At 71.3% G+C, this 55,581-nt stretch carries 54 protein-coding genes, 1 tRNA gene and 3 pseudogenes (2 of these 58 cut by a window edge); 31 read left to right on the top strand and 27 right to left on the bottom strand.

Annotated elements, in window-relative coordinates:
* Both OHU89_RS41345 and OHU89_RS41340 read left to right on the top strand, forming a co-directional pair.
* Positions 1 to 136, top strand: a pseudogene (locus OHU89_RS41345) (gfo/Idh/MocA family oxidoreductase); its annotated part reaches 139 nt to the left of the window's first position; the annotation flags it as partial.
* Positions 137 to 374: 238 nt separating this feature from the next.
* Positions 375 to 851 (top strand): annotated as a pseudogene (locus OHU89_RS41340) (Gfo/Idh/MocA family oxidoreductase); the annotation flags it as partial.
* Here the strand turns inward: OHU89_RS41340 and OHU89_RS41335 are convergent.
* The gene (locus tag OHU89_RS41335) at positions 800 to 2,467 is read right to left on the bottom strand and encodes a hypothetical protein (RefSeq protein WP_405650256.1); all 1,668 of its coding nucleotides are present in this window, start codon (positions 2,465 to 2,467) and stop codon (positions 800 to 802) included. The pseudogene OHU89_RS41340 and the gene OHU89_RS41335 sit on opposite strands and share 52 nt — an antisense overlap.
* A gap of 74 nt (positions 2,468 to 2,541) precedes the next feature.
* Here OHU89_RS41335 and OHU89_RS41330 point away from each other — a divergent pair, with 74 nt between their 5' ends.
* Positions 2,542 to 2,994: a GNAT family N-acetyltransferase gene (locus OHU89_RS41330; RefSeq protein ID WP_405650255.1), complete on the top strand. Its 453-nt coding sequence runs from the start codon at positions 2,542 to 2,544 to the stop codon at positions 2,992 to 2,994.
* Here OHU89_RS41330 and OHU89_RS41325 read toward each other — a convergent pair.
* From OHU89_RS41325 to OHU89_RS41300, 6 genes and pseudogenes are all read right to left on the bottom strand, one after another.
* Positions 2,966 to 3,791, bottom strand: a pseudogene (locus tag OHU89_RS41325) (PhzF family phenazine biosynthesis protein). The gene OHU89_RS41330 and the pseudogene OHU89_RS41325 overlap by 29 nt on opposite strands.
* Positions 3,792 to 3,849: 58 nt before the next feature.
* Positions 3,850 to 4,866: a Gfo/Idh/MocA family protein gene (locus tag OHU89_RS41320; protein WP_405650254.1), complete on the bottom strand. Its 1,017-nt coding sequence runs from the start codon at positions 4,864 to 4,866 to the stop codon at positions 3,850 to 3,852.
* A 71-nt stretch (positions 4,867 to 4,937) separates the two neighbouring features.
* Positions 4,938 to 5,837, bottom strand: a complete 900-nt coding sequence (locus OHU89_RS41315; RefSeq protein ID WP_405650253.1) for a sugar phosphate isomerase/epimerase family protein — start codon at positions 5,835 to 5,837, stop codon at positions 4,938 to 4,940.
* A complete protein-coding gene (locus OHU89_RS41310) occupies positions 5,834 to 6,748 on the bottom strand; it encodes an ATP-binding cassette domain-containing protein (protein ID WP_266885356.1) in 915 nt (304 codons plus the stop codon). The genes OHU89_RS41315 and OHU89_RS41310 overlap by 4 nt, the downstream gene beginning before the upstream one ends.
* A 5-nt stretch (positions 6,749 to 6,753) precedes the next feature.
* A complete protein-coding gene (locus OHU89_RS41305; protein WP_266885358.1) occupies positions 6,754 to 7,830 on the bottom strand; it encodes an ABC transporter permease in 1,077 nt (358 codons plus the stop codon).
* The gene (locus OHU89_RS41300) at positions 7,830 to 8,849 is read right to left on the bottom strand and encodes a sugar ABC transporter substrate-binding protein (RefSeq protein WP_405650251.1); all 1,020 of its coding nucleotides are present in this window, start codon (positions 8,847 to 8,849) and stop codon (positions 7,830 to 7,832) included. Before OHU89_RS41300 ends, OHU89_RS41305 begins: the two co-directional genes overlap by 1 nt.
* A 274-nt stretch (positions 8,850 to 9,123) precedes the next feature.
* On the opposite strand from OHU89_RS41300, the gene iolC reads away from it, so the two are divergent.
* The 6 genes from iolC to OHU89_RS41270 are packed head-to-tail and all read left to right on the top strand — an operon-like array spanning position 9,124 to position 16,106.
* Positions 9,124 to 10,086, top strand: a complete 963-nt coding sequence (gene iolC, locus OHU89_RS41295) for a 5-dehydro-2-deoxygluconokinase (RefSeq protein WP_405650250.1) — start codon at positions 9,124 to 9,126, stop codon at positions 10,084 to 10,086.
* Entirely contained in the window at positions 10,083 to 10,958 is an 876-nt protein-coding gene (locus tag OHU89_RS41290; RefSeq protein WP_405650248.1) for a deoxyribose-phosphate aldolase, read from the top strand. The genes iolC and OHU89_RS41290 overlap by 4 nt, the downstream gene beginning before the upstream one ends.
* A 31-nt stretch (positions 10,959 to 10,989) precedes the next feature.
* Entirely contained in the window at positions 10,990 to 11,895 is a 906-nt protein-coding gene (gene iolB, locus OHU89_RS41285; protein ID WP_405650247.1) for a 5-deoxy-glucuronate isomerase, read from the top strand.
* Positions 11,895 to 13,772, top strand: coding sequence for a 3D-(3,5/4)-trihydroxycyclohexane-1,2-dione acylhydrolase (decyclizing) (gene iolD / locus OHU89_RS41280; protein WP_405650246.1), 1,878 nt, complete (start codon positions 11,895 to 11,897; stop codon positions 13,770 to 13,772). Before iolB ends, iolD begins: the two co-directional genes overlap by 1 nt.
* A gap of 27 nt (positions 13,773 to 13,799) precedes the next feature.
* Positions 13,800 to 15,293: a CoA-acylating methylmalonate-semialdehyde dehydrogenase gene (locus OHU89_RS41275; protein ID WP_405650244.1), complete on the top strand. Its 1,494-nt coding sequence runs from the start codon at positions 13,800 to 13,802 to the stop codon at positions 15,291 to 15,293.
* A gap of 27 nt (positions 15,294 to 15,320) precedes the next feature.
* Positions 15,321 to 16,106 carry a GntR family transcriptional regulator gene (locus OHU89_RS41270; RefSeq protein ID WP_266885372.1) on the top strand — a complete coding sequence of 262 codons (786 nt, stop codon included), beginning with the start codon at positions 15,321 to 15,323 and terminating at the stop codon, positions 16,104 to 16,106.
* Here OHU89_RS41270 and OHU89_RS41265 read toward each other — a convergent pair.
* The 5 genes from OHU89_RS41265 to OHU89_RS41245 form a co-directional block, all read right to left on the bottom strand.
* Entirely contained in the window at positions 16,096 to 16,899 is an 804-nt protein-coding gene (locus tag OHU89_RS41265; protein ID WP_405650243.1) for a DUF427 domain-containing protein, read from the bottom strand. The genes OHU89_RS41270 and OHU89_RS41265 overlap by 11 nt on opposite strands.
* Before the next feature lie 30 nt (positions 16,900 to 16,929).
* On the bottom strand, positions 16,930 to 17,913 hold the full coding sequence (locus OHU89_RS41260) for an aldo/keto reductase (protein ID WP_405650242.1): 984 nt from the start codon (positions 17,911 to 17,913) through the stop codon (positions 16,930 to 16,932).
* An 85-nt stretch (positions 17,914 to 17,998) separates the two neighbouring features.
* Positions 17,999 to 18,667 (bottom strand): NUDIX domain-containing protein, encoded by a 669-nt coding sequence (locus OHU89_RS41255; RefSeq protein WP_405650241.1) that lies wholly within the window; start codon positions 18,665 to 18,667, stop codon positions 17,999 to 18,001.
* A 150-nt stretch (positions 18,668 to 18,817) separates the two neighbouring features.
* A complete protein-coding gene (locus OHU89_RS41250) occupies positions 18,818 to 19,747 on the bottom strand; it encodes a carbohydrate kinase family protein (RefSeq protein ID WP_266885381.1) in 930 nt (309 codons plus the stop codon).
* Positions 19,747 to 20,430 (bottom strand): class II aldolase/adducin family protein, encoded by a 684-nt coding sequence (locus tag OHU89_RS41245; protein WP_266885384.1) that lies wholly within the window; start codon positions 20,428 to 20,430, stop codon positions 19,747 to 19,749. The genes OHU89_RS41250 and OHU89_RS41245 overlap by 1 nt, the downstream gene beginning before the upstream one ends.
* A gap of 58 nt (positions 20,431 to 20,488) precedes the next feature.
* On the opposite strand from OHU89_RS41245, the gene OHU89_RS41240 reads away from it, so the two are divergent.
* Positions 20,489 to 21,166, top strand: a complete 678-nt coding sequence (locus tag OHU89_RS41240) for a TetR family transcriptional regulator (protein ID WP_405650239.1) — start codon at positions 20,489 to 20,491, stop codon at positions 21,164 to 21,166.
* A gap of 47 nt (positions 21,167 to 21,213) precedes the next feature.
* Here the strand turns inward: OHU89_RS41240 and OHU89_RS41235 are convergent.
* Positions 21,214 to 21,287: transfer RNA gene (locus OHU89_RS41235), tRNA-Pro, on the bottom strand.
* 102 nt (positions 21,288 to 21,389) lie between these two features.
* Here OHU89_RS41235 and OHU89_RS41230 point away from each other — a divergent pair.
* The 4 genes from OHU89_RS41230 (at position 21,390) to OHU89_RS41215 (ending at position 25,440) form a co-directional block, all read left to right on the top strand.
* Positions 21,390 to 21,905: a DUF309 domain-containing protein gene (locus OHU89_RS41230; protein ID WP_405650237.1), complete on the top strand. Its 516-nt coding sequence runs from the start codon at positions 21,390 to 21,392 to the stop codon at positions 21,903 to 21,905.
* Between the two features lie 168 nt (positions 21,906 to 22,073).
* Positions 22,074 to 22,847: a precorrin-6A synthase (deacetylating) gene (gene cobF, locus OHU89_RS41225; RefSeq protein WP_405650235.1), complete on the top strand. Its 774-nt coding sequence runs from the start codon at positions 22,074 to 22,076 to the stop codon at positions 22,845 to 22,847.
* A 59-nt stretch (positions 22,848 to 22,906) separates the two neighbouring features.
* A complete protein-coding gene (locus tag OHU89_RS41220) occupies positions 22,907 to 24,979 on the top strand; it encodes an MDR family MFS transporter (protein WP_405650234.1) in 2,073 nt (690 codons plus the stop codon).
* A 44-nt stretch (positions 24,980 to 25,023) separates the two neighbouring features.
* Positions 25,024 to 25,440 carry a hypothetical protein gene (locus OHU89_RS41215; RefSeq protein WP_405650233.1) on the top strand — a complete coding sequence of 139 codons (417 nt, stop codon included), beginning with the start codon at positions 25,024 to 25,026 and terminating at the stop codon, positions 25,438 to 25,440.
* Here the strand turns inward: OHU89_RS41215 and OHU89_RS41210 are convergent.
* Positions 25,427 to 26,173: a cobalt-precorrin-6A reductase gene (locus tag OHU89_RS41210; RefSeq protein WP_405650231.1), complete on the bottom strand. Its 747-nt coding sequence runs from the start codon at positions 26,171 to 26,173 to the stop codon at positions 25,427 to 25,429. The genes OHU89_RS41215 and OHU89_RS41210 overlap by 14 nt on opposite strands.
* Here OHU89_RS41210 and OHU89_RS41205 point away from each other — a divergent pair.
* On the top strand, positions 26,162 to 27,184 hold the full coding sequence (locus tag OHU89_RS41205) for a TIGR01458 family HAD-type hydrolase (protein ID WP_405650230.1): 1,023 nt from the start codon (positions 26,162 to 26,164) through the stop codon (positions 27,182 to 27,184). The two genes, OHU89_RS41210 and OHU89_RS41205, sit on opposite strands and share 12 nt — an antisense overlap.
* On the opposite strand, the gene OHU89_RS41200 is transcribed toward OHU89_RS41205, so the two are convergent.
* Both OHU89_RS41200 and OHU89_RS41195 read right to left on the bottom strand, forming a co-directional pair.
* Positions 27,170 to 27,943 carry a sulfite exporter TauE/SafE family protein gene (locus OHU89_RS41200; protein ID WP_405650228.1) on the bottom strand — a complete coding sequence of 258 codons (774 nt, stop codon included), beginning with the start codon at positions 27,941 to 27,943 and terminating at the stop codon, positions 27,170 to 27,172. The two genes, OHU89_RS41205 and OHU89_RS41200, sit on opposite strands and share 15 nt — an antisense overlap.
* A gap of 69 nt (positions 27,944 to 28,012) precedes the next feature.
* A complete protein-coding gene (locus OHU89_RS41195; RefSeq protein ID WP_405650226.1) occupies positions 28,013 to 29,200 on the bottom strand; it encodes a thiolase family protein in 1,188 nt (395 codons plus the stop codon).
* Positions 29,201 to 29,311: 111 nt separating this feature from the next.
* Between OHU89_RS41195 and OHU89_RS41190 the strand changes: the two genes are divergently transcribed.
* From OHU89_RS41190 to OHU89_RS41175, 4 genes are all read left to right on the top strand, one after another.
* Positions 29,312 to 30,109: an alpha/beta hydrolase gene (locus OHU89_RS41190; protein ID WP_405650225.1), complete on the top strand. Its 798-nt coding sequence runs from the start codon at positions 29,312 to 29,314 to the stop codon at positions 30,107 to 30,109.
* Positions 30,110 to 30,242: 133 nt separating this feature from the next.
* A complete protein-coding gene (locus tag OHU89_RS41185; RefSeq protein WP_405650224.1) occupies positions 30,243 to 30,722 on the top strand; it encodes a Dps family protein in 480 nt (159 codons plus the stop codon).
* Between the two features lie 31 nt (positions 30,723 to 30,753).
* Positions 30,754 to 31,086, top strand: coding sequence for a DUF3140 domain-containing protein (locus tag OHU89_RS41180; protein ID WP_266885408.1), 333 nt, complete (start codon positions 30,754 to 30,756; stop codon positions 31,084 to 31,086).
* Between the two features lie 110 nt (positions 31,087 to 31,196).
* Entirely contained in the window at positions 31,197 to 32,015 is an 819-nt protein-coding gene (locus tag OHU89_RS41175) for an SAM-dependent methyltransferase (RefSeq protein ID WP_405650223.1), read from the top strand.
* On the opposite strand, the gene OHU89_RS41170 is transcribed toward OHU89_RS41175, so the two are convergent.
* From OHU89_RS41170 to OHU89_RS41140, 7 genes are read right to left on the bottom strand one after another with little or no spacing between them, the layout of a single operon-like run.
* A complete protein-coding gene (locus OHU89_RS41170) occupies positions 32,012 to 32,704 on the bottom strand; it encodes an SDR family oxidoreductase (protein ID WP_405650221.1) in 693 nt (230 codons plus the stop codon). The genes OHU89_RS41175 and OHU89_RS41170 overlap by 4 nt on opposite strands.
* Entirely contained in the window at positions 32,701 to 33,576 is an 876-nt protein-coding gene (locus OHU89_RS41165) for a cupin domain-containing protein (RefSeq protein ID WP_405650219.1), read from the bottom strand. Before OHU89_RS41165 ends, OHU89_RS41170 begins: the two co-directional genes overlap by 4 nt.
* Positions 33,573 to 34,916: an amidohydrolase family protein gene (locus OHU89_RS41160; protein WP_405650218.1), complete on the bottom strand. Its 1,344-nt coding sequence runs from the start codon at positions 34,914 to 34,916 to the stop codon at positions 33,573 to 33,575. The genes OHU89_RS41165 and OHU89_RS41160 overlap by 4 nt, the downstream gene beginning before the upstream one ends.
* A gap of 22 nt (positions 34,917 to 34,938) precedes the next feature.
* On the bottom strand, positions 34,939 to 35,919 hold the full coding sequence (locus tag OHU89_RS41155; RefSeq protein WP_405650217.1) for an alpha-ketoacid dehydrogenase subunit beta: 981 nt from the start codon (positions 35,917 to 35,919) through the stop codon (positions 34,939 to 34,941).
* Positions 35,907 to 36,884, bottom strand: coding sequence for a thiamine pyrophosphate-dependent dehydrogenase E1 component subunit alpha (locus OHU89_RS41150; RefSeq protein ID WP_405654874.1), 978 nt, complete (start codon positions 36,882 to 36,884; stop codon positions 35,907 to 35,909). The genes OHU89_RS41155 and OHU89_RS41150 overlap by 13 nt, the downstream gene beginning before the upstream one ends.
* The gene (locus tag OHU89_RS41145) at positions 36,877 to 38,211 is read right to left on the bottom strand and encodes a M24 family metallopeptidase (protein WP_405650216.1); all 1,335 of its coding nucleotides are present in this window, start codon (positions 38,209 to 38,211) and stop codon (positions 36,877 to 36,879) included. Before OHU89_RS41145 ends, OHU89_RS41150 begins: the two co-directional genes overlap by 8 nt.
* Before the next feature lie 52 nt (positions 38,212 to 38,263).
* Entirely contained in the window at positions 38,264 to 38,896 is a 633-nt protein-coding gene (locus OHU89_RS41140; RefSeq protein WP_405650215.1) for a helix-turn-helix domain-containing protein, read from the bottom strand.
* Positions 38,897 to 39,409: 513 nt separating this feature from the next.
* On the opposite strand from OHU89_RS41140, the gene OHU89_RS41135 reads away from it, so the two are divergent.
* The 4 genes from OHU89_RS41135 (at position 39,410) to OHU89_RS41120 (ending at position 43,300) form a co-directional block, all read left to right on the top strand.
* Positions 39,410 to 39,781 carry a DUF4333 domain-containing protein gene (locus OHU89_RS41135; RefSeq protein ID WP_405650213.1) on the top strand — a complete coding sequence of 124 codons (372 nt, stop codon included), beginning with the start codon at positions 39,410 to 39,412 and terminating at the stop codon, positions 39,779 to 39,781.
* Positions 39,782 to 39,800: 19 nt separating this feature from the next.
* Positions 39,801 to 40,484, top strand: a complete 684-nt coding sequence (locus OHU89_RS41130; RefSeq protein WP_405650212.1) for an ABC transporter ATP-binding protein — start codon at positions 39,801 to 39,803, stop codon at positions 40,482 to 40,484.
* An 18-nt stretch (positions 40,485 to 40,502) separates the two neighbouring features.
* Entirely contained in the window at positions 40,503 to 42,515 is a 2,013-nt protein-coding gene (locus OHU89_RS41125) for an FtsX-like permease family protein (RefSeq protein ID WP_405650210.1), read from the top strand.
* An 80-nt stretch (positions 42,516 to 42,595) separates the two neighbouring features.
* A complete protein-coding gene (locus tag OHU89_RS41120) occupies positions 42,596 to 43,300 on the top strand; it encodes a response regulator transcription factor (protein WP_266885430.1) in 705 nt (234 codons plus the stop codon).
* On the opposite strand, the gene OHU89_RS41115 is transcribed toward OHU89_RS41120, so the two are convergent.
* Positions 43,297 to 44,706 (bottom strand): cytochrome P450, encoded by a 1,410-nt coding sequence (locus OHU89_RS41115; RefSeq protein ID WP_405650209.1) that lies wholly within the window; start codon positions 44,704 to 44,706, stop codon positions 43,297 to 43,299. The two genes, OHU89_RS41120 and OHU89_RS41115, sit on opposite strands and share 4 nt — an antisense overlap.
* Positions 44,707 to 44,806: 100 nt before the next feature.
* On the bottom strand, positions 44,807 to 45,253 hold the full coding sequence (locus OHU89_RS41110) for a potassium channel family protein (protein ID WP_405650207.1): 447 nt from the start codon (positions 45,251 to 45,253) through the stop codon (positions 44,807 to 44,809).
* A 141-nt stretch (positions 45,254 to 45,394) separates the two neighbouring features.
* Here OHU89_RS41110 and OHU89_RS41105 point away from each other — a divergent pair, with 141 nt between their 5' ends.
* From OHU89_RS41105 to OHU89_RS41080, 6 genes are all read left to right on the top strand, one after another.
* Entirely contained in the window at positions 45,395 to 45,721 is a 327-nt protein-coding gene (locus OHU89_RS41105) for a hypothetical protein (protein ID WP_405650206.1), read from the top strand.
* A 65-nt stretch (positions 45,722 to 45,786) separates the two neighbouring features.
* Positions 45,787 to 46,566: a hypothetical protein gene (locus OHU89_RS41100; protein WP_405650205.1), complete on the top strand. Its 780-nt coding sequence runs from the start codon at positions 45,787 to 45,789 to the stop codon at positions 46,564 to 46,566.
* Positions 46,567 to 46,632: 66 nt separating this feature from the next.
* Positions 46,633 to 47,490, top strand: a complete 858-nt coding sequence (locus OHU89_RS41095; RefSeq protein ID WP_405650204.1) for an SAM-dependent methyltransferase — start codon at positions 46,633 to 46,635, stop codon at positions 47,488 to 47,490.
* Between the two features lie 30 nt (positions 47,491 to 47,520).
* The gene (locus tag OHU89_RS41090) at positions 47,521 to 48,933 is read left to right on the top strand and encodes a glutamine synthetase family protein (RefSeq protein WP_405650203.1); all 1,413 of its coding nucleotides are present in this window, start codon (positions 47,521 to 47,523) and stop codon (positions 48,931 to 48,933) included.
* 1 nt (position 48,934) lies between these two features.
* Positions 48,935 to 50,035, top strand: coding sequence for an amidohydrolase family protein (locus OHU89_RS41085; RefSeq protein WP_405650202.1), 1,101 nt, complete (start codon positions 48,935 to 48,937; stop codon positions 50,033 to 50,035).
* Between the two features lie 15 nt (positions 50,036 to 50,050).
* A complete protein-coding gene (locus tag OHU89_RS41080) occupies positions 50,051 to 50,587 on the top strand; it encodes an NUDIX hydrolase family protein (RefSeq protein WP_266820233.1) in 537 nt (178 codons plus the stop codon).
* A 10-nt stretch (positions 50,588 to 50,597) separates the two neighbouring features.
* On the opposite strand, the gene OHU89_RS41075 is transcribed toward OHU89_RS41080, so the two are convergent.
* On the bottom strand, positions 50,598 to 50,921 hold the full coding sequence (locus tag OHU89_RS41075) for a DUF2218 domain-containing protein (protein ID WP_405650201.1): 324 nt from the start codon (positions 50,919 to 50,921) through the stop codon (positions 50,598 to 50,600).
* A 183-nt stretch (positions 50,922 to 51,104) separates the two neighbouring features.
* Between OHU89_RS41075 and OHU89_RS41070 the strand changes: the two genes are divergently transcribed.
* Positions 51,105 to 51,812, top strand: a complete 708-nt coding sequence (locus OHU89_RS41070) for a TetR/AcrR family transcriptional regulator (protein WP_405650199.1) — start codon at positions 51,105 to 51,107, stop codon at positions 51,810 to 51,812.
* 119 nt (positions 51,813 to 51,931) lie between these two features.
* Positions 51,932 to 53,200, top strand: a complete 1,269-nt coding sequence (locus OHU89_RS41065) for an LPXTG cell wall anchor domain-containing protein (RefSeq protein WP_405650197.1) — start codon at positions 51,932 to 51,934, stop codon at positions 53,198 to 53,200.
* 6 nt (positions 53,201 to 53,206) lie between these two features.
* Here OHU89_RS41065 and OHU89_RS41060 read toward each other — a convergent pair whose 3' ends face one another.
* A protein-coding gene (locus OHU89_RS41060) for a DUF4132 domain-containing protein (RefSeq protein ID WP_405650196.1) crosses the window boundary here: on the bottom strand, positions 53,207 to 55,581 show its 3' portion. Its footprint extends 118 nt past the window's final position; the window shows 2,375 of its 2,493 coding nt (coding positions 119-2,493); its start codon lies off the right edge, out of view; it ends in the stop codon at positions 53,207 to 53,209.

Genomic DNA, 55,581 nt, shown 5'->3' with positions numbered 1-55,581 from the left:
AGGCGTTCGCGGACGAGCACGGTGTGGAGCGGGTCGTGGACTCCTACGCCGACCCGCTCGCCGACCCCGAGGTCGTCTAAGAACCCGCAGGGCAGCGGCCCTTGCGGACCGCTGACCAACGGCGCCCTGCTAAACCTGGGCTGCTACAGCGTCTCTGATGGACCAGGCGAGCCTGAGCAGCGCTCAGGTGCGTGACCCATCGCCTTCGTGCCCTGGTACTGAACGAACAGGAGCCGTCAGCCCGCGTGACACGTCCCTCCGGACGCTAGTCGGGCAAGTCGCGAAACTCGACCGAGGAGGGTGCCCGACGTCGCCTGGGCGCCGGGCGTGAACGTCACACACTGCCACAAGAGCAACACTTTCCGCTACTCCATTTGGGTAGCGGCCTGCACGCGCTGCGCATGCTCGCCCCCTTCGCGGGCGGCGCCCCACGGCTCGTCTCCGCGCGGGGCGGGGAGCGTGCGAGCGCGCCGGGCGTCGACGAATGGCTGGACACCGAGCTGGAGTTCCCCGGTGGGGCGACCGGGGCGGCACGCTGTCACATGGCGTACGACGGGCTGGACATGAGCATCCGGATCATCGGCGGCCGGGGCGAGGTGAGCGCCCCGAACTTCGTGCTGCCGCACCTCGACGACCGGGTCGTGGTCCGCACGGCCGAGGGCGAGCGGACCGAGCGGCTGGGCACACGGTCGTCGTACACGTACCAGCTGGAGGCGTTCGCGGCGCGGGTCCGTGAGGGGGCGGCGGTGCCGCTCGACGCGGACGACGCGGTGGCGACGATGACACTGATCGACGAGAGCTACCGGGCGGCCGGGTTCGCGCCGCGGCCGCGGTCGGTCGTCAGCCGGTAGACGAACGTCGGGTACGGCTCCCCCGTCGCCCTCTCCCACACGTGCACGGTGCCGTCCGTCCGGGCCTCGGCGAAGGCCCGGACGCAGGTGGCGTGGACATCCGTGGCGTCCGCGCGGCGGGTGAGGGCGAGGAGGGAGCGCAGGGCGGTGACCTGTTCGTCGAGGTCGGCGACGGCGGCTCCGGCGCGCAGGGCGTCGGCTAGTACGGAACGGATGATGGCGAGCTCGGCCTCGACGCCCGGCCGGTCCCGGTGTTCCCCCAGGACGGCCTCCGCCTCCTCGTAGCAGGACACGGTTCCCGCGAGGTCGTCGGCGCTCTGGAGAGCCTGCCCGAGGACACGGAGGCGGCGGGCGGTGAGCGGGTGGTACGTCTCCCAGTCGGACTCGGCCAGCCTCCTGGTGAGGGTGAGTGCCTCGCGGGCGCTCTCCACCGCCGACTCCACGTCACCCGCGTCATCCTGACGGATGCTCAGATTGGCCAGCACGCGGGCCAGTTCGGGCTCGTGCGCCGCGTCGCGGGCCACCGCGCGCCGGTATGCGGCGATACCGCGTTCCGTGGCCGCGACGGCTTCGCGGTGACGGCCGGCCCGTCGGTGACAGCGGGCCAGGTCGTCCAGGGTCTTCGCGAGCAGCGGGTCGGCGTCCCGCGACTCATCGGAGTACAGGTCGGTCAGCTCCTGGAGGGCGCTCGACTCCTCGTCGGGCGCGTCGACTTCGGCGAGCGTGTCGGCGAGACACCGCAGCGCGACGGGCAGCCATGCCGCACCCGCGGGACTCCGCATCTCGGCCACCGCCTCCTCGGCCGTCGTGCGTGCCGTCTCCCAGTCGCCCTTGGCTCCGTGGCAGCCGGCCAGGTCCACGAGCAGCTGTACGCGCAACGGCAGAATGATCCCGGGGTACGCGAGGAAGATCCCACCGCCCAGCGACTCCCTCGCCTCGGGACCGAGCGCCAGCGCCTCCTCGTGGCGCCCGAGAGCCTTCAACCCACCGACGAGCTCCACGAACACGCGCGACATGACGAGCAGAGCCCTGCTGGACTCCCGCCACGACATGGACCGCAGAAGCCCGGCGCACTCCTCGTACACGAGCACGGACTGTTCCGTGTGCCCGAGCACACCGAGCACCAGCGCATAGGTGCGCAGGGCACCCGGCAGGGAGCCCAGGGAGCGGTCCCGGCCGGCCGGAGCCGGGCCGTGACGGTACGTCTCGACGCAGCGTCGGGCCGCCTCCAGCGCCTCCTCGGCTCTGCCGCTCCCCAGGAGTGCCTGCGCCCGGACGTGCAGCAGGTACGCGGTCTCCGCCTGCGACGGCCGCGCCCCTGGTGCGGCGTCCGCGACGGCCACCACCGCGCACGCCTCCTCGTGTCGTTCCATCGCGTTCAGCGCGTGCGCATGCAGGGCCAGGGCCCGGGCCAGCCGGACCGGGCGGCTCGGGTGGGCGCGGTGCAGCACGGCGACCGCCTCCTCGGCCCAGGCGAGCAGGCGCGCGGACGGACTGGGCCGCAGCAGTACCCAGCCGGGGGTGAGACAGCGCAGCAGCAAGGCTCCGAGCAGCGGCTCGCCCACCCCCGGCGCCAGCCTGGCCAGCCCGCGCGCCACCGGCAGCAGGACCCTCATGGACACCTCCGTCGCCCTCACATCAAGGACAGCCGCAAGGGCGCCCCGGTTGCACACCTGCCATGATCGACCCCATGGCCGTGCACATCGCCCCCGCCCAAGTCACCGACATCCAGCAGGTCTTGGCGGACCACCCCCGCTACTGGGGCGAGCGCGATCTGCGCTCGCTCCATCTCCTCGCCCTGGTGCAGGAGTTCGGCTCGACCTGCCTGGTCGCCCGCGCCGACGACGGCATCCGTGGCTACCTCATCGGCTTCGTCACGCCCGGCGGCACGGGGTACGTCCACCTGATCGCCACCCGCGACGACACCCGCGGCACCGGTCTCGGCCGCGATCTGTACGCCGCGTTCGTGGAGGCCGCCCGCGAGCAGGGCGCCGTCCGGCTGAAGGCCATCACGTCGGTCGCCAACGAGGGGTCGGTCGCCTTCCACCGCAGCCTGGGGTTCGAGGCGCGTGTCGAGGAGGAGTACAACGGCCCTGGTCAGCCGATGGTCGTCTTCACACGAGCTCTCCCCGGAACACCGTGACCGCGTCCCCGGTCAGATGGACGCGGTCCCCGCACACCTCGGTGCGGCCCAGGCCCGTCCGCGCGGAAGCGGAGGCCGACCAGCCTGTCGCGGCCCAGGCGATCCGACCAGTAGGGCGCCAGACCGGTGTGGGCACTGCCCGTGACCGGGTCCTCGGGGATGCCGTTCGCGGGGGCGAAGAAGCGGGAGACGAAGTCGTACGACCCACCGGTCCCGTCCGCCGCCGCGGTGACGGTGACGGCGCGCAGACCCTCGCGGACCGTCAGCGTGGCGAGTGCCGCCATGTCGGGGGCCAGGGCACGGACAGTGGCCTCGTCGGACAGGACGATCAGCAGATCGCCGACCGAGCGAGTCCGATGGGTGGCCTCGGGCTCTGTACCGAGCGCCGTGGACAGGCCGGGCGGTGCCGGGACCTCGGTGCCGGGTGCGGCGGGGAAGTCCAGGGTGATGCCGCCGGTGTCGTCCAGGTGGGCGACGAGCGTGCCGTGCAGACGGCTGCGGAAGCGGACCGCGCCGCGCAGCCCGCGGGTGGTGCGCAGGATGTGTGCCGTGGCCAGGGCGGCGTGGCCGCGCAGGGTGGCCTCGACCTTGGGCGTGAACCAGCGGATGGCCCAGTCCGCCTCGGCACCGGAGGGCAGGGGAAGGGCGAACGCGGTCTCCGAGTGGCACAGTTCGGCGGCCACCCGCTGCATCCAGACCTCGTCGGGCCGGTCCCCGGCGGGCAGCAGACACACGCCCGCCGGGTTTCCGGCGAAGGGACGGTCGGTGAAGGCGTCGACCACATGGATGGGAAGCATGGCCGGACCCTGACGACGCCGACCCCCGTCCGGACAAGTCCGGTTGCGAAGAAGTGGATCAGTACAGGGGCGGCCGCTCCACCAGCTCGACCTCCACACGGCCACCTTCGTTCAGGGCCCGCACGCCCGCCTCGCACACGGCGGCAGCCGCGTAGCCGTCCCAGGTGCTCGGCCCCGTCACCTCGCCCCGCCGTGTCGCGTCGACCCACACCTGGAGCTCGCGGTCGTAGGCGTCGGCGAAGCGGTCGATGAAGTCCTGGGAGATGGTGCCGCCCCAACGCCCCGCCATGTTGGTGACCATGGCGTGGCCGTCGCCGATGCGGGCGGTGCCGCGTTCGCAGACCACCTCCGCCTGGACCTGGTAACCGAAGCCGCAGTTGACGAAGATCTCCACGTCGACGACCGCGCCGCCGTCCGTCTCGAACACCACGAACTGCGGGTCCTGGAGGTCCTCCGGCGCGTTCACGGACGGTCTCGGCCGCAGCACGGTGACGGCGGTGATCTCCTGGCCGAGCAGCCAGCGGGTCACGTCCGTCTCGTGCGCCACCGAGTCGCTGACGAGCATGTCGCTGGTGAAGAAGGGCGGGCTGGCCGCGTTGCGGTGCCGGTTGTGCACCATCAGCGGACGGCCCAGCTGACCTGTCTCCAGCAGGGACTTGAGCTTCATGTACTCGGCGTCGTAGCGTCGCATGAATCCGACCTGGATCCGGCGGTGGCCCAGCTTCAGCTCGGCCTCCAGCACCCGCAGTGCCGACGCCGAGTCCGGGGTGAGCGGCTTCTCGCACAGGACCGGGAGATCGCGTTCGAGGGCGGCGAGCAGTGCCCCCTCGTGGGCCGGCCCCGACGAGGCGATCAGTACGGCGTCGACGTCGGGTGCCGCGAGTGCCGTCGCCGCGTCGGTGTAGGCGGTGCAGCCGTCGACGCGGGCCGCGACGGCCTTGGCCCGCTCCGCGTCGACGTCCACGACGGCGCTCACCCGTGCGCCGCTGATGACCTCTTCGAGACGGCGCACATGGTCGGCGCCCATCTTTCCCGTACCGATGACCGCGACTTGGAGCGGTGCACGCTGGGTCATGACCGTCCTCTCGGACTTCGCAGGATCAGGCTCCGCAGGATCGGACTGCGCAGGATCGGCAGCCGTGGGGATCAAGCTCCGCAGGACCGCAGGAACTTGCGGGTGCGTACGGCGATCGGCAGCGGCTTGTCCGGCTCGCACGGGTACATGTCCTGCTCGACGATCGCGAACAGCTCCACGCCGAGCTTCTGCGCGGCCACCAGTACCGGCTCCAACTCCGGTACACCGGAGGGCGGTTCGCACATCACCCCGCGCTGCACCGCCGGCCCGAACGGCACCTCGTTCGCCACGACGTCGGCGAGGATCGCCGGGTCGACCTGCTTGAGGTGGAGGTAGCCGATGCGTTCGCCGTACGTCTCGATCAGCTTGACGCTGTCGCCGCCGCAGTAGGCGTAGTGACCGGTGTCCAGGCAGAGGTTGACGAGTTCGGAGTCGGTCGAGTCCAGGAAGTGCTCGACGTGGTCCTCGGTGTCGAGGTGGGTGTCGGCGTGCGGGTGCACGACGATGTCGAGGCCGTACGCCTCCTTCACCTCATGGCCGAGCCGCTCCATGCCCTTGGTGAGGTGGGCCCACTGCTCGTGGGTCAGCTCCGGGGGTTCGAGGATCTCGGCGGTCTTGTCGTCGCGCCAGAACGACGGGATGACGACGAGATGCTGCGCGCCCATGGCCTGGGTGAGGGCGGCGACCTGGCTGACGTGCTCCCAGGTCGACTCCCACACGGAGGGGCCGCGGTGCAGACCGGTGAAGACCGTGCCGGCCGACACCTTGAGGTCCCTCCTGGCCACCTCGTCCGTCAGCCGGGCCGGATCGGTGGGCAGATAGCCGTAGGGGCCCAACTCGATCCAGGAGTAGCCCGCTTGGGCGACCTCGTCCAGGAAGCGTTCCCAGGGGACCTGCTGGGGGTCGTCGGGGAACCAGACGCCCCAGGAGTCGGGGGCGGAGCCGACCCGGATGCGGTCCAGGGCGGTCACGACGCGTCTTCCTTGGTCGTCGCCACCGGCGCCTTGAGGTCCTGCTCCTCGGGGAGCTCCTCGACGTCGACGCCGCGGACCTGCGACAACTCGTGCTTGAGGGCGGCCAGTTCGGAGCCGCCTGCCATGTGGTTGGTGAGCTCTTCGAGGCTGACCTCGTCGCGGGAGGCGTTGAGCTCCATGGTGCCCAGCCGCAGGACGCTGAAGTGGTCGCCGACCATGTAGGCGTGGTGGGGGTTGTGGGTGATGAAGATGACGCCGAGGCCGCGGTCGCGGGCGGCGGCGATGTACTTCAGCACGACACCGGACTGCTTGACGCCCAGGGCGGCGGTCGGCTCGTCCAGGATCAGGACGCGGGCGCCGAAGTAGACGGCGCGGGCGATGGCGACGCACTGGCGCTGTCCGCCGGAGAGGGTGCCGATGGGCTGGTCCATGTCGTCCAGGACGATGCCCATGTTGCGCAGCTCTTCGTCGGCGGTCTTCTTCATCTTCTCGATGTCGAGACGGCGCACGGGCCAGGGGCCCTTGGTGATCTCGGAGCCGAGGAAGAAGTTGCGCCACACCGGCATCAGCGGGACCACGGCGAGGTCCTGGTAGACGGTGGCGATGCCCTTGTCGAGGGCCTCGCGGGGGGTGGAGAAGCGCACCGGGGAGCCGTCGACGAGGAACTCGCCCTCGGTGTGCTGGTGCAGCCCGGAGATGATCTTGATGAGGGTGGACTTGCCTGCGCCGTTGTCACCGAGCACACAGGTGACCTGGCTGGGGAAGACCTTCAGGTCGACACCGTGCAGGGCACGGATGTTGCCGTACGACTTGCCGGCGTTGCGGAGTTCGACGATCGCCCCGTCGGTGGCGGGGGCGTCGTCGGCGAGGACGGCTCCGTGGGTGCCGGCTTCGTTGCTGGATGTCATTGCGGTCACCTCCGGGTCGCCGTACGGCTGACCCACAGATTGATCAGGACGGCGCCGAGCAGCATCACGCCGAGGAAGGCCTTGAACCAGTCCGGGTTCCAGCCGGCGTAGACGATGCCCTGCTGCACCATGCCGAACATGAACGCACCGAAGACCGGGCCGATCGCGGAACCGGCGCCGCCGGTCAGCAGACAGCCGCCGATCACCGCGGCGGAGATGTAGATGAGCTCCTGGCCCACGCCCTCGCCGGACTGCACGGTGTTGAAGGAGAACAGGTTGTGCATGCCGACGAACCAGGCGCCGAAGCCGACCAGCATGAACAGGGAGATCTTCGTGAAGGTCACCGGGACACCGACGGCCCGCGCGGAGTCCTTGTTGCCGCCGACGGCGAAGACCCAGTTGCCGTACTTGGTGCGCAGCAGCACCCAGGTCGCCAGCGCGGCGAAGACCAGCCAGTAGACGATGGTGATCTTGATCTGGACGCCGCCGACCTCGAAGGACGAGGCGAAGACCTTCTTGGCCCCTGCGAAGCCGTCCATGGTGCTGATGTCGTCGGTGGCCACGTTGTCGGTGACCAGCTTGGTCACCGCGAGGTTGACGCCCTGGAGGATCAGGAACGTGCCCAGGGTGATCAGGAAGCTGGGCAGACCGGTCTTGACCACCAGCCAGCCGTTGAGGAACCCGATCGCCAGCGACACGATCAGCGCGGCGATGACGCCCGCCCAGACGTTCAGGGTGAGCTGGTAGGCGAGCATGCTCGCGGTGAGCGCCGAGGTGATGACCGCGACACCGGAGGAAAGGTCGAACTCGCCGCCGATCATCAGCAGCGCGACCGGGAGCGCCATGATCCCGATGGTGGACGACTGATACAGGATGTTGGCCATCGAGCTGCCGTCGCGCACCGGCGGGGCGGTGATGAGGAAGAACACCCACACCGCCATGGCACCGAGGAAGACACCGACATCGGGGCGGCCCAACAGGCGCAGCGCCAGGGATCGTTGAGCGGTCCGGCCGTCGGTCTCCTTCGGGCCGGGGGCCGGCGGTGTGGTCACCGCCGGCTCGGCATGCTGGGTCATACCCATCACCGGGTGCCCTTCGCGGCGAACGCCGCCACCTTGTCGACGTTGGTCTTGTCCACGAAGGCCGGGCCGGTCAGCACGGGCTGCTCGCCGCCGCCCATGTAGTTGCCGTTGTTCTTGTAGAGCCACAGCGAGTCGATCGCCAAGTAGCCCTGCAGGTACGGCTGCTGGTCGACCGCGAACTCGATGGTGCCCTTGTTGATGGCGCCCGTCAGGTCCTTGTTGAGGTCGAAGGTGGCGATCTTCGCCTTGCTGCCCGCGTCGGACACCGACTGCACCGCGGTCAGCGCGAACGGGGCGCCGAGGGTGACGATGTAGTCGATGGACTTGTCCTGGCTGAGCTTGGCGGTGATCGTCGACGTCACGGACGGCATGTCCGTACCGTTGACGTTCAGCGTCTGCAGCTTGCCGTCGAAGGTCTTGTCGACACCCTGGCAACGCTGGGTCAGGCCGATGTTGCCCTGCTCCTGGACGACACAGACGGCGCTCTTGGCACCGGCCTCGTTCAGTCGCTTGCCGAGCGCCTCACCGGCGACGGTCTCGTCCTGGCCGAAGAACTCCATCAGGCCGAGCTTCTGCCACTCGCTGACACCGGAGTTGAGGCCGACCACGGGTATGCCGGCCGTCTTCGCCTTGGCGATGACATCCTTGAGGGCGTCCGGCTTGGCGAGGGTCACCGCGATGCCGTCGACCTTCTGGTCGATGGCGTTCTGGATGAGGCCGGCCTGCTTGGCGGCGCTGGGGTCGTTGGAGTAGATCAGCTTGACGTTGTCCTTGGCCGCGGCGGCCTCGGCGCCCTTGCGGACGATGTCCCAGAAGGTGTCGCCGGCCGACTGGTGCGTCACGAGCGCGACCGTCATACGAGGAGTGCTGGCCTTGCCGGCGGAGGCGCCGTCCGCGCTCTCCTCGGACTTCTTGCCCCCGGAACTGCTGGAGCAGCCGGCGAGGGTCAGAGCAGCTGCCGCAGCGATCGCCACAATCGGGGCGAATCTACGGGAGCGGGAGTGCGAAGAGCGGTCCATCTTTCCTGCACCTCACTGTGCTTCACGGGGGAAAGGGAGAGAGATCTCGGGGGATTCCGAGGCCCGGGATCTTGGCATGTCCGGGTCGCGAGCCGCAAATACGAAGGTTGTACTGGGACGGGATCCAATCCCTTGATGGACCCACTGTCAAGACTTTGTTAAGACATCATTTCACAAGCAGGTCCGAATGTAAGTACAAAGTATTGACAGGCTCGACCTCCGAGGCCTACACCTGGGAGGCGACAGGCCCCCTGGGACTCGAGGAGTGTCACGCATGACCGATTCATCCCAGCCCTTCGACTTGATCACGATCGGCCGCATAGGAGTTGATCTTTACCCACTCCAGTCTGGCGTGCCACTGGGTGATGTGCAGAACTTCGGAAAGTTTCTGGGCGGTTCCGCGGCGAACGTTTCGGTGGCGGCCGCGCGCCTCGGCCGTTCCAGCGCCGTGATCACCCGCACCGGCGACGACCCCTTCGGCACCTATCTCCACACCGCGCTCAAGGAGTTCGGCGTCGACGACCGCTGGGTGACATCGGTGGCCGGGTACCCGACGCCGCTGACGTTCTGCGAGATCTTCCCGCCGGACGACTTCCCGCTGTACTTCTACCGCCGGCCCAAGGCTCCCGACCTGGAGATCCACACGGATGAGCTGGACTACTTCGCGATCCGCGCGGCCCGCATCTTCTGGATCACCGGCACCGGTCTGAGCGAGGAGCCCAGCCGCTCGGCCACGCTCGCCGCGCTGAAGGCCCGCGCCAAGGCGGGCACCACCGTCTTCGACCTCGACTGGCGCCCCATGTTCTGGAGTGACCCCGAGGAGGCCCGCCCGTACTACGCGGAAGCCCTGCGCCACGTGACCGTCGCGGTCGGCAACCTCGACGAGTGCGAGATCGCCACCGGCGTCCGCGAACCCCGCGCCTGCGCGGAGGCCCTGCTCGCGGCGGGAGTCGAGCTGGCCGTCGTCAAGCAAGGTCCCAAGGGCGTGCTCGCGGTCCATCGCGACGGCAGGACCGCCGAGGTCCCGCCGGTCCCGGTCGAGGTGGTCAACGGTCTCGGCGCGGGCGACGCGTTCGGCGGCTCGCTCTGCCACGGTCTGCTGTCCGGCTGGGAGCTGGAGCGGATCATGCGGTACGCCAACGCGGCCGGCGCCCTCGTCGCCTCCCGTCTCGCCTGCTCCTCGGCGATGCCGACGGCGGCCGAGGTCGAGGGCCTGCTGAACGGAGTGTCGTCTTGAGCACCGGCATCCGCGACCTCGTCTCCCTCAGGGCCCGGCATCCGGAGGCGATCGCCGAGGCGGCCGCCCGCCGTGTGCGGCGCCCGCTGCTGGGCGACAGCGGCCGGCTGATGATCGTGGCCGCCGACCATCCGGCCCGTGGCGCTCTCGGCGTCGGCGACCGCAGGCTCGCCATGGCCGACCGCGCCGACCTGCTGGAACGCCTCTGTGTCGCCCTGTCGCGCCCGGGCGTGGACGGGGTGCTGGCCACCGCGGACATCCTGGAGGACCTGCTCCTGCTCGGCGTGCTGGAGAACAAGGTCGTCATGGGCTCGATGAACCGCGGCGGCCTCGCGGGCGCCGCCTTCGAGCTGGACGACCGTTTCACCGGCCACCGCGCCCAGGACCTCGCCCGGCTCCGCTTCGACGCGGGCAAGCTGCTGCTGCGCATCGACTACGACGACCCGGGCTCGCTGACCACGCTGGAGTCGACGGCCCGCGCGATCGACGACATGGCGGCCCACCGGCTCCCCCTGTTCGTGGAACCGTTCATCTCCCGGCGGCTCGACGGCAGGGTCGTCAACGACCTCTCCCCCGAGGCCGTCATCAGGTCGATCGCCATCGCCTCGGGCCTCGGCGGCACCTCCGCGTACACCTGGCTGAAGCTGCCCGTGACCCACGACCCGGACGACATGGCGGAGGTCCTGGAGACCTCCACCCTGCCCGCGGTGCTGCTGGGCGGCGAGGTGGACGACCAGGAGGCCGCCTACGAGCGCTGGCGCAAGGCCCTCCGGCTGCCGACGGTCCAGGGCATGGTCGTGGGCCGCTCCCTGCTCTACCCGGCCGAGGGCAGCGTGGAGACGGCGGTCGACACGGCCGTCGGGCTGCTGTGACACGAGAGGCACGGAAGACACGGAGGCACCGATGACGTATCACCTTCCCGCGGGAAAGGCCCTCGGCGGCCCCTACCTGGTCGACGTGTCCCCCGAGTCGGCCGGCTGGGGCTACTCCGCTCTCCGCGTCCTGGAGCTGCCGCCGGGCGGCACCCACATCTTCGACACCGGCGAGAGCGAGTGGATCGTCCTCCCCCTGGCGGGCGGCTGCACGGTGACCACGGCCGACGAGTTCGGCGGTGACACGTTCCAACTCCACGGCCGCGAAAGCGTGTTCACGGGCGTCAGCGACTTCGCGTACGTCCCACGCGATTCCCGTACGACGGTCTCGACGGCCGGCGGCGGACGGTTCGCCCTCACCGGCGCGCGCTGCACGAGGCGGCTGCCCGCCCGCTACGGACCGGCCTCCGACGTACCGGTGGAGCTGCGCGGCAGGGGCAACTGCTCCCGGCAGGTCAACAACTTCGGTGCGGCCGCCCGCGCCGGAGGCGCTGATGGACAGGGTTTCGAGTGCGACAAGCTGATCGCCGTCGAGGTGCTCACCCCCGGCGGCAACTGGTCGTCCTTCCCGCCCCACAAGCACGACGAGCACCGTCCGGGTGAGGAGTCGGTGCTCGAGGAGATCTACTACTTCGAGATCGACGGCCCGGGCGGCTGCGGCTACCAACGCGTCTCACCGTCCGGCCGGGGCCGCAACACCGACGTCCTGGCCGAAGTGCGCGGCGGCGACGTCGTGTTGATCCCGGACGGCTGGCACGGGCCCTCCATGGCCGTGCCCGGTCACCACATGTACTACCTCAACGTAATGGCGGGCCCCGAGGCCGAGCGCGTCTGGCTGATCTGCGACCACCCGGACCACGCCGGCATCCGCGACACCTGGCCCGACCAGCCGGTCGACCCCCGACTCCCCCTCTACACGGCACCGGAGAAGTCCTGATGAGCACGCCCACCCGCCGCCTGACCGTCGCCCAAGCCCTGGTGCGGTTCCTGTCCGTCCAGTACACCGAGCGGGACGGGGTGCGGCACCGGCTGATCGCCGGGACCTGGGGCATCTTCGGCCACGGCAACGTGGCGGGCCTCGGGCAGGCGCTGCTGGAGGCCGGTGAGGGGGTGATGCCGTTCCACCAGGGCCGCAACGAGCAGTCCATGGTGCACGCGGCCGTCGGTCACGCCCGCCACCTCGACCGGCTCTCCGCGCAGGCCGTGACGACATCCATCGGCCCGGGCGCGACGAACCTGGTCACCGGCGCCGCCCTGGCGACGATCAATCGCATCCCGGTCCTGCTCCTGCCCGGCGACTACTTCGCCACCCGCACCGCCGACCCGCTCCTCCAGCAGCTGGAGCACCCGACGGAGGCGGACGTGTCGGTCAACGACACCCTGCGCCCGGTCTCCCGCTGGTTCGACCGCGTCACCCGTCCGGAAGCCCTGATCCCCTCGGCCCTCAACGCCATGCGGATCCTCGCCGACCCCGCGGAGACCGGCGCCGTCACCCTCGCCCTCCCCCAGGACGTGCAGGCGGAGGCCCACGACTGGCCGGAGGAGTTCTTCGCCGACCGCGTGTGGCGCGTACGGCGTCCCGCTCCCGATCCCGTCGAGCTGGCCGAGGCGGTGCGTGCCGTACGATCCGCATCCCGCCCCCTGATCGTCGCGGGCGGCGGCATCCACCACAGCAAGGCGGAGGAGGCGCTGAAGGCGCTCGTGGACGCCACCGGCATCCCGGTCGCCTCGACACAGGCCGGCAAGGGCTCGCTGCGCCACGACCACCCCGCCGACCTCGGCGGCATCGGACACACCGGTACGTCGGTCAGCGACGACCTGGCCCGCACCGCGGACCTGGTGATCGGGGTGGGGACGAGGTACACGGACTTCACCACCGCCTCCGGCACGCTCTTCCTCGACCCCGACGTCCGGTTCCTCAACCTCAACATCACCGGCTTCGACGCCCACAAACTCGCGGCGCGAACGCTGGTCTGCGACGCCCGGGCGGGGCTCACTGCGTTGACGGAGGCGTTGTCCGGTCACCGTGTGGACCCGGCCTACGAGTCCGAGTACCGCTCCGGCAGGGAACGCTGGGAGCAGGTGGTCGACGCGGCTTTCGGCGCCGCCGACGAGCACGCCGTCCCGACCCAGACCCAGCTCCTCGGCGCCCTCGACGCGGTCGTCGGCGACGAGGACGTGGTGATCAACGCGGCGGGCTCGCTCCCCGGCGACCTGCACAAGCTCTGGCGGGCCCGCAGCCCCCGCCAGTACCACCTGGAGTACGGCTACTCCTGCATGGGCTACGAGATCCCGGCCGCGATCGGCGTCCAGCAGGCGAGCCCCGGCACACCCGTGTGGGCGCTGGTCGGCGACGGCACCTATCTGATGATGCCCACCGAGATCGTCACGGCCGTCCAGGAGAGCCTGCCGATCAACCTGGTCCTCATCCAGAACCACGGCTACGCCTCCATCGGCGGCCTCTCCGAGACGGTCGGCGCAGAGCGCTTCGGCACCGCCTACCGCTACCGCGCCGCCGACGGCACCTTCTCCGGCGCCCCGCTCCCCGTCGACCTCGCCGCCAACGCGGCCAGCCTCGGCATGGACGTACTGCGCGCCAAGACGGTGCGCGAACTGCGGGAGGCACTGGCCGCGGCCCGCGCCTCCGACCGGCCGACCTGTGTGTACGTCGAGACCGACACCGCCAACCCGGCCGCTCCCCCGACCGAGGCCTGGTGGGACGTGCCGGTCGCCGAGGTCGCCTCCCGCGAGGCGGCCGTACAGGCCCGCGGGGAGTACGACCACCAGGTCGCCGACCGCCGCCGCCACCTCTGAACCACCGCTCATGAAAGGCCCCGCACCATGAAGACCCTCACCCACTGGATCGACGGCAAGCCCGTCGAAGGCCTCTCCGGCCGCCACGGCGCCGTCTACAACCCGGCGACCGGCGCACAGGAGAAGCAGGTCGCGTTCGCGACGGTCGACGAGGTGGACGCCGCCGTGGCCTCCGCCAAAGCCGCCTTCGAGAGCTGGGGCACCTCCTCGCTGGCCAGGCGCACGGCGGTCCTCTTCAAGTACCGCGAGCTCCTGGACGCCCACCGCGACGAGATCGCCGGGCTGATCACCGCCGAGCACGGCAAGGTGCACAGCGACGCGCTCGGCGAGGTGGCGCGCGGCATGGAGATCGTGGAGCTGGCCTGCGGGATCAGCGTGCAGCTGAAGGGCGAGCTGTCGACGCAGGTCTCGACCCGGGTCGACGTCGCCTCGATCCGGCAGCCGCTGGGCGTGGTCGCGGGCATCACTCCGTTCAACTTCCCGGCCATGGTGCCGATGTGGATGTTCCCGCTCGCCATCGCCTGCGGGAACACCTTCGTGCTCAAGCCCAGCGAGAAGGACCCCTCGGCCTCCTTCCGACTGGCCGAACTCGCCTCCGAGGCGGGCCTGCCGGACGGTGTCCTCAACATCGTGCAGGGCGACAAGGTGGCCGTCGACCGTCTCCTGGAGCACCCCGACATCGAGGCGGTCTCCTTCGTCGGCTCGACACCGATCGCCAAGTACATCCAGCTCAGGGCGGTCGAGCACGGCAAGCGTGTGCAGGCCCTCGGTGGCGCCAAGAACCACATGCTGGTGCTGCCCGACGCCGACCTGGACTTCGCCGCCGACCAGGCGATCAACGCGGCGTACGGCTCGGCGGGCGAGCGCTGCATGGCCGTTTCGGTGGTCGTGGCGGTCGGCGACACGGGTGACGAACTGGTCGGCAAGATCGCCGAGCGCGCGGAGAACCTGAAGATCGGCCCCGGCAACGACCCGTCGAGCGAGATGGGCCCGCTGATCACGCGCGAGCACCGCGACAAGGTGGCGTCCTACGTGACGTCGGCCGCCGAGCAGGGCGCGGTGGTCGTCGTCGACGGCACCGGACACTCCGTCGAGGGTCACGAGGACGGCTTCTTCCTCGGCGTCTCGCTGCTGGACAAGGTGCCGCTGACGGCGGACGCCTACCGGGACGAGATCTTCGGTCCCGTCCTGGTCGTGGTGCGCGCCGAGTCGTACGACGAGGCCATCAAACTGATCAACGACTCCCGTTGGGGCAACGGCACCGCGATCTTCACCCGGGACGGCGGCGCCGCCCGCCGCTTCCAGCTGGAGGTCAAGGCGGGCATGGTCGGCGTGAACGTGCCGATCCCGGTCCCGGTCGGCTACCACTCCTTCGGCGGCTGGAAGGACTCCCTCTTCGGCGATCTGCACGTCTACGGCAATGACGGAGTCGCCTTCTACACCCAGGGGAAGGTGATCACCACGCGCTGGCCGGACCCGGCCGACGCGGGCATCAACCTCGGGTTCCCCAGCCACTCCTGACGCTTCCTCAGAAGGGAGGGACGTTCCATGGCGAAGACCGGCGGCTCCTCACGTGCCGCTACCGCCCCCGCGCTCGATTCCCTGGACTTCGCCCTGGACCGGGGCAGTCCGGTGCCGCTCTACTACCAGCTCGCCCAGCAGCTGGAGGCGGCGATCGAGCACGGGGCCCTCGCCCCGGGAAACCTCCTGGGCAACGAGATAGACCTGTCCGTACGCCTCGGCCTGTCCCGGCCGACGGTCCGGCAGGCGATCCAGTCCCTCGTCGACAAGGGGCTGCTGGTCCGGCGGCGCGGGGTGGGCACGCAGGTGGTGCACAGCCAGGTCAAGCGCGGCCTCGAACTGAGCAGCCTCTACGACGACTTGGAAGCTGCCGGACAGGGGCCGACCACGGTGGTGGTGCGCAACGAGCACACCCCGGCATCCGCCGACGTGGCCGCCGCGCTCGGTGTCGCGGAGGGCAGCGACGTCGTCGTCCTGGAGCGGCTGCGCGCCACACACGGCCAGCCGGTCGCGATCCTGTGCAACTACCTGCCCGCGACACTCCTCGAACTCGACTCCGCCCGGCTGGAGTCGACGGGCCTGTACCGGCTGATGCGTTCGGCGGGCATCACCCTGCACAGTGCCCGCCAGACCATAGGGGCCCGCTGCGCCACCGCCGAGGAGGCGGCACGCCTGGACGAGAAGGCCGGGGCCGCGCTGCTGACGATGCAGCGCACGGCCTACGACGACACGGGCCGGCCGGTCGAGTACGGGACGCACATCTACCGTGCGTCCCGGTACGCGTTCGACTTCCAGCTGCTGGTCAGGTCCTGAGGCTCGCGGTGAACGGCGTGACCGGCCGCTCCTTGCGTTCGCCGTCCACGGTGATGTCGACGGCCTCGTTGTAGAAGGCGAGGAGTCCCCTGACCGGGGCCACCGCGAGCAGTGGCTCCGGGTAACTCCACAGGATGTTGCGGGGGATGTCGCCCTCGCCGCGCCAACTCCAGTACTCGGCCGTGCCCTTGTACGGGCAGCCGGTGCGGTGGTCGGTCGCGGTGAACAGGTCGAGGCGGATGTCCTCGCGGGGGATGTAGTACCGCGTGGGCAGCGAGGTCTCGAAGAGCAGTACCGGTCGCCGGCTGTCGGCGACGACGGTGCCGGCGATCTCGACCACCACATGGCGGCTGCTGGGCAGGGCGTCCACCCGTTTGTGCGGGTCACGGGGGTGGACGAAGATCTCTTCCTCCTCCTCGTACCAGTGGTCCAGGCCGCTGTCCCAGTGCCGGAACCACTCGAAGGCGATGTGCCCGGCGAGGTCGTCGGCCGGGAAGGTCCACGCCGCGTTCTCCACGAGCTCGCCGCCGACCTCGAGGTCGTAGAAGGTCCGCGATCCCGTGTGGGCGCCGGTGCGCGGGTTCTTCGCCGGGCGGAGGAGGTCCGTGCGGACCTCCTCGCGGGGGAACGCGTAACACGGGACGGGGACGCCGGGCTCCCAGACGAGGACCGGGTGGCGGCTGTCGACGACGGCGACGTCGCGTTTGCAGCCACGCACCCAGCGTTCACCGGGCTCCCAGAGCAGGCCTTCGGGCGTGGAGCGGATCGTCTTTGCGAACGGATGCGAGGTCATGGCCGGCACTCCTTCGGCTCCCTCACGAGCCTAGTGCGCCCCGTCCAGCCGGGCCCGCTGCTCCTCGGTCAGCTCCAGGTCGATCGCGGCCAGGTTCTCCTCCAGCTGAGCCACCGAGGACACCCCGGCCAGCGGGAGGATCGGCAGTGTGCCGCCGATCTGCCAGGCCAGGACGACCTGGTTGACGGTCGCCCCGGTCTCGCGGGCCACGTCGTGCAGGACCTGGAGGCGGGCCGCGGTGCCGGGGTGGTCGAAGTCGGCGGGGAGACGGTCCGGGTGCGTGTAGGCGCCCTTGAGCAGGGGCGAGTAGGCGACCAGGGTCAGGCCGGGCTCCTCGCGCAGATAGCCGAGGAGGTCGGGTCCCGCGTGGCCGAGGCTGCCGTCGGGGAAGAGGTCCGCGGGGACGTCGTAGCGCGGGCGGAGGTGGCTGTGGGCGTACTGGAACACCTCGTAGCCGGGCAGCCCGGCCGCGGCGGCGATCGACCGGGCGCGCTCGACCCGCCACACGGCGTGGTTGCTGACGCCGAGGAGGCCGACCGTGCCCTCGGCGACCAGTTCGGCGAAGCCCTCGACGGTCTCCCGCAGGGGCACCGCGTGGTCCTCGATATGGGCGTAGAGCAGATCCAGCTTGTCCACGCCGAGCCGTTCCCGGCTGCGCTCGGCGGCCTCGCGGATCACCTTCGCGGACAGGCCCTCCGAGTTGTCGACATAGCTGGTGCCGGGGGCGAGCGGGCGGGCGCCGAGCTTGGTGGCGATCACGATCTCGCCGCCGATGCCGCGGCTGCGCCGCCAGCGCCCGAGAAGCTCCTCGCTCTGGCCGCCCTGGCCGCCGTCGATCCAGAAGGCGTAGTTGTCGGAGGTGTCGATGAAGTTCCCGCCGGCCTCGACATAGCGGTCGAGCACGGCGAAGGCGGTCTCCTCGTCGGTGCGCGAGCCGAACAGCATCGCGCCGAGGGCGAGCACACTGACCTCGCGGCGGGTCTTCGGGTCGGTGCCGATGGTGCGGTACTTCATGGGAAATCCCTCCCGTTCACGCATCCGCATTCGGGGTGCGCGAACGGGAGTCTGCAACTTGAAGTGCACTTCAGGGCAAGGGGATTCACGCCTTACCGGCGAACGGTCCCTCCAGAGCCGCCCATTGCAGCAGCATGATGGTCTTCGCGTCGGCGATCTCCCCCGCGCGGATCATCTCCAGGGCCCGGCGGAAGGGCAGTTCGAGGATCTCGATGTCCTCGCCCTCCTCGTCCAGGCCGCCGCCCTCGTGGGTGTGGGTCGAGGGGCCGTACTCGGCGGCGTAGAAGCTGACCCGTTCGGTCACGGACCCCGGGCTCATGTAGACGTCGAAGACGTGCCGGACCTCGCCGATGGTGTGCCCGGTCTCCTCGATCACCTCACGCCGTACCGCGATCTCCGGATGCTCGTCATCGTCGTCGAGCAGCCCGCCCGGCGTCTCGACCAGCATGCCGTCGGGGTGACCGTTGACGTAGACGGGGAAGCGGAACTGCCGTGTGAGGAGGACGGTTTCGCGTTCGGCGTCGTAGAGCAGCATGGTGGCGCCGTTGCCGCGGTCGTGGGTCTCGCGCTGCTGGGTGCTCCAACTGCCGTCGGCGAGCTGGAGGTCGAAGGTGGTGGCCCGCTCGACGTACCAGTGGCTGGACAGGAGTTTCACGTCGCGGACCTTGACGCGGGGGTTGCCGGTCAGGTCGAGGCCGGTGCGGTTGAGTCCGGTGCGGCCCCGGCCGTCGGGAGTGTCGATGCCGGCGGTCATCGGGCGTCCCGGGTCGGGCGGAAGATCAAGATGTTCATGTCTCCCTGTCTATCAGCCCCGGGAGCTTCGGTGCGGGCACCGCCGAGAAGGCCTTCGAGCGGACGCACCACGGAGACGTCCCACGCTCCGTGGTGCTCCTCCGGGCTCAGCTCACATGCGCACCTTGGCGGTCATGGAGAACTCGTCGGCCTCGGCGAGGTCGAAGTCGCCGTGGTCGCTGCCGAGCCCCTGCGCCACCAGCGCCGCCGCCGCACTGCCCAGAATGGCGGCCTCCCGCGGCGTGCGGTCGAGGCTGATGCCGCGCAGGAAGCCGGCGGAGAAGGCGTCGCCGCATCCGGTCGTGTCGACGACGTCGATCTCGAAGGCGGGGACGCTCTCGGTGCCCTCGGCGGTCACCAGCAGCGCGCCCTCACCGCCACGGGTGACGGCGACGAGCCCGGCCCCGGCGGCGACCAGCTTCTTCGCGCCGGTCACGAGGTCGTCCTCGCCGCTGAAGCCGAGCACCTGGTCGTCGTTGGGCAGCAGGTAGTCGACGTACGGGAGCAACGGCTCGATCTGGTCGAAGGTGCCGAGCTCACCGGGGGCGAGAAGGTCCACGGAGGTGACGACGTCATGCTCCTTGGCGTGCGCCAGGATGCGCGCGGCGACATCGGCGCCGATCAACTCCGGTCCGCCCAGGTGGAGATGGGTCGCCTCGGCGACCGCGTCCCAGGGGACGTCGTCGAGGCCGTAGGTGATGTTGGCGCCGAGGAGGTGGAGGGAGGGGCGGTCGCCGTTGGGGCGGATGGGCAGGACGCTCGCGGAGGTGGAGGTGTCGATACGGCGGACGAGCAACCCGGTGTCGATGCCGGCCTTGTCGAGCAGCTGCACCAGCAGGTCGCCCGTCGGGTCGGTGCCGATCGCTCCGGCGGTACGCACCCGCGCGCCGAGCTTGGCGAGGGTGAGCGCGGTGCCGGCGGCCGTACCGGCGGCGGTCATGCGGATGTCATCCACCAGGGTGGCGCCCTGCCCCTCGGGTATGGCCTCCACCGGCCGTACCAGTACGTCCAGTACGTGCACGCCCATCGTGACGACCTTCATCAGGTTCCCTCCTGCACAGGTGGTACGGATTGTGTGGTGCCGTAATTGCGCGCGATGGCGGCCTCGATGACCGCGAGTTGCTGCTGTTCGTCGAGGACGCGGGGCTGCCCGAGGGCGGCCGCGCTCTGATACACCCCGCAGGCCCACTCCAGCAGCAAGGCGTGCTCGACCGCCTTGTCGAGCGTGGGCGCGTGGGTGACCGCGCCGTGGTTGGCCATCAGTGCTCCGCCGCGGCCCTCCAGTGCGGTGAGCACCGACTCGGCGAGCTCCGGGGTGCCGAAGGTGGCGTACGGTGCCACGCGTACGGTGCCGCCGAGGGTGAGCAACTGGTAGTGGATGCAGGGCAGTTCGTCGAGGACGAGGGAGAGCGCGGTCGCCATGGGCGCATGGGTGTGGACGACGGCGCCGGTGCCGTAGCGGTGGTAGACACCGAGGTGCAGGTCCAGTTCCGAGGTCGGCCGGAGGGATCCGGACACGATCTTTCCGTCGAGGTCGACGACGGTCACCTGGTCCGGGGTGAGGTCGGCGAGGACCGCGCCGGTGGCGGTGATCGCGACCCGGTCGTCCGTGCGCACGCTGACGTTCCCGGCCGTGCCGATGAGGAGTCCCTCGGCGCCCAGCCGACGGCAGGCGTCGGCAACGGCGGCCCGCTCCCCGCTCCACGCCGAGCTTGAGTCGGTCATGCGCGCGACGCTAACCTAAACGTGAAACAAAGTCACGTTCACGTTCGGAGGTTGTTGCGTGGCCGATCCCATCGCGGACACCGACTGGGCGGCGGGCGTCGCCTCGCTGCGCCGCACGCCCCAGCAGGCCCGTAGCAAGGCCCGGCTCGCCCGGGTCCTGGAGACCGCCGAGCGCGTGCTGGTCGAGGAGGGCGTCGAGGCGCTCACCACGACCCGGATCGCGGCCGAGGCGAGGGTCTCGGTCGGCTCGCTGTACCAGTACCTGCCGGACCGGGGCGCGATCATCGAGGCCCTCGCGGCCGGGTACTTCGCGAAGCTGGAAACCGCGATGGACGACCTGGTCGGCGCGGCCGCCGCACAGCGCTGGGACGACCCGGTCGGCATCCTCATCGACGCGTTCGCCTCCATCTACCGCACCGAACACGGCTTCCGAGCCCTGTGGTTCGGCAGCGGACTGACCGAACAGACGCGCGCCGCCGACCGCGAGCACAAGCGCCGTATGGCCGACGGCATCCGCCGTATCCTCCTCGCCCTCGACCTCGCCGAGGACGACGAGGCGCTGGCCCGCACATGTCACGCGGCGATGCTGGCGGCCGACGCTCTCGCCCAGGAGGCGTTCCGGCGGGACAGGGCGGGGGACGCGGCGCTGCTGGACGAGGCGAAGGTCATGCTGCGGGGGTATCTGGGGGATGTGGCGGCGCGCTATCGGGGCGGGGCTTCACAGGGCGACCGCTGAAACGCGACCGGCGGACCTGCCTCAGGCAGATCCGCCGGTGAACACCGTCGGGACGACAGGATTTGAACCTGCGACCCCTTGACCCCCAGTCAAGTGCGCTACCAAGCTGCGCCACGTCCCGGTGCGTTTTCGCGCGGTGAACCGCGTGATCGCGCGAAGAGCACTTTACCCCACGTGGTGGGCCGCTTCGAAGACGGCCCGGGCCGCGCGGGACAATCGGGATATGGGCAGTACACCTTCAGGACAGCAGGCCGACGCCAGGGACCGCGACGACGAGGGGCGGGCGCGCAACGCCCGGCCCCGGGACGGGCTCGGGCGCCCCCTGCCGTACGGCGCGGACGGCGTCGAGCGGCAACCGGAGGGGGTCGTACGCACCCCCGAGCGGAGCGTCGCGGAAGCACAGGAGCTGCTGGACGCGGGCAAGCCCTTCCATGCGCACGAGGTCTTCGAGGACGCCTGGAAGTCCGGGCCCGAGGAGGAGCGGGCCCTGTGGCGGGGCCTGGCCCAGCTCGCGGTCGGCCTCACGCACGCGGCCCGGGGCAACGTCACCGGCGGGGCTCGGCTGCTGCGGCGCGGGGCGGGGGCGATCGAGGAGTGGGCGTCCGGTGCGGAGCCGAAGCAGCCGTACGGGATGGATCTGGCCGGGCTCGCGGTGTGGGCGAGGGAGCTGGCGGAGGATGTGGAGCGCGGCGGCGAGCCCGTGGACGCGGAGGTCCGGGCACCGCGCCTGCGGCAGTGACACCGGACGCGGCCCTTGTCCTGAACGCCTCCGGTCCTGGGCGCGCGTGCGGGCCCCGGGCGGGCCCGGGCCTCGCAGGACTCTCTCCACACATACACACCCACAGCCCCACGGCCCCACCCCGGACGCGGTGCCGTCACTGTCAGTGCCGTACGGCAGACTCGGGGCGTGCGAAAGATTCATGTCATCGGTATCGGCGCGGGCGACCCCGACCAGCTCACCCTCCAGGCGGTCAGGGCGCTGCGGAGCACGGACGTGTTCTTCGTCCTGGACAAGGGCGAGGTGAAGAGCGACCTGACGGATCTGCGCCGGGACATGCTGGAGGCGCACATACCGCAGGGGATGTACCGCGTCGTCGAGGCGCGGGATCCGGAGCGGGACCGCAGGGCGGGCGGTGCGGCCTACTCGCCCGCCGTCGGGGACTGGCGCAGCGCCCGTGCCGAGATCTACGAGCGGCTGATCACCGAGGAGCTGGGCGAGGACGAGAGCGGTGCGTTCCTGGTGTGGGGCGACCCCGCGCTGTACGACAGCACGCTCGGGATCCTGGAGGAGATCCTCGACCGCGGTGCCGTCAGCTTCGAGTACGACGTCGTGCCCGGCATCAGCAGTGTCTCCGCCCTCGTCGCCCGGCATCGCACCGGACTGAACCGGGTCGCCCGGCCCGTGCAGATCACCACCGGACGGAGGCTCGCCGAGGGGTTCCCCGAGGGCGTGGACGACGTGGTCGTGATGCTCGACGCCCACCAGACCTTCCGGCAGTACGCGGACGAGGACATCGACATCTACTGGGGCGCCTACATCGGCACCCCGGACGAGATCCTCGCCTCGGGCCCGATCGCCGAGGCCGCGCCCCGGATCGAGCGGCTGCGGGCCGAGGCCCGGGAGCGCAAGGGCTGGATCATGGACACGTATCTGCTGCGCCGCAACCCCGGGGAGCGGTAGGGCACCGGCGCGGCCCCGTCCCGCATGCGTCACTGGGCCACCGGTGTGACCGTGGCCTCGTGACCGCCACCGAGGAAACCGCGCCGCCCGCCGCAGAGCCGCCGGTACTGGACAAGCGCCGTCGCAACGTCGTCTTCGTGACGATCATGCTGGGCATGCTGCTGGCCGCCCTGGATCAGACGATCGTCGGCACGGCCCTGCCGACGATCGTGTCGGACCTGGGCGGCGCCGAGCACATGTCGTGGGTGGTCACCTCCTATCTGCTCGCGGAGACCGTCTCGACGGTCCTGGTGGGCAAGTTCGGCGACCTGTTCGGCCGCAAGGTGGTCTTCCAGGTCTCGGCGATCGTGTTCATCACGGGTTCGTTCCTGTGCGGTCTCGCCGGGAACATGACGCTGCTGATCGCCTGGCGGGCGATGCAGGGCATCGGCGCGGGCGGTCTGATGGTGACGTCGATGGCCCTCATCGCCGACGTCATCCCGCTGCGGGAGCGCGGCAAGTACCAGGGCGCCATCGGCGCCGTCTTCGGCGTCGCGACCGTCATCGGACCGCTGCTCGGCGGCCTGTTCACCGACCATCTGACCTGGCGCTGGGCGTTCTACGTCAACGTCCCGATCGCGATCGTCGTGGTCTTCGCGGCCGCCCGCACGATCCCGGTGGTGAAGTCGGCCTCCCGGCCGATCATCGACTATCTCGGCATCGCACTGGTCGCGGTCGGCGCCAGCGCGCTGATCCTGGCGACGAGTTGGGGCGGCAACGAGTACGCATGGGGTTCGGGCGTCATCATCGGCCTGTTCGTCGGCGGCACCGTCGCCCTCGGTCTGTTCTGCTGGGCGGAGACCCGGGCGCCAGAACCGATGCTGCCGATGCGGCTGTTCAGGAACCCGGTGTTCACGGTCTGCTCGATCCTCAGCTTCATCGTCGGCTTCGCCATGCTCGGCGCGATGACCTATCTGCCGAGCTATCTGCAGTACGTCGACGGTGACTCGGCCACGGTCTCCGGGGTACGGACGCTGCCGATGGTCATCGGCCTGCTCATCGCGTCCGTCGCGAGCGGCAACGTGGTCAGCAAGACCGGGCAGTACCGGATCTTCCCGATCGTCGGCTCGCTGGTGATGGGGGTCGGGCTGTATCTGATGTCCCTGATGGGGCCGGGCACCGGTGCCTGGCTGGAGTCGCTGTACATGTTCGTGCTCGGCACCGGAATCGGTCTGTGCATGCAGGTGCTGACGATCGCCGTGCAGAACACCGTCGACTACACCGACCTGGGCACCGCCACCTCCGGTGTCACCTTCTTCCGTACGCTGGGCAGTTCGTTCGGCACGGCCGTCTTCGGCACCATCTACGCCAACTCGCTCAAGCCCAACCTCGAGGACGGGGTCGCGCGGGCCGTGCAGGCGGGCAGCGGTCTCGATCCGGCGGCCATCGCCAAGGCGGCGACCAGTCCGGAGGGCGTGCACAACCTGCCCTCGGCGGTGGCCTCCCCGATCATCGACGCCTACGCCGACACCATCCGGACCGTCTTCCTCTGGACGGTGCCGGTGGCGGCGCTGGGCTTCGTGGTCGCCCTGTTCCTCAAGCAGGTCCAGCTGCGCGACAGCGCGCGGGCGGGCTCGACCGACATGGGCGAGGGCTTCGGGCAGCCGTCCGGCGCGGATTCGCAGCGGGTGCTGGAAGCGGCGGTCGGGAAGATCATCGGCACCACGGGTCTGGAGGACGCGCGCCATATCGTCGCGGCGTCCGACACCCGTCTGGACATCGCCGGTGCCTGGGCGGTGATGCAGGTGGAGCTGTTCACGCGGATGACGGGCCACGCAAGTCTGGGCCTGATGGCCGCCCGCCGTCACATGCCGCCCGAGGTGCTGCTGCCGGTCTTCGACCGGATGGTCGACGAGGGCTGTCTGACCCGCGCCGGCAACCTCTTCTCGCACACCGACGCGGGCACCCGCGAGGCCCATGTCATCGGCAAGGCCTGGGCCACGTGGCTGGAGGAGCGGGTGCAGGAGGACATCGGCCGCCCGGCGGGCACGGATCTGCTGGCTGCGGTCGACGCGATCTCCAAGCGCCTGCTGGTGGAGGACCTGGGCAACGGGCTGACGGAACGGTCCAGGGAACTGGCCTCCACCCACTGAGAATCCATGTGCGGGACGGGCCGGGCAGTCGTCATACTCCCGGCATGCCTCCCCTGCGCTTCCACGATCCCGGCCTCGACGCGCACCACTTCAGCGACTCGGTGCTGGTCCGCTGCCCGCGCTGCGACCGGATCGCGCACTTCGAGCGGAGCGCACCGCCGCAGCCCCGGGTGATCTGCCGGTCCTGCGGTCTGTGCCGGCCCACGAACCGGTGCGCCTGGCCGAGGCTGTGGCTGCGGGCCGAGACCCGTCACGGCACGGTGTCGGCGTACAACCTCGAACACCTCGACCTGCTCAGGCGGTTCGTGGCGGCGGACCTGCGCGAGCGGGATCCCTGGTACGAGCACGGGCGCAAGATGACGTACATCGGCCGGCTCCCCGCCTGGATCAAGAGTGCCAAGAACCGCACCGAGGTGCTGCGCGCCATCGACCGCATGCGGGCCTCGGTCATCTCCGGCTGAGGCCCAGCCGCTCCAGGACCCCGGCGACATCGGGCACTGTCTCCATGCCCGCGGGCAGCGGGGGACGCCGTACGACCACGACGGGCAACGCCAGTCGGCGTGCGGCCGTGAGTTTGGCGGCTGTCGCCGCTCCCCCGCTGTCCTTCGTCACCACGACGTCGATGCAGTGCGTGGACAGCAGCGCGGACTCGTCGTCCACGGTGAACGGGCCGCGTGCCAGCAGGACTTCGGTGCGCGGCGGCATCGGCGGCTCGGGCGGTTCCACGGAGCGTACGACGAAGTGGAGTTCGGTCAGGTGTGCGAAGGCCGCGAGGCCCAGGCGGCCGGTGGTGAGGAACACGCGGGGGCCCAGCAGCGGCAGCAGACCGGCGGCCTCCGCCAGTGAACCGACCGGGTACCAGCGGTCCTCGGGACCCGGCCGCCAGCCCGGGCGACGCAGCACCACCGCCGGTGCGCCGGTCGCGGCGGCGGCCCGGGCCGCGTTTTCCGTGATGGCCTCGGCGAACGGATGCGTGGCGTCGACGAGGGCGTCCACCTTCTGCTCGCGCAGCCAGTCGGCGAGGCCCTCCACACCGCCGAACCCCCCGATGCGTATGTCCCCGGTGACGGCTCCGGGCCGGGTCACCCGGCCCGCGAGGGAGGTGGTGACGCGGATGCCGGGGAGCGCGGTGAGCGCGGCGGCGAGTTCTCGGGCCTCGGTGGTGCCGCCGAGGATGAGGACGTGGGGGGCCATGAAGGAGAGCGTACGAAGGGGGTGCGGGAGAGCGGGCACGGGGGGTTCGTTCGATTTCCGCTGTCTCGCTCGCGCTGCACATCCTTCTTCCTCCTGGCGGTCCTCCTCCCCGAGCTGACCCTCTGGCGCCATGTCCTGAAGTGTGGGGGTCGTGTGGCATGGGTTCGGATCACTCCGCCGGCCCGGGCGGATCGCTATCGTCCTGCCATGGACTCCGTTCGCGCCGTACTGATCGACATCGACGGGGTTCTCACCGTCTCGTGGAAGCCGTTGCCGGGTGCGGTCGAGGCGTTACGGGAGATCCGCGAGGCCGGTCTCGCCGTCGCACTGGTCACCAACACGACGTCCCGGACACGGGCGTCGATCGCCGGCGCGCTGGCGCAGGCGGGGTTCCCGGTGACGGCGCAGGACATCCTGACCGCGCCCGCCGTCACCGCCGCGTACGTCGCCGAGCATTTCCCGGGGGCGCGCTGTGCGCTGCTGAACAGCGGGGACATCGGGGAGGACCTCGGGGACGTGGACGTGATCGATGCCGGGGACACCGGGACCGTCCCGGACGTCGTGATCGTCGGGGGTGCGGGGCCCGAGTTCGACTACGTGGCGCTCAATCGGGCGTTCGGGCATCTCCAGCGCGGCGCGCGGCTGGTGGCGATGCACCGGAACCTGTACTGGCGTACCGACGACGGACTTCAGCTGGACGCGGGTGCGTTCCTGGCGGGGCTGGAGAAGGCGGCCCGTACCGAGGCCGTGGTGACGGGGAAGCCGTCGCGCGCGTTCTTCGCCTCGGCGCTGGCCCGGCTGGGGGCCGGTGCGGACGAGGCGGTGATGGTGGGGGACGACGTGGAGTCGGACGTACTGGCGGCGCAGGCCGCCGGTGTCACGGGCGTGCTGGTCAGGACGGGCAAGTACCTGCCTCAGACGCATCGGGACGCGAGCGGCACCCCGGACCATGTGATCGACTCGTTCGCGGAGCTGCCCGCGTTGCTCCGGGCGTGGTCAGCGGAGCAGTAGCTGGAGACCGCCGACGATCGTCGCCGCGATCACGAGCTGTTCGAAGAGCCGCTGGTTGATCCTGTTCACGGCCCACTTGCCGAGGAACGCGCCGGGCACGACGAACGCCACGAGTGCGGCGTCGAGCAGGAGCGAGTGCCCGTCGATCAGGCCGAGGCCCACGCTGAAGGGCACCTTGGACGTGTTGACGATCAGGAAGAAGAATGCGGAGGTGCCCAGGAAGCCGAGCTTCCTGAAGCCTGCCGACAGAAGGTACATCGACATCACCGGGCCGCCGGCGTTGGCGACCATGGTGGTGAAGCCGCCCAGGACGCCGTAGGAACGGGCCTTGATCCGGCCCGCCTTCGTGGCGACCGAGTCCGGTTCGTCGGCCCGGTCGGCCGCGCGGCGGCGCCACACCGTCACGGCCGCCATCAGCAGCAGGATGGCGCCGATCGACGTCCGGACCATCTCGTCGTCGGCCCACATCAGGAAGAGCGTGCCGGCGACCACGCCCGCCGCGACCGCCGGGAACAGCTTCCACAGGGTCGGCCAGTGGGCGTGGCGCCGGTAGGTGAGGACGGCGAGCACGTCGCCGGCGATCAGGATCGGCAGCAGGACGCCGGTCGAGGCGCGGGCGGGCAGGACCGCGGCGAAAATGGCGAGGCTGACCGTGTTGGCCCCGCTCACGGCGGTCTTCGAGAAGCCGACGAGGAGGGCCGCGAAGGCGAGGGCGGCGAACTCCCAGCCGGTTATGTGCCAGAGCGTCATCGTGTTCATGCGGAACCCGATGCTATGCGCATCTAATGGGTGGCGTAAGTTCGTCTCGCCTGATGACCCTTCCCGTGGCTAGTGCCTCTGCACCAGCACCGCGCTCCCCTGTCCCACCCCCACGCACATCGTCGCGAGGCCCCGCGCCGCCCCCGTCCGCCGCATGCGGTGCAGCAGCGTCGTGAGGATGCGTGCCCCCGAGCAGCCCAGCGGATGGCCGAGCGCGATCGCGCCGCCGCTCGGGTTGACCAGCTCCGGATCGATGCCGAGGCGGTCCACGCAGGCGAGGGCCTGGGCGGCGAAGGCCTCGTTGAACTCGGCCTCCTGGATGTCGCCGACGGTCCAGTCGGCGCGGGCGAGCACCTTCTGTGTGGCGGGGACGGGGCCGATGCCCATCACGTCGGGGTGGACGCCGGCCGAGGCGCCGGCGACATAGCGGCCGAGCGACTCCAGGCCGAGGTCGTTCAGCGCCTCCTCGCTGACCAGGAGGAGTCCTGCCGCGCCGTCGTTCATGGGTGAGGCGTTGCCCGCCGTGACGCTCCCGCCCTGCCTGAACACCGGCTTCAGCCGGGACAGCTTCTCGTACGAGGTGTCCTCACGGATGCACTCGTCGGCGCCCACGACCACGCCGTCCGCCCGCTCCACGGGCAGGAGTTCGTCGTCGAAGTGGCCGTTCTTGCGGGCTGCGGCGGCGAGTTGATGGCTGCGCAGGGCGAACTCGTCCTGACGTTCACGGGAGACGGCGTAGCGGTCCGCGACCTCCTCCGCCGTCTCGCCCATGGACAGCAGTCCGTGCAGTTCCTTCATCGCCGGGTTGACCAGCCGCCAGCCGAGCCGGGTGTCCACCGTCTCGATGCGGTGCGGCAGGGCCTCGTCGGGGCGGGGCAGGACGAAGGGGGCGCGGCTCATCGACTCGGAACCGCCGGCGAGCACGATGTCGGCCTCGCCCGCGGCGATGGTGCGGGCGGCCGTCGTCACCGCTTCCAGCCCCGAGGCGCACAGCCGGTTCACCGTGGCGCCCGGCACGGTCTCGGGCAGGCCCGCGAGCAGCGCCGCCATGCGGGCGACGTTGCGGTTGTCCTCGCCGGACTGGTTGGCGGCGCCCCAGTAGACGTCGTCGACGCGGGCGGGGTCGAGCGCGGGCACATCGGCGACGAGCCCGCGGATGACGGCCGCGGCGAGGTCGTCGGGGCGGACGCCGGACAGGGCTCCGCGCAGCTTGCCGATGGGGGTGCGGCGGGCGGCCGCGAAGTGGACGGGACGCACGGCTGGTCTCCCCGGTCGAATTAATTAGCACTGCTAGTTTCGGAGTGTAGACCGCCCCGCCGCACCCTGGGAAGATCTCCGGGGACCTTCACCGACGCAGCTGGAGGAGACATGACCGAGGCCCGCGAGCACACCCTCGACGGACTCGTCGTACGCGAGTGGCCGCACCCACAGCCGCGCCACCTCGCGCTCATGGTGCACGGATACGGCGAACACATCGGGCGCTACGAGGAGCTCGCCGGCGTTCTCCACCGGCACGGCGCGGCTGTCTTCGGGCCCGACCACCGGGGCCACGGGAAGTCGGCGGGCGAGCGGGTGCTGGTCGAGGACTTCGAGGACGTGGTCACCGATGTGCACACCGTGGCCGACTTCGCCCGAGCCGCCCACCCGGGCCTGCCGGTCGTCCTGATCGGACACTCCATGGGCGGTCTGATCTCCGCCCGCTTCGCACAGCGCCACGGCACCGAGCTCACCGCGCTCGTCCTGTCCGGACCGGTGATCGGCGACTGGGAGCTGCCCCGGCAGCTGATTGCCCTGGACGAGATCCCGGACACGCCCATCAGCCCGGCCTCGCTCTCCCGTGATCCCGCGGTGGGAGCGGCCTACGTGGCGGATCCGCTGGTCTGGCACGGGCCGATGAAGCGGCCGACGGTCGAGTCGTTCCTGCGCACGTTGGAGACCGTGGCCAAGGGCGGTGACATCGGCGGGCTCCCCCTGCTGTGGCTGCACGGCGACGACGACCGGCTGGTGCCGCTCGCCGGCAGCCGCGTCGGGGTCGAGCAGCTCAGCGGGGGTGTCCTGACCGAGCGGATCTATCCGGGCGCCCGGCACGAGGTGTTCAACGAGACGAACAGGGCAGAAGTCCTCGCCGACCTCACCCGTTTCCTGGACGGTGTGCTCGACGGCTGATCCTGCGGCGTTTGCACCGGTTCGCCCTGGGCACCCGCGCCCCCATGGAGTGGTCGCGGCAGGCTGCCTGTGACCAGGGACGCGTCGCACCGCTCCGTACCGGCACGAACCACGCCAGAAGGAGGAGCACGGTATGCCCGTGGTGAGGAGCACCCTTCCCGAGGACGCCCGACGGATCGCCGGGGACGCCCTGCAGAGCACGCTCGTGGATCTGCTCGGACTGTCGCTGATCGGGAAGCAGGCGCACTGGAACATCGTCGGTCCGCGCTTCCGCTCCATCCACCTGCAGCTGGACGAGGTGGTGGACACCGCCCGCACCTACTCCGACACCGTGGCGGAGCGCGCCGCGGCACTCGGGCTGCCGCCCGACGGCCGCCCGGAGACGATCGCCACCGCGTACACCCTGCCTAGCCCCAAGGAGGGCTGGCAGCGGGACAACGAGGTCGTCGCTCTGATGATGGAGACCCTGGAGACGGCGATCGGTCGGCTGCGCGAGCGCATCGGCGCGACGGAGAAGGCGGATCCGGTCACCCAGGACCTGCTGATCGGCATCACGGCGGAACTGGAGAAGCAGCGCTGGATGTTCGACGCCGAGAACTGGCCGCGCGACTGACCGCCACCCGAACGTACGGAAGGGGCACGCGATGACCGACGCCCTCGAACTCGACGCGCTGTGGGAGGACTTCCACCGCGCGGTGAACATGACCTCGCAGGAACTGGCGGCCTGGCTGCGGGTCAGCGACGCCGACGAGGACACCGAGCCGCTGCCGGAGCACGCCGGATCGCCCACCGGGCAGCACGTCCTCGCGATCCTGCAGAAGCGGCGCACGGATCTCACCGATGACGACCTCGAGGTGATGTACGAGGTGGTGGACACCGTGTCGGCACAGGCGGATCCGGAGAACGAGCCGGCGGCCGAGGACACGCGGCGTCGGCACCTGCTGATGACGCTGGGCCACGATCCGCTCAAACCGTAGGAGCGACACCGCAGTTGACCTGAATCAGGTGGCCGAAGACCGACTCCGCCGGGCCCGGATGATCGTGCGAGACTGCTCGCAACCTTGACCTGCGAGCAGAGGAGCCACACGTGACCGGGACCGAGCCGGCCGCCGCCCAGCGGATCGACACGACCAAGCCGCACCCGGCCCGCATCTACGACTGGTACCTCGGCGGCAAGGACAACTACCCGGTCGACGAGGCCCTCGGCCGCCAGATCGCCTCGCTCAGCGGCGACGCCCCGCGGGCCGCGCGCGCCAACCGCTGGTTCATGAACCGGGCCACCCGCCAGCTGGCCGCGAACGCGGGAATCCGCCAGTTCCTGGACATCGGCACCGGTATCCCCACCGAGCCCAACCTCCACCAGATCGCCCAGAAGGTCGCCGCGGACGCCCGCGTCGTCTACGTCGACAACGACCCGATCGTCCTCGCCCACGCCGGCGCCCTGCTGCGCGGCACCGAGGAGGGCGTGACGGAGTACATCGAGGCCGACGTGCGCGAGCCGCGGACGATCCTCGAACAGGCGGGCCGCATCCTCGACCTCGACCGCCCCGTCGCCCTGTCGCTCATCGCGCTCATGCACTTCGTCGCCGACGAGGACGGCGCGTACGACCTGGTGGACACGCTGGTCGATGCGCTGGCTCCGGGCAGTGCCCTGGTGCTGTCCGCGATGACCGCCGACTTCGAGCCGGAGAACGTACGGCGGGGCATCGAGGCCTACGCGGCGGGCGGGGTGACGCTGGTGGCCCGTACCCGGGACGAGTTCGGCCGCTTCTTCGAGGGACTCGACGTGCTGGAACCGGGGATCGTGTCGGTCAAGGACTGGCGTCCCGAACTCGCGGTGGACGAGACACCCGACCCCGCAGCGGGACCGGTGTCGCTCTACGGGGCCGTCGGGATCAAGTCCTAGCCCAGCAACCACCCTCCGTCCACGGCGAGTTCGACGGCGTTGACCGACCGGTTGCGCAACAGGAAGTCCACGGCGTCCACCACGTCCGCCATCGTGGCGAGCCGTCCCGTGGGTGTCCTGGTGCGCAGTCCGGCGAGCACCTCCCCCGGTTTGGCCAGCCAGTACGGGCTGTCCCCGACGACTCCGGGGTGGAGGGCGTTGACGCGGACGGGGGCGAGTTCGACGGCGAGGGTGTTCACCAGTCCGCGCACGCCCGCGTTGACGGTCGCCACGGTCGTCGCACCCGGGTAGGGCCGCTCCTTGGCCTGCCCGCCGAACACGACGATGGCACTGTCGTCGTGCAGCCGGTCCCGGAGCGTATGCACGACCTCGGTGTAGCCGACGAGCTTCAACGTCACCAGGTTCAGGGCGGCCTCGATGTCGTACGCGCTCACCCGGTTGTCGTCGCGGGCGACACCGACGAGGACCAGATGGTCGACGGGCCCGATGTCGCCGAGCGCCGCCGCGATCTCCCGTGGCCGCGCCAGGTCGAGGGCGATGCCTCGCGACGCTCCGATCTCCTTGGCCGCCGTGTCGGCACGATGGGCGTCCCTGCCGGTGAGGACCACCTCGTCCCCCCGCCCCGCACGGAAGCGGGCGAACTCGCGGCCGATCCCCGACGTGCCGCCGACGACGAGCACACTGCTCATGACTCCAGGGCCTCCCTCAGGTACTGCCAGTCCCGTGTGAACCGGTACGAGTGGCGGATCGGCGGCTGCGGCGCCTGTGTCTCCAGCCAACGCACCGGCCCCGCACCGGCGTTGGTGAACCCGTGCACACAACCGGCGCCCGCCCAGGCCACATCGCCGGGCCCCAGCCGGTGCACCGAGCCGTCGAAGGTGGCGTCCACGGCCCCTTCGAGGATCAGGTACGTCTCCTCGAAGGGGTGGTCGTGCGTGCCCGCGACGCCGTCCGGGGCGTACTGCACCATGAACATCGTCGAGGCGACCGCGCCCAGGTCGCCGTCGACCATCATCTTCACCGTGATCCCGCTGTAGACGAGCAGCGCGGTGCGCATGCTCGCCGACACCGCGAGCAGGTCCTGGGACTGCTTGCCGGGTTCCATCTGCGCGGGCTCGAAGTGCCCGAAGGAACGGGTGCGCGGGTCACGGACGTCGAGGCGGACGGGGTTGCGGCGGGCCAGCGCGGGCACCGCCTGGGTGTCGTGGCCGTAACGGGCGCGCGGCACGGGCGCGAGCATGTCCGCCCAGCGTGCGGCGGTGTCCCCGGCCCCCCGCCAGGCGTGCGGAACACCGGTCGGCAGCAGCCCGTAGTCGCCCTCTTCGAGGAGATACGACCCCTCGGCCATGTCGAGGACGACGGTCCCGTCGAGCACGCAGAAGCTCTCCTCGTACGAGTGGACGTGGGGCCCGATCGCACCGTCCGGCAGCAACTCGCAGATGCCGAAGCCGGTATGGACACTGCCGTCGTCCTCGCCGACCAACTCCCGCCGCCGGTAGCCGTGTTCGTCGTACTCCGGCGGCGGTACGTCGGTGGCGCGGCGCACCAGGTGAGCGGTCACCGGGCGGCCTTCGCGGCCAGGAGCCGGTCGCGGGACTCCTCGACGAGGCGCCGGGCGCGGGCCACGTCGGCGGTCAACTTCCCGTCCCGCTTGCGGATCACGCCGTCGACGAGCACGGTGTCCACATTGGAGACATCGGCGGACAGCGTCACCGCGGCCGCCGCGTCGTGCACCGGCGCCACGTTCAGCGCGGTGGCGTCGATCGCGACGACGTCGGCCCGCTTGCCGGGGGTCAGAGAACCGGTGCGGTCCTCGAGGCCGGCGACGTGCGCGCCGTTGAGGGTGGCGATCTCCAGCATCCGACGGGCCGTCAGCATCGTTTCGGGCACCGGGACATCGGCCTGCCAGCACTCCGCGTTGACGCGGGCGCGTTCGGCGCCGAAGGCCGCGCGGATCTGGGTGAACATGTCGCCGGGGACGGTGGTGACGACGTCGATGCTCAAGGAGGGCCGCAGTCCGTGCTCGATCGCCTTCATCACCGGCGGCCAGCCGTGCCCCATCTGCGTCTCGACCTGCGGCGCGACGGACACCGTACCGCCGCTGTCGGCGACCATCCGCCACTCCTCCTCGCTGAAGTAGCAGCAGTGGATGTAGGTGGTGTCCGGACCGAGGAGCCCCAGGTCATGGAGTTGCTTGACCATGCCGAAGCGGCCGGCCAACCGTCCCATGCCGACGTGGACGGTGATCGGGATGTCCAGTTCCCGGGCCAGACCCCATTCCGCGGTGACGACGTCGTTCACACAGAAGCCGGGGCCACGGGTGGCGAGGCCCATGGTGAGCAGGGAGTCGTCGGAGGCGAAGTACTTGGCGCGGATCCGTCGTACATCGTCGCCAGGGATCGCGATCTTGCTCTCGAACCAGTAGTCGGCGAGGGAGGTGTTGGCGCTGCCGTAGGCGTACTGGGCGCGGATGCCGGTCTCGGCGAGGGCCCGGATCGCGGCGTCGGGGTGTTCGGGGGTGTTGTTGATGTGCGACCAGTCGACGAGTGTGGTGATGCCGGCGTTGAGGCACTCCAGGGCGCCGGCCAGGTTGGCCGCGTACACGTCCTCAGGGGTGTAGAGCGGCGCGAAGGTGTCGAGGATGTCGACGAAGTAGTCGTCGAGCGTGGCGTCCGGCGCGACCCCGCGGATCGAGGCCTCCCAGGTGTGGCGGTGGGTGTCGACGAAGCCGGGGATCACGATCCGGCCGGTCATGTCGAGGACTTCGGCGTCGGCGCTGATCTCGGGCCGTACGGCCGCGATCTTCCCGTCCTCGATGAGGACGTCCCCTCGGGGAAGGTCCCCGATGTCGGGGTCCATCGAGATCACGTGACCTGCGCGCAGGAGTGTCCGAACGGTCATCGCCCTTCCTCCTTCGGGGTGTTCAGTACGCGGTGAGGTCGCGGACGGTCGCCACGACCTTGTCGACGGTGGGGATGACCCGCTCCTCCAGGGCGTCGGCGAACGGCAACGGGACGCACTCGCCCGCCACCCTCCGCACGGGCGCGTCCAGCAGGCCGAAGCCCTCGTCGGCGACGACCGAGACGACGGTGGCGCCCCAGCCGCCCTGGTACGGGTTCTCCTCGACGGTGACGAGCCGCGAGGTCCGGGCGAGCGAGGCGAGCACGGTGCTCATGTCCAGCGGCACCAGACAGCGCAGATCGACGACCTCGGCCTCGACACCCTCCTCGGCGAGCCGGGCGGCCGCCCGCAGCGCCACCCGCACCATCGCGGCGAGGGCGACGAGGGTCACGTCGGCACCCTCGCGCACGACGGCGGCGCGCCCCAGCTCGACCACGTGGTCCGGCGGCGGGGGCGAACCCTTCGACGCCAGCAGCCCCTTGTGCTCGAAGAAGACCACGGGGTCGTCGCTGCGGATCGCCGCCGCCATCATGCCGATCACGTCGGCGGGCGTCGCCGGAGCCGCGATCTTCAGGCCGGGGACGGTGAGCGCCCAGTTCTCGGTGGCCTGCGAGTGCTGGGCGCCGAAACCGAGCCCGCCGCCGTTGGCGGTGCGAACGACGAGGGGCACGGTGACCTGACCGCCCGTCATGTAACGCACCTTGGGTATCTCGTTGGCGAGGTAGTCCCAGCAACAGGCCAAAAAGTCCGAGAACATGATCTCCGCGACGGGCCGCATCCCGGTCATGGCCGCGCCCATCGCCGCGCCCACGATGGCCTGTTCGGAGATGGGCGTGTCCCACACCCGCTCCGGCCCGAACTCCTTGAACAGCCCGGCGGTCGTCTTGAACACCCCGCCGGCCTCCCCGATGTCCTCTCCGAGGCATACGACCGTCGCGTCCCGGCGCATCTCCCGCGCGATGCCCTCGGCGACCGCCTCCCGGTAGGTGATCATGTCCGCCATGCGGCACCCCCGTCGGCCCATACGTCGGTCAGCGCCTGCTCCGGATCGGGCGCGGGCGCGCTCTTCGCCGCCTCGACCGCCTTGCGTACGACGTCCAGGGCGCGCTCGTCGGCCGCGGTGAGCGTCTCCTCCGACACGCCCAGCTCGGTCAGCCGTCCCCGCGCGATGTCCAACGGGTCGTGCTTGAGCCAGCGTTCGACCTCCTCGGCCGGACGGTAGGCCGCCGGGTCGGACCGGCTGTGGCCGAAGTGCCGGTAGGTCGCGGCCTCCAGCAGGGCGGGCCCGTCTCCTGCCCGGGCCCGCCCTGCCAGGGCGGCGACGGCGTCCCGGACCGCGACGACGTCGTTGCCGTCGACCGTCTCGCCCGGGATGCCGTAGGCGGGCGCCCGGTCGGCGGCGGGCCGGGCGACCGCGGTGACGGCGGCGATCGGCGTGTACTCCATGTACAGGTTGTTCTCGCAGACGAACAGCACGGGCAGCTTCCACACGGCGGCCAGGTTGAGCGCCTCGTGGAAGGCTCCGATGTTGGTCGCGCCGTCGCCGAAGAAGGCCACCGCGACCTGGTCGGTGCCGCGCAGCCGCGCCGACCAGGCCGCGCCGGCCGCCATCGGGAGGTGGGCGCCGACGATGGCGTAGGAGCCGAGCATGCCCGTGGCCGCCTTGGTCAGGTGCATGGAGCCACCCTTGGCCCCGCACAACCCCGTTGCCCGGCTCATGAGTTCGGCGAGGCACTCCTCGGGGGTGGCGCCCCGCGCCAGGGCGTGATGGTGGCCGCGGTACGTGGCGAAGACGTAGTCGTCGGCGCGCAGGGCGGCGCTCGCGCCGACGGCGATCGCCTCGTGGCCGGCGGCGAGGTGGGTGGTGCCCTTGACGAGTCCCTGGAGAAACAGGTCGTGGGCGGCCTTCTCGGTACGGCGGATGAGGACCATCTGCTCGTACAGGGCGAGGAGTTCGGCGCTATCCACCATGGGAGTCACCCCGGTTGAGATGGGACTGCGACTCCCGCCGGGTGTTGAGTTCGCCGCCGACCGTCCAGTACTTGCGGCCCGCCACCAGCAGTTCCTCGGCCGGGAACTTGGTGATGACCTCGCAGCCGTCGGCGGTGACGACGAGCTCCTCCTCGATACGGGCGGCGGACCAGCCGTCGGCGGCCGGCCAGTAGGTCTCCAGGGCGAACACCATGCCCTCTTCGAGGACTTCGGGGTGGTCGAGGGAGACCAGACGGCTGAAGATGGGCTTCTCCCAGATGGACAGCCCGACCCCGTGGCCGTACTGCAGCGCGAAGGCGGCGGTCTCGTCGGCGAAGCCGAACTCCTCGGCGCTCGGCCAGACCCGGACGATGTCGGCTGTGGTGGCGCCGGGGCGGACGAGCGCGATCGCCTCGTCCATGTACTCCCGGCAGCGGACGTACGCGTCGCGCTGGGCGCCGGACGCGCTGCCCACGGCGAAGGTGCGGTAGTAGCAGGTGCGGTAGCCCAGGTGGCTGTGCAGGATGTCGAAGAAGGCGGGGTCGCCGGGGCGGATCAGACGGTCGCTGTAGACGTGCGGGTGGGGTGAACAGCGTTCCCCGGAGATGGCGTTGACGCCTTCGACGTACTCGCTGCCGAGGTCGTACAGGACCTTGCTGACGAGCCCCACGCACTCGTTCTCGCGTACGCCGGGCCGCAGATAGCCGTACAGCTCCTCGTACGCGGCGTCCACCATCGCGCAGGCCTGGGCCAGCAGGGAGATCTCGTCGCGGGTCTTGATGCGGCGGGCCTCCAGGAAGACCTGCTGGCCGTCGACGACGTCGATGCCCTCGGAGCGCAGGGCGGCGAGGACCGGCATCTCGGCGACGTCGATGCCCAACGGCTCGTCCGCCAGGCCGTGTTCGCGCAGCTCGGCGGCGATCTTCGCGGCGACGTCCTCGGCGATCCCGGCGTCCGGGTGGAAGGCGCCGCGGAGGGTGGAGATACCGGCGCGGGCGCCCGTGGGCGGGCCCTCGTTGCCGGCGCTGTAGTCGAGCCAGGGGTTGTACAGCTGATGGTGGCGGGCGGCGGAGCCGAAGTCCCAGACGACCGGTTCGCCACCGCGCGTCAGCAGGGCGAAGCGGATCAGCTTGTCCATCGCCCAGGTGCCGATGTGCGTGGCGGTCATGTAGCGGATGTTGGCGAAGTCGAAGCTGAGCACCGCGCCGAGGGAGGAGCGGTTCAGGGTCTCGTGCAGCCGGGCCAGCCGTTGCCTGCGGAGCCGGTCCAGGTCGACGCGCTCTTCCCAGTCGACGGCGTTGGGTCCGAAAGTGCGGATCGCCATGGCGACCACCCCCGCCTTCGAGTCAACGACCGTGTCCCGGAAGTGTCAAGTGCTACTGAACACTCCGGCCGGCGACGAACCAGACCCCCACGGCCGGTTCGGCGCCGTCGTTGCGGTAGCGGTGCGGGGTCGTCGACTCGAAGCACACGGCGTCGCCGGGGCGCAGGACGCGATCCTCGAAACCGAGGGTGAGGACGAGTTCACCGGAGGTGAGATAGCCGTACTCCGTGCCCGCGTGCCGCATCAGACCGCCCGAGGTGGCGGAGGAGCCGCCGGGCCGGTAGGTCACCAGCAGGAAGTCGGCGTCCGTGCCGGGGACGTGTCCGAGCCGTTCCCACACGACGCCCGAGTCCAGCTCCAGGACCTCCCGCTCACCAGGGGTGACCAGGGGTCCTATGCGTCGGCCGGGGTCGGCGGCGAAGGCGGCCATGGCGTGCAGTGCGGCGGCGCCGACCGTCGCCGCGGCGGGCTCCCGCGCCTCGAAGAGCGACTCGACGGAGATGCCGAGTGCCGTCGTGATCGCGTACAGCGTGCTCACCGACGGCTGGCTCTTGCCGGTCTCGATCTGCGACACCAGGCTCGCGGAGACCCCGACCTCACGCGCGAGGGCCCGCAGACTGAGCCCGCTCTCCAGACGCGCCCGACGAATGCGCGCACCGACGGGCGGCACGGCGACAGGTGACACCGGCGACTCCTCTCCCTCGCGGGAATGTGCAGCACCATTGAACAGCCGGTGCCCACCACGCGGCCAGCACCGCAGGTGGACGCAGCACGACACCTTTCCCCGGACGGGCGGGCGGGACCGGACGGCGGGCACTTCTCGGCGCCGCGGTACTCGGTGCGAGCGGAGCGGCCCTCGGGCTGCCCCTACCCACCACCCCCTCGCTCCCCCGAAATCCCCGTCCGCACCTCCCACCCACCCTCGACTCTCGCCCCACGGTCAGCTCGCGGACTCTCGGTCCAGGACACCGACGCGGAAGCCCTGAGCAGCGGGTGACATGCCGGTCGCCGTGGGCGCGGGCGGCGGACGGTCGGATCGGCCGAAAGGCCGACCCCGCCCGCCGCGGTCGTGGCCGTATGGCCGAGGCGCGCGCCCGGGCCCACGGGCGAGGCTGGAGCCACTTCAGAGCCACCCGGAGCTGCCACTCCGACGCCCTCCGATCCGCCCCCGCCTCCCCTCCACCCGCAGGAGTTCACGATGCAGCGCAGCAAGTTCCTCGTCGGCGCCGTCGGAGGCGCGGCCGCGGTCGTCGCCGTCGGCGGCATCGGCACCTACCTGCTCTCCGGGACGGAGTCGACCACCGGACTCGACGACATCAGCACGGTGACCGTCGACGGCCACAGGGCCCTGTCGGGAACGGTCGTCGCGGGCCGCACCGAGAGCAAGTACCACCCGCTGCCCTGGGTCGGCGAGAAGGTCACCGGCGTCACCTGCCCGACCGGTCTGAAGGCGGTGGCGGGGGCCACCGTCACCTGCACCGGCAGGACCACGGGCGGCAAGGCCGTCAAGATCCCGGTCTCCGTGGTCAAGGCCACGCATTCGTCCGTCACCTGGAAGTTCGAGCGCTGACAGAAGGCCACATCACCTCATGAGCACTGTTCTGGCCGGCCGCGGCCTCGTGAAGAAGTACGGCTCCACCACCGCCCTCGCGGGCATCGACGTGGAGGTCGGCGAGCGGGACTCCCTCGCCGTCATGGGCCCGTCGGGCTCCGGCAAGTCCACCCTGCTGCACGCGCTCGCCGGGATCGTCCGCCCCGACGGCGGTCAGGTCCTGCTGCGCGGCGACCGTATCGACACGCTGGGCGAGAACCGGCTCAGCGCCCTGCGCCGCAAGCGGTTCGGGTTCGTCTTCCAGTTCGGCCAGCTGCTGCCGGAACTGCCCGCCGACGAGAACGTCGCCCTGCCGCTGATGCTGGAGGGCACCCCCCGCAAGCAGGCCGTGGAACGCGCCCGCCGCTGGTTCGCCCCGCTCGGCCTCGACGGCCTGGAGCACCGCAGGCCCGGCCAGCTGTCCGGCGGACAGGCCCAGCGCGTCGCCATCGCCCGCGCCCTGGCCGTCGAACCGGACGTGGTCTTCGCCGACGAGCCGACGGGCGCCCTCGACCAGACCACCAGCACCGAGGTGATCCGTCTGCTCACCTCCGTCACCCGCGAGCAGGGCGCCGCGCTCGTCATGGTCACCCACGACGCCGACGTCGCCGCCCACTGCGACCGGGTCCTGCAGGTCCGCGACGGCCGGATCAGCAACTACAGCCAGTTCACGGTCGCCTGAGCCCCTCCCGGAGATGTGATGCGCTCCCCCGTCCTGCCCCTGACCTGGCATCTGGCCCGGTCCTCCGGCCGCCGCGGCCTGCAGAGCCGGCTGCTCGCGGCCGGTGCCGCCGCCGTCGGCGTGTTCGTCATGCTGGTGATGATCGCCGCCACGACCGGTTCCGCCGTCCGCGCCGACCGCACGGCCTGGCGCACGCCCGACGCCGTCAAACACGGCACGGCCGTCCAGGCGCTGGCCACGACGTACGTACGCCACGAGCCCGTCACGGTCGTGTCGCTGGCCCAGCTGCCCGACCGCGCCCGGACCCCCGCACCGCCCGGTCTCCAGAGCTTCCCGAAGCAGGGCGAGGTGTACGTCTCCCCCGCCCTTGCCGACCTGCTGCACAAGCTGCCGGCGGACCAACTCACCGACCGTTTCCCGAAGCCGGCGTCCTACGGCACGATCGGCTCCGCCGGTCTCGCCTCGCCGGACGAGCTGGTCGCCGTGGTGGGACGGGCGCCGGACGCCGCCGCGGTGTCCTCGGCCGCCGAGGGCGGCGCCACCTGGTACGACATCGGACAGGCCGCGCGCGCCGAGATCTCCGAGTTCTCCGGCACCGAGCGGAGCCTGTTCACCGAATCCGATCAGGCGGCAGCCATGCTCGGCGTCGTGCTCCTGGGGATGCCCGTGGTCGTGCTCGCCTCCGCGGCCGGGCGGCTCGGCGCGGCCCGGCGCGAACAGCGGCTCGCCGCCCTGCGGTTGGCCGGGGCGACGCCGCGCCAGATCATCGCGATGACCGCCCTGGAGGCGGCCGCCGTCGGCCTGGCCGGCGCCCTCACCGGCGCGCTCGCCTACACGGCCCTGCTGCCCGTCCTCGCGAGGATCCCGTACGGCATCGGCGGCTGGTACACGAGTCAACTCTGGGTCGGGACCGGCTGGTTCGCGACCGTCGTGCTGGGCGTCACCGCCCTGCTCACCGTCAGCGCGGTGTCGATGCTGCGCCAGGTGGCGACCTCGCCGCTCGGCGTGGCCCAGCAGGCGAATCCGAGGCGGACCCGGATGATCCGCCTACTGCTGTTCGTGGGCGCCCTCGGCTACATCTGGGCGACCTCCGGCGGTGGCGGCCAGCTGAACAAGCGGCAGCTCCTGACCCTTCTGCTGCTGTTCTACGGCACGTTCTGGCTGTTCGGCCCGTGGGTCGTGGACCGGCTCGGCCGGGTGCTGGGCCGCTTCGCCCGCCGTCCGGCGACCCTGCTGGCAGCGCGCCGGCTCAGCGACGACCCGCGGGGCGCCTGGCGTACCGTCAGCGGCCTGGTGCTGGCCGGGTTCGCGGCCGGGTTCTTCTCGATCAGCATGCTGGGCAGCGACACCGGGCAGTACCGGGACCAGGTCGCCGTGGTCACCGCCGACGCCGGCACCGCCCGGCATGCCGCCGCCGAGGCCCGTACTGTCCTGCACCGCGCCGGTGTCACCGCGACCGTCACCGTCGGGCGGGAGGACGACTTCGACACCATGCTGGGCGGTACACCGGGTGTGCTCGTCCATGTCTCCGGCGGCACGGAACGTATCGACACCGCCGTCACCGCGCTCGCACCGCTCGCCCCGGGCACACCGCCGTACTCCGGCGACTACGCCGGCGCGAGCGACAGCATCGCCACCGGACGGATCGCCCAGGTCAGCATCGCGACCCTGGCCCTGAGCTTCGTCGTGGCGACCGCCTCGGCGGGTCTGACCGCCGCCGCGAACGTCCTCGACCGGCGTCGCGTGTACGGCCTGCTCCGGCTGGCCGGCACCCCGCTCAGGGTGCTGGACCGGGCCCGGGTCCGCGAGACGGTCGTCCCGCTGGTGGTCCTGGCGGGCGGCACCACCGCGATGGGCATGTACGGCGCCGACAGGCTCAACGAGGCGTTCGGCACCACGATCAACACCACCGGCCTCCTCCAGCTGGCCGCCTGCACGGTGCTGGGCGCGCTGGCGATGTTCGCCGCGATCAGCGCCAGCCGGCCGCTGCTGCGGAAGGTGACGGCCGATCCGGCGCAGACCGCGGACTGAACCGACCACCCGCGCACGGCCCGCCGCCACGACAGCGGCGGGCCGTCCGGCCACCCGTATCCGTGAGGCATGATCGAGCCATGACCGCCCCCAGCCCGACCGGCGCCCCCGGCAGCCCCATCCGGGTGCTCATCGCCGACGACCAGGACATGGTCCGCACCGGCTTCCGTTTCTTCCTGAACGCGCAGCCCGACATGACCGTCGTCGCCGAGGCCGCCGACGGTGAGGAGGCGGTGGCGCTGGCCCGGGAACTGCGCCCGGACGTGTGTCTGCTGGACATCCGGATGCCGAAGCTGGACGGTCTGGCCGCCACCCGGCTGCTGGCCGGGCCGGATGTCGCCGACCCGCTGCGGGTGGTCGTGGTGACCACCTTCGACCTCGACGAGTACGTGTACGGCGCGCTGCGCGGCGGCGCCTGCGGCTTCCTCCTCAAGGACTCCGGTCCCGCCCTCCTCGCCGAGGCGGTCCGGGCCGCCGCGGCCGGCGACTCGCTGGTCTCCCCCTCGGTCACCGTCCGCCTGCTCAAGCATGTGACGGACGCCCCGCAGCCGGCCGCCCCCACCCGCCGCGCACCCCTGACCGAGCCACTCACGGACCGCGAACTCGACGTGGTCCGGCTGGTCGCCCTCGGCCGCACCAACGCCGAGATCGCCGCCGAGCTGTACGTCTCCCTGTCCACGGTCAAGACGCACCTGTCCAGCGTCCAGCTGAAACTGCGGGCACGGAACCGCGTGGAGATCGCGGCGTGGGCCTGGCAGCACGGACAGGTCACGCCCGGCGCCTAGTCTCCCGAACGGATGAGCCCCGTCAGATACCGCCACAGCGACGACCGCCGCTTGACGGCCGGGTCCTGTGCCTCTGGTACGCCGGTCGCGGGCGCCTCGGCCGGTACGGGCTCCGGCACGAACGTACCGGACAGCTCGTAGCGCACCGGCAGGGACCGCAGCCCCCGCATGAACGGCGAGGAACGCCACGGCAGTTGGTCCGCCGGCAGGGCGAGCTCCAGATGACCGAACCGTTCCACGATCCGGCTCACCCCGGCTGCCGCGATCGTCGACGCCAGCTCCCGGGCCGGGCACTGACGGGGCCCCGCACCCCACGCCAGATGCGCCCGGCTGCTGATGCTGGAGGAGCCCGGTGTCATCTGCCCGGCGAACAGCGGGTCGGCGTGCGCGGCGGCGGCGGAGACCCACACGGGGTCGCCGGCGTGGATGGTGTAGTCGCCGAGCGGGGTGTCCGCGGCCGCGAACCTCGGCACGAAGTTGACCAGCGGCGGCTTGCGCATGACCACCCGGTTCATGGTCTCCCGGACCATGCCGGCGGACAGCGTCTGGCGCACCCCGCCGTCGCCCTCGCCGGAGATCACCTCGACGACGGTGTTGGAGATGAGGATGCCGACGTGGTCGGAGGTCATCCCGAGCAGCATGAACAGTTCGCGGGCCAGTTCGTCGACCGTGAGGTCCGGGTGGGCGGCGAGCAGATGCGAGGGGAAGTCGTCGCCCGGCTTCTCCCTCTTCGCGGCGGCCAGCTCCGAGAGCGTCACCAGCAGCCGCGCCAGGGCGGGTTCGGCGTCCGGGCCGGCGTCCAGCACCCGCCACATGTCCATCAGGGCGTCGTCGCCCTGCGAGCCGGGGAAGCCGAGGAGATGGCTCGCCGCCATCAGCGGCAGCGGGCGGGAGAACTGCGCCGACAGGTCGGCGAGCCCCGTACGGCCGCCCTGCGCGAGCAGGCCGATCAGCTCGTCGGCGTAGCCCGTGACGGCGGCCTTGAGTCGCTTGGCCTGCGGGTGGCGCGGGTCCTGGAAGGGCCTGAGGGCGGTGTCCCAGGCGCCGCGGAGCCGGGGGTAGCCGGGACCGCCCTGGATCAGCACGTGGTTGACCTCGAGGGAGGGGCCGAGCGGCCAGTCGGCGGGCACCCGGCCCTCGGTGCGGGCCCGCCAGTTCTCCAGTCCCTTCGGCCAGCCGGCGTCGTCCTGGAGCACCTGGAGCGACTCGCGGTAGCCGAGCACGAGCCAGGCGGGCACGCCCAGCAGGTCGACCGGCGCGACCGGACCGTGGCGCTCACGCAGCCGCTCGTAGACGAGCGCGGGGCGCGTCTCGTAGTCCCGGGTCAGCAGGGGTTCGGGAGCCAGGTCCTCCAGCCGTGCCCCGTCCGACGTGGACTCCTCCTCGTCGACCACATGGAACTCCATCGTGCTGTCGCCCCCCTCCGGCGCCCGGCCATGACAGGCCGCACGGGACCCTACCCGAGGGGTGACAGGCGTCAAGTGCCGGGGTACTGACCGGTAGGGATCAGTGCCGTTCGCCCTTCCCGGTCACCAACTGCTCCAGCCGGTCGAACCGTTCGTGCAGGGCCTGAACCGTCTCGTGGCCCAGTCGGTGGCGGCGTTTCTGCTCCCGGCCGACGAACCAGGTGGCCAGGGCCGCGGTGACCATGCCGTACGTGGTGATGCCGACGACCATCACCACCGAGCCGACGACCCGGCCCCACGGCGTCACCGGGAAGAAGTCCCCGTATCCGACGGTCGTCGCCGTCTCGATCGACCACCACAGCGCCTTCGGGTACGACGTCAGATTGGCGCCCCGCGCCCCGTCCTCGGCGGCCACCACCGCCCACGAACCCAGCAGCATCACCACCACGAGAACGGCCGTGGCACCGCCCGCCGCCTTCAGATGGAGCGAGCGCCCCTCCCGGGCCAGCATCAACTCGACGGCCCTGGTCAGGAATCCGGGCAGCATGGCGACTCCTTCGGGTGCGGGCGCATGGAGTCAGTGTCGGTGGCGGTGCGCGGGCGGGCATGCCGGGCGGCTCGTTCGAGTTGCCGTGCGCCGCACGCCGTCATCTGCTGGGGTCGACGCCCCCCACTCGACGGAGGAGCCATGCCACCGGAGCCCCGATCGGTGCCGGAGACCTTCGCGTTCGCCTGCGGCGACTGCGGCCACACCTGGGAGGCCACCTTCCAGGTCATGTTCTTCACCGACCCGCTGGACGCCTCGGGCCTGACCACACAGGAGTACGTCGACGAGGCGGGCAAGGCCATCAGGTCGCCCCTCGCCGACGCGGTCTGCCCCCAGTGCGGCAGCCGCAAGGTGCACGTCCTGGAGGCCGGACGCGCCGGACGCGCCCGGCGTGCGGAGCACGAACCCCGTACCCGCCACGAGCACCATTTCCATCTCCCCCACCGCTCACCCGATCGGTCCGAGTGAGCTGGTGAACCGCGCGGGCCGGTGATGCGCTGAGGGCACACCCACGCCCCCAGGAGGCATCCGCGATGACCCGTCGTCCGTCCCGACCCGCCCGTGTCCTCGCCCCGGCCCTGGCAGCGACCGTGCTGCTGACCTGCGCGGCCTGCTCGGACGACGACAAGGACTCCAGCGCCTCGGCCATCGGCGCCTCCCCACTGGCCGCCGACTCCCCGACCGCCTCCGCCGCGGCCCGTCTCACCGAGGCCGGGGCCCGCCAGGCCCTCATCACCGAGACCGACCTCGAGGACGACTGGACGCAGGCCGAGGACGCCGCGACCTGGCGCGACAGCCTGCTCGTCGGCAAGGTCGACGTGGCCGACTTCCTCACCGCCAAGGCGGACGCCGCCGACTGCCAGAAGCTCCTCGACGGCCTCTACAGCGACACGTTGCTCGGCGAGCCGTCCGGCGCCTCCGCGCTCACCGGCTTCAAGGAGGAGGACTCCCGGCTGCTCTACCAGGTGGGCGCCTACGGGCAGGCGGGCCTCGACGCCTCCCTGGCCTGGCTGAAGTCCCTGCCGGCCAAGTGCGACCAGTTCACCGCGGTCGACTCCGCGGGCGACAAACGCACGGTCCAGGTCACCGAGGCCTCGCTGCCCGAGGAGGGTGATGCACGGGAGGGGCTGCGGGTGACGGTCCAGGGCGCGTCCGACGGCACCCCGGCCACCCTCACCCTGGACGTCGCCGCCGTACGCGTCGGCACGGACGCGATCACGGTGACGGCCGGTGGCCTGGACGGCGACGAGGACGACTCGGTCGAGGACGCGGTGCGGGCGGGCACGAAGCGCCTCGACGACGTACTGAGCTAGGACAACCCCTCTGCCCCGCCGCCCACTTGAGCCGATTCCGGGACAGCTTGATCATCCGGCGGCACAATGGCGACGACGGCCTGCGGCGCCGCGGTCGTCGGGGCGAGGAGAGGACGAGACGTGAGTGACACCCCGGACGTGCCGTCGAGGCTGAACACCGGTGTCGCGCACAACGCGCGCGTGTGGAACTACTGGATCGGCGGCAAGGACAACTACGAGGTCGACCAGCGGGTCGGCGAGCATGTCGCCGGGATGTTCCCGATCATCCGGGCCATCGCCCGCGCCGACCGCGACTTCCTCGGCCGGGCCGTGCGCCACCTGGCCGCCGAGCGCGGGGTTCGCCAGTTCCTGGACATCGGCACCGGCCTGCCGACGGTGGACAACACCCACGAGATCGCCCAGCGCATCGCCCCGGACGCGCGGATCGTCTACGTCGACAACGACCCCATCGTCCTCGCCCACGCCCGCACCCTGCTCACCAGCACCGGCGAGGGCGTCACCGCCTACATCGACGCCGACGTCCACGAGCCGGAGGCGATCCTCGAACGCGCCGCGCACACCCTGGACTTCACCAAGCCCGTCGCGGTGATGATGCTGGGCATCCTCAACTTCGTGCTCGACCACGACAAGGCGCGGGACATCGTCCGCCGGGTGCTGGCCGAGGTCCCCTCCGGCAGCTACCTGGTGCTCACCCACCCCACCTTCGACGACGCCCTCGGCGGCGCGGGCCAGATCCCGGCCATGAAGTTCTGGAACGAGAACGCCACCCCGCCGATCACCGCTCGCAGCGGCACCGACATCGCCGCGTTCTTCGACGGACTGGACCTCCTCGAGCCGGGTCTGGTGTCGTGCTCGCAGTGGCGCGCCGAGCCCGACTCCCCGGGCGCGGTACCGCAGTTCGGCGCGGTGGCCGTGAAACCCTGACGCGGAGGCCCAGCCCGTCGTGGAGGACGTATGACCCCCCTTGCCGACCCCGCCGACCCCGTACCCGGCGGACGTCCCGGTGACGTCGACCGTGCCACCGCCCTGAGCGACGAACTGGCCGACAGAGGCGTGCACGGCGTCGTGCTGTCCTACGTCGACACCGCGGGCGTCGGCCGGGTCAAGACGATCCCGACGGCCAAGCTGGCCTCGGCCGCGGCCTGGGGCGTCGGCATGTCGCCGGTCTTCGACACCTTCCTGGCGAACGACTCCATCGTCACCACCGACGTCCTCGGCTCCCCGGACGGCGACCTGCGCCTCTACCCCGACCTCGACCGACTCGTGGTCCTGGCCGGGCAACCGGGCTGGGCCTGGGCCCCGGTCGACCGCGTCACCCAGGAGGGCGAGCGGCACCCGGGCTGCACCCGCACCTTCCTGCGCCGGCTCGTCGCGGACGCGGAGCAGCGGCACGGCATCACCTTCAAGGCGGCCGTCGAGATCGAGTGGGCGATCGGCCAAGGCCCGTCGGCCGACGGGGACTTCGTCCCGGCCCTGTCGGGTCCGGCCTACGGCGCGATCCGCCAGGTCGAGGTCAGCGACTGCACCGCCGACCTGCTGGCCGCGTTCGCTGCACAGGGCGTCGACGTCGACCAGCTCCATCCCGAGTACGCGGCCGGGCAGTTCGAGGTCTCGGTGGGTGCCCTGGACCCGGTGGCGGCGGCCGACCGGAGCGTGCTGGTGCGGCAGACGATCCGCGCGGTCGCCGCGCGCCACGGGTTCGTGGTCTCGTTCGCCCCGGCGGTCTTCGCCCAGGGCGTGGGCAACGGCGGCCATCTCCACCTCTCCGCGTGGCGGGACGGCACGAACCTGCACACCGGCGGCGAGGGCCGGTACGGCATGACGGCGGACGCGGAGTCCTTCGCGGCCGGGGTGCTGACCCACCTCCCGGCCCTCACGGCTGTCACCTCCCCCAGCCCGGCCAGCTATCTGCGCCTCAAACCCTCCCAGTGGGCAGGGGTGTTCACCGCCTGGGGCCGCGAGACCCGCGAAGCGGCAGTACGCGTCGTCACGGGCACCCTCGGCCTGCGCGACCAGGCGGCCAATCTGGAGGTCAAGCCGGTCGACCTGGCCGCCAACCCGTATCTGGCGCTGGGGAGTGTGATCGCCGCGGGCCTGGACGGCCTGACGTCATCGACACCACTCCCGGAGGAGATCACCGGCGACCCCGCTCGGCTCGGCGCCGAGCAGGCAAAGGCGCGTGACGTGCGCCGACTGCCGGCCTCGCTGGCCGAGGCGGTCGTGGAGTTCCGCGGGGACGAGGTGCTGCGCGGCGCCATGGGCCTGGTTCTCGCCGACGCCGTGATCGCCGTACGGGAAGGCGAGATCGCGGCCGTGGCCGGGCTGGACGACGAGCAGGTCGCGGCGGCGTACCGCTGGAAGTACTGACATGGGCGCGGTCCACGAGGCGCTCGCCGCCCTGAGCCTGGTCGACCACCACTGCCACGGTGTCGTGACCGCCGACCTGGACCGGCCCGGCTTCGAGTCGCTGCTGACCGAGGGCGACCGCTGGCCGGGCGGCTCGCCCTTCGACACCCCGGTGGGCGTGGCCGTACGCCGCCACTGCGCACCGCTGCTGGACCTGGACCGGCACGCCCCGCCGCGGGAGTACCTGGCGCGGCGGACGGAACTGGGCTGGCAGGAGGTGAACCGTCGCTTCCTGGCCGCCGCGGGTACCGGCACGTACTGCGTGGACACCGGATTCGGTCCGACCGAGCTCGCCGCGGACGACGTGTACGAGGTCGTCCGGCTGGAGAGCGTCGAGGAGGCGATGACGGCCGAGGGCGTGGAGCCCGACGCATACGCGCAGGCCTTCTGCTCGGCCGCGCGGAAGGCGGTGGGGCGGCCGGGCGTGGTGGCGGTGAAGTCCGTGGCGGCGTACCGGACGGGCTTCGACCTGGATCCGGCACGTCCGTCGGCGGCGGAGGTCGAGCGGGCGGCGCGGCACCGGCTCGCGGCGGGCGGCCGGCTGGAGGACCCGGTCCTCGTACGGAACCTGCTCTGGACGGCGGTCGACCTGGGCCTCCCGCTCCAGCTGCACACGGGGTTCGGCGACAACGACATCCGGCTGCACCGGGTGGACCCCACGCACCTCACGGACTGGCTGCATCTGAGCGCCGGTACGATCCCGGTACTGCTGTTGCACTGCTGGCCGTACCAGCGCCAGGCCGGCTATCTGGCGGCGGTCTTCGAGCAGGTGTACCTCGACGTGGGCCTGACCTTGCACCACGTCGGCCCGGCACGGGCGCGGGCGGTACTGGAGGAGGCGCTGGAGATCACACCGTTCCGCAAACTGCTGTACAGCTCCGACGCGTACGGTCTGTCCGAGTTCTACGCGCTCGGCGCGCTGTCCTTCCGCAAGGGCCTGGGCGAGCTGCTCCAGGACCGGGTGGACGACGACGAGCTGAGCCTGTCCGACGCGCTGCGGCTCGCAGAGTGGGCGGGAGCACACAATGCCCATCAGGTCTACCGCCTTTCCGGCCCCTCCTGAAAGTATGATCAAGCAATGTCTGACATGACCGAAACCACGCCCGGCTGGCTAACTACGGACGACCTCGAGCAGGCGCGCGCCCGTATGCCGATCCTGTACGTCGAGGCCGTGCCCGTGCGCGTCGACGACAGCGGCGAAGTCACCAGCGTCGGCCTGCTGCTGCGCATCGGCTCCGGCGGGACGGTCAGCCGGACGCTGGTCTCCGGCCGTGTTCTGCACCACGAGCGCGTCCGCGACGCCCTCATGCGGAACCTGGAGAAGGACCTCGGCCCGGTGGCGCTGCCCCGCATCCCGGCGGCCCCGCAGCCCTTCACCGTGGCCGAGTACTTCCCGACGCAGGGCATCACGCCGTACCACGACCCCCGTCAGCACGCGGTGTCGCTGGCCTACGTCGTCCCGGTGACCGGCGACTGCCGCCCTCGCCAGGACGCCCTCGACCTGGTCTGGTTCAGCCCCCAGGACGCCGTGTCGGAGGCGGTGCAGAGCGAGATGCCCGGCGGGCACGGGGTGCTGCTGAAGCAGGCGCTGGCACACCTGGGCTGCGCGGTCTGACCGACCGGCCCTATTCGGTGTTGCGCTGGGTCGTGCCCGGCTCGCCCGTGTCCCGCCGCCACTCGACGACCAGTTCGTCCTTGGTGCCGAACCGGACGAGATGCCGTCCCACCACGTCCTCCAGGACGGCGAGGTGCTCGGCGTCCGTCTCCACCGCGAGCAGCAGGGCACCCTCGGCCGCGGTGAGCGTGCCGGTGCCGTTCTGGAACACGATGCCGCCCTCCCCCGAGTCCTCGTCCCAGCTCGTCTCGCTGCGGCGGCTCAGGTGGGAGGCGAGTTGTTTGGCGTAGCGGTGGGGGCGGTCGGTGGCGACTCGGGCTTCCGATCGGGGCATGGTGGTACTCCAGCTGTGGTGGCGGATGCCGACGGGTCGATAGTGCCGGATGCGAGCCGCACCCGGCCGTCCGGCGCCGCAAGCCATGGATTCCGGGGCCGTCGGGTGCCCGTGGGGCATGAGGACGTCCGCAATGCGTCAAGAGCGTATATTTACGTTGTATACGTCCCCTGGAGGCGGGTCATGGCCGAGGACCCCGGCGAGGCTCCGGCGCGCCGCGCGAGTGACCGCGGCCGCTACGGCCGCCTCAGCCGCGAGCGGGTCCTCGCGGGCGCCCTGGAACTCGTCGACCGCGACGGTCTCTCCGCGCTGAGCATGCGCCGCCTGGGCGCCGAGCTCGGGGTCGAGGCGATGGCGCTGTACCGGTACGCGGCGAGCAAGGACGCCCTGCTGGACGGGCTGGTCGAGGCGCTGCACGTGGAACTGGAGGAGCGGCTGGCCGCTCAGGCCCCCGCGGCCACCTGGCGTGCCGAGCTCGGCCGGATCGCGGCGGCGACCTACGACGTGTGCCTGGCCCACCCCCAGGTGGTGCCGCTGCTGTCCACCCGCCTGCCGGCGGTCCCACTGGCCCGGCGGCCGCTCGCGACGCTGCGGCACCACGAGCGGGTGATCGGCCTGCTCCGGGAGGCCGGGCTCGACGTGGACCGGTCCGCCTCCGTGTTCCGCGCCTTCACCGGATGGGTCCTCGGATACGTGTCCGTCGAGCTCCAGGCCATGGTGGACAACCCCGAGGAAGCGGACCCCGGGTTCCGGCTGGGCCTGCACCACATGCCGCCGCAGGAACTGCCCCGGTTGCGCGAGGTGGCGCCCGCGCTCGCGGAGCGCGGGGGGCCGCAGGGGCTGGCGGCCGGACTGGACGCCCTGCTCGAGCGCTTCACCCGATCGAACTGAGACCTCACGGATCCCTGAGGAGTACAACCATTCGGCGAGCGCTGACGTCTCACTCCCGGGAACTCGCGTTCCCCGTCGTTCGACCGTCCGCCACCGTCGATTCACGCAAAGGGACCCGCATGTTCCAGGCCGTTCCCGGCTCTCGTACGCTCCGACAGACCACCGGTGCGCTCGGCGCCGTCGCGCTGCTGGCACTGGGCGCCACGCCCGCCGTCGCCGACGACTCGACGCCCGAACTGGTGCTGGGAGAGATCGCGCCCGTGACGGGGCTGAAGCCGGGCAGCGCCTTCGACATACCGGTCTCCTTCACGAACACGGGCACCGAGGCGCTCGGCAAGGTCTGGCTGTCGTACTCCCTCACCCAGGGTCTGAGCCACACCGAGCTGCCCTCCAACTGTGCGCGCTACGAGGTCGGTTCCTTCGACGAGGCGCCCAGCTACTCGTACGCGGTCTGCGAGTTCGACCAGACCGTGGAGCCCGGGATCGTCTACGCGCCCGAGAAGTCACAGGAGTTCAAGGCCCTCGGCAAGGCGTACACCGATGAACTCCGCGCCGTCGTGGCCGCGGACGACCCCGCGCCCACGGAGGGCGTCGACGAGGGACCGGTGCCCGGCACCGGGCCCGCCGTGAAACTCGTCGAGCAGCCCGACGCCACCCCGGCCGCACCGGGCTCCGGCGAGCACGAGGGCTGGGACGCCGCCGACGTGCCGGTGAACGCGGTCAACACGGCCGACTTCCAGGTGAGCGGTGCGGAGTTGAAGGGCAAGGTCGGCGAAACCCTGGCCTTCGAGGTGAAGTTCGCCAACGCCGGACCCGCGTGGGTGCGCAGGGAGTCCGGCACCGGGGCGACCAAGGTCGTCGTCAAGATGCCCGCCGGGACGACCGTGACCAAGGCCCACGGATTCTGCGACAAGATCGCGGCCCGTACCTACGAGTGCGGCACCAGCCAGGCCTGGGTCGACCCCGGTGACGGCGAGACCTACACCTTCAAGGTGCGGATCGACAAGGAGGTGTCCGGAGCCAAGGGCTCGGTGAAGCTGGCCGGTGAGCCCAGGCCGTTCGACGAGAACACGGCGAACGACACCGCCGCCATCCTCCTCGACGTCGCCGGCAGCGGCGGATCGACGGGCGGGGGCGGCACCGCGAACGGGGGCGGGTCCACGGGCGGCGGGGGCTCCACGGCCACTCCGAGCGGTGACTCCACCGACGGCGGCGGCTCCACGTCGTCCACCGGCGGTTCCACCACAGGCGGCTCCTCCACCCTCGACGGCGACCTGGCGAGCACCGGCTCCTCCTCGACGCTGCCCCTCGCGGGTGCGGCGGCCGCGGCCGTCGCCGTCGGAACCGGTGCCGTGCTGGTGGTGCGACGCCGAAAGGCCCGCCAGTAGCGGTCCTCAGCCGCCCCTCTTGATCTGCCGCAGGATCGTCTCGTCGCTGATCTTCGTGTCGGCGGCGAGAAGCTGCGCCTTGCTCAGGATCAGCGACAGCCGGTCGTCCTCGAACGGCAGGAACACCTTGCCCTCGGTCCTGCGGCGCGCCGGGACGATGCACAGATAGGAGTCGTCCGGCTCCATCAGGATGTTCGCCGAGCCGAGGTGGATCCGGTACGTACGCAGGTCGCCGCGCACGCTCAGCCAGCGGCCGGCGATCGAGCACCGTTCGGCGATCCTCAGGCGCGGCAGGATCCGTTCCAGTACCTCGCGGCGGACCTCGGCGCTCGCCGTCAGGTCGCCGAAGCCGGCTCTCCGCCAATAGGCGGCGTGACGGCTCTCGCCCCGGTCGCTCCACTCGGGGTCCGCCGCGATCGAGGTGACGCCCACGAACAGATCGACGTCGCGCATCGCCTCGCTGAACACCAGCGGCTCCACGTCGGCCAGCGGAGTCTCGCGCCAGCGCCGGCCGTCCCGTCGTTCGAAGCGCACCTGGTCGGTGGCGGCGCGCTCGACGTCGTAGCCCCCGTCGTCCGCGGGTTCGTGGTGGAAGCAGACCCGCCACCGGCCGTCGGCGAACTCGGCCCGGGCCTCCCCGTCCCGACCGCCGTCGTAGTGGCCCAGGAAGTCGGTCCGCCAGCCGCGCTCCTTGAACAGCGCGTAGAGCTGCCGGTAGTGGACGATGTGGGCGGCGAACCGGTTGGAGTAGACGCCGGTCTCCTCCTCGGCCGGGGTGAGCCGATAGAGCTCCCGGAAGGCCTGCTTGAACGGCTGCCGCAGCCGCTCGCCGACGATCCGCTCCCGCCACGCCCCGATCTCGTCCACCGATGCCCGGATGGGGTGCCACAGCCGCACCCGCTCAGGCCTGCCGTCCGGCCGAGCGGCCGGTGCCACGGCGTGCCACTCCCCGTCAGCGCCCTGGAACTCCCAGATCAGGCCACGCACGAGCACACCGGTGACCGGGTGGTCGCGGTAGTGGCGGCACCATTCGTCGTACGGCCATTCCCGCGCCGCCGACATCAGCGCCTCGATCCGGCCCCGCTCCCCCGCCAGCGTGCCGCGCACCTCCCTGACCAGGGTCTTCAGCTCCTTGAGCTCCTCCGGGAACCCGTCCTTCAGCGCGGCTGGCGCCGTGCGGGACGTCCGCCCCTCGGGGGCGGTGAAGCCGATCCGTACGGTCCTCGCGTCCTCGATCTCCACCCGGACCCGGTGGCCGCCCATCTCGCGTTCCAGCGAGCCGTCCGCTGCCAGGCCGTGGTCGGGCACGCTGCGCTCGACGAGCTGCTCCGGAGTGATGCCCTGCCGCCCGGCTGCCGCCGTGAGTGCGGTGTCGAGCTGCTTGCGCAGGCCCCGGTGCCTGATCCGGGACCGGAGCCGCCACAGGGACTCCAGGGCGGCCGGGTCGTCGATCTCGGCCAGCGCGTTGATCGCGGCGCCGGCGAGCTTGAGGTCCTCGACCACTCCGGTCGGCCGGCTGGCGCCGGTGCGCAGCGCCAGGGCGTCGAGGTAGGGCACCGCGGCAGGGCCGGCGGTCAGGGCGGCGGCCCAGACCGTGCCGCGCGCGAGATCGCCGTCGTTCTGGTGGACGACGTAGTGGTAGTGGCTGTCGCCGTACTCCCAGGCGGTCTGCCGCCCGTGCTCCCTGCTGCACAGCGGCTCGCCCTCGGCCAGTGCCCGCAGCATGTCGGCGACAAGGTCCCGCCCCGATGCCGCTTCGACAGCCGTCAGACACGTCCGGCGCCAGCGCTGTGTGGGACGCGGCGCCGTCAGGCCGGCCAAGTGCCGTATGAGGCCGGACAGTTCGGCCCCGGGGGTGGCGGTCGCGCGGGCGCGGAGCGGAGCGGCCCAGGGCGCCTGCTCGGGAATGAGGCCGTCGGGGATCTCCGCGCCGTCCACAAGCGCCAGCAGGGCGCGGAGCCGACGAGCGAGGGAGGAGGCTCCCGATCCGACCTCCGTGTCCAGGAGCTCCGTGTGTGCCCACCGCAGCCACGGCGCGACCATACGGAGGCCCTCGTCGTCGAGCCCCTCTGCGGCGGTCAGGGCGGACCCGAGCGCGTTGGCGAACCAGAAGCCCATGTCGTACTCGGCGGAGCGCAGCAGCATCACCGCGACCTCGGCGGGCGTCCACCCGCGCACCCGCCCGACCAGGGAACCGATCTCGAAGTCGTACTCCCACAGTGTGTCGCCGAAGCTCGCCGCCAGCAGCAGGCTCAGGACCGCGGCCCGGCCCTCCTCGTCCCCGCAGGCGGCGAGGCCCGCGTCGATCTCGGCCTGTATCTCCGCGTACCGCGTATCGGGCTGCTCGGGCGTGTATGGACCGTGCAGACCCGCCCCGAACT

This window comes from Streptomyces sp. NBC_00019 (assembly GCF_045041015.1).
Taxonomy (GTDB): Bacteria; Actinomycetota; Actinomycetes; order Streptomycetales; family Streptomycetaceae; genus Streptomyces.
This window is presented reverse-complemented; position numbering and strand designations above follow the sequence as displayed.

Coding starts and splice junctions, on each gene's coding strand:
- OHU89_RS41335 (WP_405650256.1), bottom strand. CDS start 2,467: ATGAGGGTCCTGCTGCCGGTGGCGCGCGGGCTGGCCAGGCTGGCGCCG.
- OHU89_RS41330 (WP_405650255.1), top strand. CDS start 2,542: ATGGCCGTGCACATCGCCCCCGCCCAAGTCACCGACATCCAGCAGGTC.
- OHU89_RS41320 (WP_405650254.1), bottom strand. CDS start 4,866: ATGACCCAGCGTGCACCGCTCCAAGTCGCGGTCATCGGTACGGGAAAG.
- OHU89_RS41310 (WP_266885356.1), bottom strand. CDS start 6,748: ATGACATCCAGCAACGAAGCCGGCACCCACGGAGCCGTCCTCGCCGAC.
- OHU89_RS41305 (WP_266885358.1), bottom strand. CDS start 7,830: ATGGGTATGACCCAGCATGCCGAGCCGGCGGTGACCACACCGCCGGCC.
- OHU89_RS41300 (WP_405650251.1), bottom strand. CDS start 8,849: ATGGACCGCTCTTCGCACTCCCGCTCCCGTAGATTCGCCCCGATTGTG.
- iolC (WP_405650250.1), top strand. CDS start 9,124: ATGACCGATTCATCCCAGCCCTTCGACTTGATCACGATCGGCCGCATA.
- iolB (WP_405650247.1), top strand. CDS start 10,990: ATGACGTATCACCTTCCCGCGGGAAAGGCCCTCGGCGGCCCCTACCTG.
- iolD (WP_405650246.1), top strand. CDS start 11,895: ATGAGCACGCCCACCCGCCGCCTGACCGTCGCCCAAGCCCTGGTGCGG.
- OHU89_RS41275 (WP_405650244.1), top strand. CDS start 13,800: ATGAAGACCCTCACCCACTGGATCGACGGCAAGCCCGTCGAAGGCCTC.
- OHU89_RS41270 (WP_266885372.1), top strand. CDS start 15,321: ATGGCGAAGACCGGCGGCTCCTCACGTGCCGCTACCGCCCCCGCGCTC.
- OHU89_RS41265 (WP_405650243.1), bottom strand. CDS start 16,899: ATGACCTCGCATCCGTTCGCAAAGACGATCCGCTCCACGCCCGAAGGC.
- OHU89_RS41260 (WP_405650242.1), bottom strand. CDS start 17,913: ATGAAGTACCGCACCATCGGCACCGACCCGAAGACCCGCCGCGAGGTC.
- OHU89_RS41255 (WP_405650241.1), bottom strand. CDS start 18,667: ATGACCGCCGGCATCGACACTCCCGACGGCCGGGGCCGCACCGGACTC.
- OHU89_RS41250 (WP_266885381.1), bottom strand. CDS start 19,747: ATGAAGGTCGTCACGATGGGCGTGCACGTACTGGACGTACTGGTACGG.
- OHU89_RS41245 (WP_266885384.1), bottom strand. CDS start 20,430: ATGACCGACTCAAGCTCGGCGTGGAGCGGGGAGCGGGCCGCCGTTGCC.
- OHU89_RS41230 (WP_405650237.1), top strand. CDS start 21,390: ATGGGCAGTACACCTTCAGGACAGCAGGCCGACGCCAGGGACCGCGAC.
- OHU89_RS41215 (WP_405650233.1), top strand. CDS start 25,024: ATGCCTCCCCTGCGCTTCCACGATCCCGGCCTCGACGCGCACCACTTC.
- OHU89_RS41210 (WP_405650231.1), bottom strand. CDS start 26,173: ATGGCCCCCCACGTCCTCATCCTCGGCGGCACCACCGAGGCCCGAGAA.
- OHU89_RS41200 (WP_405650228.1), bottom strand. CDS start 27,943: ATGAACACGATGACGCTCTGGCACATAACCGGCTGGGAGTTCGCCGCC.
- OHU89_RS41190 (WP_405650225.1), top strand. CDS start 29,312: ATGACCGAGGCCCGCGAGCACACCCTCGACGGACTCGTCGTACGCGAG.
- OHU89_RS41185 (WP_405650224.1), top strand. CDS start 30,243: ATGCCCGTGGTGAGGAGCACCCTTCCCGAGGACGCCCGACGGATCGCC.
- OHU89_RS41180 (WP_266885408.1), top strand. CDS start 30,754: ATGACCGACGCCCTCGAACTCGACGCGCTGTGGGAGGACTTCCACCGC.
- OHU89_RS41170 (WP_405650221.1), bottom strand. CDS start 32,704: ATGAGCAGTGTGCTCGTCGTCGGCGGCACGTCGGGGATCGGCCGCGAG.
- OHU89_RS41160 (WP_405650218.1), bottom strand. CDS start 34,916: ATGACCGTTCGGACACTCCTGCGCGCAGGTCACGTGATCTCGATGGAC.
- OHU89_RS41155 (WP_405650217.1), bottom strand. CDS start 35,919: ATGGCGGACATGATCACCTACCGGGAGGCGGTCGCCGAGGGCATCGCG.
- OHU89_RS41145 (WP_405650216.1), bottom strand. CDS start 38,211: ATGGCGATCCGCACTTTCGGACCCAACGCCGTCGACTGGGAAGAGCGC.
- OHU89_RS41135 (WP_405650213.1), top strand. CDS start 39,410: ATGCAGCGCAGCAAGTTCCTCGTCGGCGCCGTCGGAGGCGCGGCCGCG.
- OHU89_RS41130 (WP_405650212.1), top strand. CDS start 39,801: ATGAGCACTGTTCTGGCCGGCCGCGGCCTCGTGAAGAAGTACGGCTCC.
- OHU89_RS41125 (WP_405650210.1), top strand. CDS start 40,503: ATGCGCTCCCCCGTCCTGCCCCTGACCTGGCATCTGGCCCGGTCCTCC.
- OHU89_RS41120 (WP_266885430.1), top strand. CDS start 42,596: ATGACCGCCCCCAGCCCGACCGGCGCCCCCGGCAGCCCCATCCGGGTG.
- OHU89_RS41115 (WP_405650209.1), bottom strand. CDS start 44,706: ATGGAGTTCCATGTGGTCGACGAGGAGGAGTCCACGTCGGACGGGGCA.
- OHU89_RS41110 (WP_405650207.1), bottom strand. CDS start 45,253: ATGCTGCCCGGATTCCTGACCAGGGCCGTCGAGTTGATGCTGGCCCGG.
- OHU89_RS41105 (WP_405650206.1), top strand. CDS start 45,395: ATGCCACCGGAGCCCCGATCGGTGCCGGAGACCTTCGCGTTCGCCTGC.
- OHU89_RS41100 (WP_405650205.1), top strand. CDS start 45,787: ATGACCCGTCGTCCGTCCCGACCCGCCCGTGTCCTCGCCCCGGCCCTG.
- OHU89_RS41095 (WP_405650204.1), top strand. CDS start 46,633: ATGGCGACGACGGCCTGCGGCGCCGCGGTCGTCGGGGCGAGGAGAGGA.
- OHU89_RS41090 (WP_405650203.1), top strand. CDS start 47,521: ATGACCCCCCTTGCCGACCCCGCCGACCCCGTACCCGGCGGACGTCCC.
- OHU89_RS41085 (WP_405650202.1), top strand. CDS start 48,935: ATGGGCGCGGTCCACGAGGCGCTCGCCGCCCTGAGCCTGGTCGACCAC.
- OHU89_RS41080 (WP_266820233.1), top strand. CDS start 50,051: ATGTCTGACATGACCGAAACCACGCCCGGCTGGCTAACTACGGACGAC.
- OHU89_RS41075 (WP_405650201.1), bottom strand. CDS start 50,921: ATGCCCCGATCGGAAGCCCGAGTCGCCACCGACCGCCCCCACCGCTAC.
- OHU89_RS41070 (WP_405650199.1), top strand. CDS start 51,105: ATGGCCGAGGACCCCGGCGAGGCTCCGGCGCGCCGCGCGAGTGACCGC.
- OHU89_RS41065 (WP_405650197.1), top strand. CDS start 51,932: ATGTTCCAGGCCGTTCCCGGCTCTCGTACGCTCCGACAGACCACCGGT.